Annotated in this window: 62 protein-coding genes (1 of these 62 only partly in view); 35 read left to right on the top strand and 27 right to left on the bottom strand. The window is 68.6% G+C overall.

Annotation, left to right across the window (positions count from 1 at the left end; all coding sequences use genetic code 11):
• The first annotated feature begins 14 nt into the window (after positions 1-14).
• The 14 genes from NOW55_RS05055 (at position 15) to NOW55_RS05120 (ending at position 15062) form a co-directional block, all read left to right on the top strand.
• Positions 15-2051: a hydantoinase/oxoprolinase family protein gene (locus tag NOW55_RS05055; protein WP_256398991.1), complete on the top strand. Its 2037-nt coding sequence runs from the start codon at positions 15-17 to the stop codon at positions 2049-2051.
• Positions 2048-3799 (top strand): hydantoinase B/oxoprolinase family protein, encoded by a 1752-nt coding sequence (locus tag NOW55_RS05060; RefSeq protein WP_256398992.1) that lies wholly within the window; start codon positions 2048-2050, stop codon positions 3797-3799. The genes NOW55_RS05055 and NOW55_RS05060 overlap by 4 nt, the downstream gene beginning before the upstream one ends.
• A complete protein-coding gene (locus NOW55_RS05065; protein ID WP_256398993.1) occupies positions 3799-4932 on the top strand; it encodes an MFS transporter in 1134 nt (377 codons plus the stop codon). The genes NOW55_RS05060 and NOW55_RS05065 overlap by 1 nt, the downstream gene beginning before the upstream one ends.
• A 61-nt stretch (positions 4933-4993) precedes the next feature.
• Complete coding sequence (locus tag NOW55_RS05070; RefSeq protein ID WP_256398994.1) at positions 4994-6199, top strand: branched-chain amino acid ABC transporter permease; 1206 nt, start codon at positions 4994-4996, stop codon at positions 6197-6199.
• Positions 6199-7647, top strand: coding sequence for a branched-chain amino acid ABC transporter permease (locus NOW55_RS05075; RefSeq protein WP_256398995.1), 1449 nt, complete (start codon positions 6199-6201; stop codon positions 7645-7647). Before NOW55_RS05070 ends, NOW55_RS05075 begins: the two co-directional genes overlap by 1 nt.
• On the top strand, positions 7640-8407 hold the full coding sequence (locus tag NOW55_RS05080; RefSeq protein WP_256398996.1) for an ABC transporter ATP-binding protein: 768 nt from the start codon (positions 7640-7642) through the stop codon (positions 8405-8407). The genes NOW55_RS05075 and NOW55_RS05080 overlap by 8 nt, the downstream gene beginning before the upstream one ends.
• Positions 8404-9108, top strand: coding sequence for an ABC transporter ATP-binding protein (locus NOW55_RS05085; RefSeq protein ID WP_256398997.1), 705 nt, complete (start codon positions 8404-8406; stop codon positions 9106-9108). The genes NOW55_RS05080 and NOW55_RS05085 overlap by 4 nt, the downstream gene beginning before the upstream one ends.
• 142 nt (positions 9109-9250) lie before the next feature.
• Positions 9251-9694 (top strand): DUF5518 domain-containing protein, encoded by a 444-nt coding sequence (locus NOW55_RS05090; RefSeq protein ID WP_256398999.1) that lies wholly within the window; start codon positions 9251-9253, stop codon positions 9692-9694.
• A gap of 84 nt (positions 9695-9778) precedes the next feature.
• Entirely contained in the window at positions 9779-10267 is a 489-nt protein-coding gene (locus tag NOW55_RS05095; protein WP_256399000.1) for a MaoC/PaaZ C-terminal domain-containing protein, read from the top strand.
• Between the two features lie 42 nt (positions 10268-10309).
• Positions 10310-10666 (top strand): VOC family protein, encoded by a 357-nt coding sequence (locus tag NOW55_RS05100; RefSeq protein WP_256399001.1) that lies wholly within the window; start codon positions 10310-10312, stop codon positions 10664-10666.
• 49 nt (positions 10667-10715) lie between these two features.
• Complete coding sequence (locus NOW55_RS05105; protein WP_256399002.1) at positions 10716-11594, top strand: amidohydrolase family protein; 879 nt, start codon at positions 10716-10718, stop codon at positions 11592-11594.
• A gap of 42 nt (positions 11595-11636) precedes the next feature.
• Positions 11637-12467, top strand: coding sequence for a VOC family protein (locus NOW55_RS05110; protein WP_256399003.1), 831 nt, complete (start codon positions 11637-11639; stop codon positions 12465-12467).
• A gap of 116 nt (positions 12468-12583) precedes the next feature.
• Complete coding sequence (locus tag NOW55_RS05115) at positions 12584-14194, top strand: long-chain-fatty-acid--CoA ligase (protein WP_256399004.1); 1611 nt, start codon at positions 12584-12586, stop codon at positions 14192-14194.
• 61 nt (positions 14195-14255) lie between these two features.
• The gene (locus NOW55_RS05120; RefSeq protein WP_256399005.1) at positions 14256-15062 is read left to right on the top strand and encodes an alpha/beta fold hydrolase; all 807 of its coding nucleotides are present in this window, start codon (positions 14256-14258) and stop codon (positions 15060-15062) included.
• 54 nt (positions 15063-15116) lie between these two features.
• Here NOW55_RS05120 and NOW55_RS05125 read toward each other — a convergent pair whose 3' ends face one another.
• A complete protein-coding gene (locus NOW55_RS05125) occupies positions 15117-15881 on the bottom strand; it encodes an enoyl-CoA hydratase/isomerase family protein (protein WP_256399006.1) in 765 nt (254 codons plus the stop codon).
• Positions 15882-16108: 227 nt separating this feature from the next.
• Here NOW55_RS05125 and NOW55_RS05130 point away from each other — a divergent pair, with 227 nt between their 5' ends.
• From NOW55_RS05130 to NOW55_RS05140, 3 genes are all read left to right on the top strand, one after another.
• A complete protein-coding gene (locus NOW55_RS05130) occupies positions 16109-16309 on the top strand; it encodes a YMGG-like glycine zipper-containing protein (protein WP_256399007.1) in 201 nt (66 codons plus the stop codon).
• A gap of 53 nt (positions 16310-16362) precedes the next feature.
• Positions 16363-17361: a tyrosine--tRNA ligase gene (locus NOW55_RS05135; protein ID WP_256399008.1), complete on the top strand. Its 999-nt coding sequence runs from the start codon at positions 16363-16365 to the stop codon at positions 17359-17361.
• Between the two features lie 79 nt (positions 17362-17440).
• On the top strand, positions 17441-18403 hold the full coding sequence (locus NOW55_RS05140; protein ID WP_256399009.1) for a biotin--[acetyl-CoA-carboxylase] ligase: 963 nt from the start codon (positions 17441-17443) through the stop codon (positions 18401-18403).
• A gap of 2 nt (positions 18404-18405) precedes the next feature.
• On the opposite strand, the gene NOW55_RS05145 is transcribed toward NOW55_RS05140, so the two are convergent.
• From NOW55_RS05145 to NOW55_RS05165, 5 genes are all read right to left on the bottom strand, one after another.
• Positions 18406-18588, bottom strand: coding sequence for a hypothetical protein (locus tag NOW55_RS05145; RefSeq protein WP_256399010.1), 183 nt, complete (start codon positions 18586-18588; stop codon positions 18406-18408).
• Complete coding sequence (locus NOW55_RS05150) at positions 18585-19019, bottom strand: universal stress protein (protein ID WP_256399011.1); 435 nt, start codon at positions 19017-19019, stop codon at positions 18585-18587. Before NOW55_RS05150 ends, NOW55_RS05145 begins: the two co-directional genes overlap by 4 nt.
• Positions 19020-19091: 72 nt before the next feature.
• Entirely contained in the window at positions 19092-20165 is a 1074-nt protein-coding gene (locus NOW55_RS05155) for an amidohydrolase family protein (protein WP_256399012.1), read from the bottom strand.
• Complete coding sequence (locus tag NOW55_RS05160) at positions 20162-21385, bottom strand: HD domain-containing protein (RefSeq protein ID WP_256399014.1); 1224 nt, start codon at positions 21383-21385, stop codon at positions 20162-20164. The genes NOW55_RS05155 and NOW55_RS05160 overlap by 4 nt, the downstream gene beginning before the upstream one ends.
• A gap of 136 nt (positions 21386-21521) precedes the next feature.
• Complete coding sequence (locus NOW55_RS05165; RefSeq protein ID WP_256399015.1) at positions 21522-21695, bottom strand: hypothetical protein; 174 nt, start codon at positions 21693-21695, stop codon at positions 21522-21524.
• Between the two features lie 273 nt (positions 21696-21968).
• On the opposite strand from NOW55_RS05165, the gene NOW55_RS05170 reads away from it, so the two are divergent.
• From NOW55_RS05170 to NOW55_RS05180, 3 genes are read left to right on the top strand one after another with little or no spacing between them, the layout of a single operon-like run.
• On the top strand, positions 21969-22331 hold the full coding sequence (locus NOW55_RS05170; RefSeq protein ID WP_256399017.1) for a DUF555 domain-containing protein: 363 nt from the start codon (positions 21969-21971) through the stop codon (positions 22329-22331).
• 42 nt (positions 22332-22373) lie between these two features.
• Entirely contained in the window at positions 22374-22913 is a 540-nt protein-coding gene (locus NOW55_RS05175) for a CBS domain-containing protein (protein ID WP_256399018.1), read from the top strand.
• A gap of 43 nt (positions 22914-22956) precedes the next feature.
• Positions 22957-23391 carry a hypothetical protein gene (locus NOW55_RS05180; RefSeq protein WP_256399019.1) on the top strand — a complete coding sequence of 145 codons (435 nt, stop codon included), beginning with the start codon at positions 22957-22959 and terminating at the stop codon, positions 23389-23391.
• Positions 23392-23393: 2 nt separating this feature from the next.
• On the opposite strand, the gene purM is transcribed toward NOW55_RS05180, so the two are convergent.
• A complete protein-coding gene (gene purM, locus NOW55_RS05185) occupies positions 23394-24371 on the bottom strand; it encodes a phosphoribosylformylglycinamidine cyclo-ligase (RefSeq protein ID WP_256399020.1) in 978 nt (325 codons plus the stop codon).
• Between the two features lie 107 nt (positions 24372-24478).
• Here purM and NOW55_RS05190 point away from each other — a divergent pair, with 107 nt between their 5' ends.
• Genes NOW55_RS05190 through NOW55_RS05200 form a run of 3 tightly spaced genes read left to right on the top strand, consistent with a single transcriptional unit; the run spans position 24479 to position 26612 of the window.
• Positions 24479-25993, top strand: coding sequence for a molybdopterin-dependent oxidoreductase (locus NOW55_RS05190; protein WP_256399021.1), 1515 nt, complete (start codon positions 24479-24481; stop codon positions 25991-25993).
• Between the two features lie 44 nt (positions 25994-26037).
• Positions 26038-26319 (top strand): winged helix-turn-helix domain-containing protein, encoded by a 282-nt coding sequence (locus NOW55_RS05195; protein WP_256399022.1) that lies wholly within the window; start codon positions 26038-26040, stop codon positions 26317-26319.
• Positions 26320-26321: 2 nt separating this feature from the next.
• Complete coding sequence (locus NOW55_RS05200; RefSeq protein WP_390293052.1) at positions 26322-26612, top strand: DUF8036 family membrane protein; 291 nt, start codon at positions 26322-26324, stop codon at positions 26610-26612.
• 28 nt (positions 26613-26640) lie between these two features.
• On the opposite strand, the gene NOW55_RS05205 is transcribed toward NOW55_RS05200, so the two are convergent.
• From NOW55_RS05205 to NOW55_RS05225, 5 genes are all read right to left on the bottom strand, one after another.
• Positions 26641-27684: a proline racemase family protein gene (locus NOW55_RS05205; protein ID WP_256399024.1), complete on the bottom strand. Its 1044-nt coding sequence runs from the start codon at positions 27682-27684 to the stop codon at positions 26641-26643.
• A 51-nt stretch (positions 27685-27735) separates the two neighbouring features.
• Complete coding sequence (locus tag NOW55_RS05210) at positions 27736-28011, bottom strand: hypothetical protein (RefSeq protein ID WP_256399025.1); 276 nt, start codon at positions 28009-28011, stop codon at positions 27736-27738.
• A 53-nt stretch (positions 28012-28064) separates the two neighbouring features.
• Positions 28065-28676 carry a zinc metalloprotease gene (locus tag NOW55_RS05215; RefSeq protein WP_256399026.1) on the bottom strand — a complete coding sequence of 204 codons (612 nt, stop codon included), beginning with the start codon at positions 28674-28676 and terminating at the stop codon, positions 28065-28067.
• On the bottom strand, positions 28673-30385 hold the full coding sequence (locus NOW55_RS05220) for a TraB/GumN family protein (RefSeq protein ID WP_256399027.1): 1713 nt from the start codon (positions 30383-30385) through the stop codon (positions 28673-28675). Before NOW55_RS05220 ends, NOW55_RS05215 begins: the two co-directional genes overlap by 4 nt.
• A 95-nt stretch (positions 30386-30480) precedes the next feature.
• Positions 30481-31032 carry an NUDIX domain-containing protein gene (locus NOW55_RS05225; protein ID WP_256399028.1) on the bottom strand — a complete coding sequence of 184 codons (552 nt, stop codon included), beginning with the start codon at positions 31030-31032 and terminating at the stop codon, positions 30481-30483.
• Between the two features lie 96 nt (positions 31033-31128).
• Here NOW55_RS05225 and NOW55_RS05230 point away from each other — a divergent pair, with 96 nt between their 5' ends.
• The gene (locus NOW55_RS05230) at positions 31129-31566 is read left to right on the top strand and encodes an acyl-CoA thioesterase (RefSeq protein ID WP_256399029.1); all 438 of its coding nucleotides are present in this window, start codon (positions 31129-31131) and stop codon (positions 31564-31566) included.
• Position 31567: 1 nt separating this feature from the next.
• On the opposite strand, the gene NOW55_RS05235 is transcribed toward NOW55_RS05230, so the two are convergent.
• From NOW55_RS05235 to NOW55_RS05250, 4 genes are all read right to left on the bottom strand, one after another.
• On the bottom strand, positions 31568-32287 hold the full coding sequence (locus NOW55_RS05235; RefSeq protein WP_256399030.1) for a class I SAM-dependent DNA methyltransferase: 720 nt from the start codon (positions 32285-32287) through the stop codon (positions 31568-31570).
• 79 nt (positions 32288-32366) lie between these two features.
• Positions 32367-33425, bottom strand: a complete 1059-nt coding sequence (locus NOW55_RS05240; protein WP_256399031.1) for a S66 family peptidase — start codon at positions 33423-33425, stop codon at positions 32367-32369.
• A 61-nt stretch (positions 33426-33486) separates the two neighbouring features.
• Positions 33487-34317: an ABC transporter permease gene (locus NOW55_RS05245; RefSeq protein ID WP_256399032.1), complete on the bottom strand. Its 831-nt coding sequence runs from the start codon at positions 34315-34317 to the stop codon at positions 33487-33489.
• The gene (locus NOW55_RS05250; protein ID WP_256399033.1) at positions 34314-35282 is read right to left on the bottom strand and encodes an ABC transporter ATP-binding protein; all 969 of its coding nucleotides are present in this window, start codon (positions 35280-35282) and stop codon (positions 34314-34316) included. Before NOW55_RS05250 ends, NOW55_RS05245 begins: the two co-directional genes overlap by 4 nt.
• Before the next feature lie 104 nt (positions 35283-35386).
• On the opposite strand from NOW55_RS05250, the gene NOW55_RS05255 reads away from it, so the two are divergent.
• From NOW55_RS05255 to NOW55_RS05270, 4 genes are all read left to right on the top strand, one after another.
• On the top strand, positions 35387-35728 hold the full coding sequence (locus tag NOW55_RS05255) for an ArsR/SmtB family transcription factor (protein WP_256399034.1): 342 nt from the start codon (positions 35387-35389) through the stop codon (positions 35726-35728).
• Entirely contained in the window at positions 35729-36034 is a 306-nt protein-coding gene (locus NOW55_RS05260) for a DUF7521 family protein (RefSeq protein ID WP_256399035.1), read from the top strand.
• Between the two features lie 67 nt (positions 36035-36101).
• Positions 36102-36374: a DUF7521 family protein gene (locus tag NOW55_RS05265; RefSeq protein ID WP_256399036.1), complete on the top strand. Its 273-nt coding sequence runs from the start codon at positions 36102-36104 to the stop codon at positions 36372-36374.
• Positions 36375-36568: 194 nt separating this feature from the next.
• Positions 36569-37024: a DUF7992 family protein gene (locus tag NOW55_RS05270; RefSeq protein WP_256399037.1), complete on the top strand. Its 456-nt coding sequence runs from the start codon at positions 36569-36571 to the stop codon at positions 37022-37024.
• Between the two features lies 1 nt (position 37025).
• Here NOW55_RS05270 and NOW55_RS05275 read toward each other — a convergent pair whose 3' ends face one another.
• From NOW55_RS05275 to NOW55_RS05285, 3 genes are all read right to left on the bottom strand, one after another.
• Positions 37026-37652 (bottom strand): DUF106 domain-containing protein, encoded by a 627-nt coding sequence (locus NOW55_RS05275; protein ID WP_256399038.1) that lies wholly within the window; start codon positions 37650-37652, stop codon positions 37026-37028.
• A 145-nt stretch (positions 37653-37797) separates the two neighbouring features.
• On the bottom strand, positions 37798-37941 hold the full coding sequence (locus NOW55_RS05280; protein ID WP_256399039.1) for a rubrerythrin-like domain-containing protein: 144 nt from the start codon (positions 37939-37941) through the stop codon (positions 37798-37800).
• Between the two features lie 122 nt (positions 37942-38063).
• Positions 38064-38621, bottom strand: a complete 558-nt coding sequence (locus tag NOW55_RS05285) for a class I SAM-dependent methyltransferase (RefSeq protein ID WP_256399040.1) — start codon at positions 38619-38621, stop codon at positions 38064-38066.
• 96 nt (positions 38622-38717) lie between these two features.
• On the opposite strand from NOW55_RS05285, the gene NOW55_RS05290 reads away from it, so the two are divergent.
• Positions 38718-39281 carry a GrpB family protein gene (locus tag NOW55_RS05290; protein WP_256399041.1) on the top strand — a complete coding sequence of 188 codons (564 nt, stop codon included), beginning with the start codon at positions 38718-38720 and terminating at the stop codon, positions 39279-39281.
• Between the two features lie 21 nt (positions 39282-39302).
• On the opposite strand, the gene NOW55_RS05295 is transcribed toward NOW55_RS05290, so the two are convergent.
• Positions 39303-40310 (bottom strand): LLM class flavin-dependent oxidoreductase, encoded by a 1008-nt coding sequence (locus NOW55_RS05295; RefSeq protein WP_256399042.1) that lies wholly within the window; start codon positions 40308-40310, stop codon positions 39303-39305.
• Between the two features lie 132 nt (positions 40311-40442).
• Here NOW55_RS05295 and NOW55_RS05300 point away from each other — a divergent pair, with 132 nt between their 5' ends.
• Both NOW55_RS05300 and NOW55_RS05305 read left to right on the top strand, forming a co-directional pair.
• Positions 40443-41567, top strand: coding sequence for a M24 family metallopeptidase (locus NOW55_RS05300; RefSeq protein ID WP_256399043.1), 1125 nt, complete (start codon positions 40443-40445; stop codon positions 41565-41567).
• A gap of 53 nt (positions 41568-41620) precedes the next feature.
• A complete protein-coding gene (locus tag NOW55_RS05305; protein ID WP_256399044.1) occupies positions 41621-42127 on the top strand; it encodes a GNAT family N-acetyltransferase in 507 nt (168 codons plus the stop codon).
• Here the strand turns inward: NOW55_RS05305 and NOW55_RS05310 are convergent, their stop codons facing one another.
• Positions 42128-42751 (bottom strand): TetR/AcrR family transcriptional regulator, encoded by a 624-nt coding sequence (locus tag NOW55_RS05310; protein WP_256399045.1) that lies wholly within the window; start codon positions 42749-42751, stop codon positions 42128-42130. It abuts the gene before it with no gap.
• A 142-nt stretch (positions 42752-42893) separates the two neighbouring features.
• Between NOW55_RS05310 and NOW55_RS05315 the strand changes: the two genes are divergently transcribed.
• Entirely contained in the window at positions 42894-46331 is a 3438-nt protein-coding gene (locus NOW55_RS05315; RefSeq protein WP_256399046.1) for an efflux RND transporter permease subunit, read from the top strand.
• 240 nt (positions 46332-46571) lie between these two features.
• Here NOW55_RS05315 and NOW55_RS05320 read toward each other — a convergent pair whose 3' ends face one another.
• Positions 46572-47840, bottom strand: coding sequence for a M24 family metallopeptidase (locus tag NOW55_RS05320; RefSeq protein WP_256399047.1), 1269 nt, complete (start codon positions 47838-47840; stop codon positions 46572-46574).
• A 126-nt stretch (positions 47841-47966) separates the two neighbouring features.
• Between NOW55_RS05320 and NOW55_RS05325 the strand changes: the two genes are divergently transcribed.
• Genes NOW55_RS05325 through paaI form a run of 3 tightly spaced genes read left to right on the top strand, consistent with a single transcriptional unit; the run spans position 47967 to position 49448 of the window.
• Positions 47967-48479: a DUF8173 domain-containing protein gene (locus NOW55_RS05325; RefSeq protein ID WP_256399048.1), complete on the top strand. Its 513-nt coding sequence runs from the start codon at positions 47967-47969 to the stop codon at positions 48477-48479.
• A 59-nt stretch (positions 48480-48538) separates the two neighbouring features.
• Positions 48539-49021, top strand: a complete 483-nt coding sequence (locus NOW55_RS05330) for a VOC family protein (RefSeq protein ID WP_256399049.1) — start codon at positions 48539-48541, stop codon at positions 49019-49021.
• Positions 49014-49448: a hydroxyphenylacetyl-CoA thioesterase PaaI gene (gene paaI, locus NOW55_RS05335; protein ID WP_256399050.1), complete on the top strand. Its 435-nt coding sequence runs from the start codon at positions 49014-49016 to the stop codon at positions 49446-49448. The genes NOW55_RS05330 and paaI overlap by 8 nt, the downstream gene beginning before the upstream one ends.
• A 24-nt stretch (positions 49449-49472) precedes the next feature.
• On the opposite strand, the gene NOW55_RS05340 is transcribed toward paaI, so the two are convergent.
• From NOW55_RS05340 to NOW55_RS05360, 5 genes are all read right to left on the bottom strand, one after another.
• On the bottom strand, positions 49473-49862 hold the full coding sequence (locus NOW55_RS05340) for a RidA family protein (RefSeq protein ID WP_256399051.1): 390 nt from the start codon (positions 49860-49862) through the stop codon (positions 49473-49475).
• 133 nt (positions 49863-49995) lie between these two features.
• A complete protein-coding gene (paaK, locus tag NOW55_RS05345) occupies positions 49996-51288 on the bottom strand; it encodes a phenylacetate--CoA ligase PaaK (RefSeq protein ID WP_256399052.1) in 1293 nt (430 codons plus the stop codon).
• Between the two features lie 64 nt (positions 51289-51352).
• A complete protein-coding gene (locus NOW55_RS05350) occupies positions 51353-52072 on the bottom strand; it encodes an ABC transporter ATP-binding protein (protein ID WP_256399053.1) in 720 nt (239 codons plus the stop codon).
• Positions 52069-52863, bottom strand: a complete 795-nt coding sequence (locus NOW55_RS05355) for an ABC transporter ATP-binding protein (protein ID WP_256399054.1) — start codon at positions 52861-52863, stop codon at positions 52069-52071. The genes NOW55_RS05350 and NOW55_RS05355 overlap by 4 nt, the downstream gene beginning before the upstream one ends.
• Positions 52863-53439: the 3' end of an ABC transporter permease gene (locus NOW55_RS05360; RefSeq protein ID WP_256399055.1), read on the bottom strand. 1448 nt of this gene lie beyond the right edge of the window; the window shows 577 of its 2025 coding nt (coding positions 1449-2025); the start codon falls outside the window, past its right edge; its stop codon occupies positions 52863-52865. Before NOW55_RS05360 ends, NOW55_RS05355 begins: the two co-directional genes overlap by 1 nt.

The following is a 53439-nucleotide window of genomic DNA, read 5'->3' on the forward strand; positions in this document are numbered from 1 at the left end:
GAGGTGAGGCTCGCGTGAACGAGGACGCCCGCGTCGGCGTCGACATCGGCGGCACGTTCACGGACCTCGTGACCATCGCGGACGGGGCCGTCCGCGTCCACAAGACGCCATCGACGCCCTCGGACTCCGAACAGGGCGTCATGGACGGGCTGGAGGGCGTCGCCGAGAGGTACGGCATCGACCCCGGGGACATCGGGTTCTTCGGGCACGGAACCACCGTGGCGACGAACGCGGTGCTCGAAGGCCAGTGGGCCGACACCGCGCTCGTGACGACCGAGGGGTTCCGCGACGTGCTCGAAATCGGACGCCAGGCCCGACCGGACATCTACGACTTCGACGCCGAGAAGCCGACACCGGTGGTCGAGCGCGACCGCCGCTACGAGGTCACGGAGCGCCTCGACGAGCGCGGCGAGGTGCTCGACACCCTCGACGAGTCTTCGGTGGAGGCGCTCGCGGACGACCTCGACGACGTCGACAGCGTCGCGGTCAGCCTCCTCTACTCGTTCGAGAACGACACGCACGAACAGCGGGTCCGAGAGCTGCTCGAGGCCCAGGGCGTCGACGCCTCGTTCTCGCTCTCCTCGCAGGTGCTCCCCGAGATCCGGGAGTACGAGCGGACGCTCACGACCGCGCTGAACGGCGCGCTCAAGCCGGTGATGGACCGCTACATCGGCCGGCTCGAACGCCGGGTCGCCGAGGAGGGCGTCGGGACCGACGTGAAGATAATGCAGTCCAACGGCGGCATCATCACCGCCGACGCGGCCCGCGACCGCCCGGTGAACACGCTGCTCTCGGGGCCCGCTGCGGGCGTGCAGGGTGCGACCTACGTCGCCGGGCTCGCGGGCATCGAGGACTGCATCACGATGGACATGGGCGGGACGTCCTGTGACGTGTCGCTCGTCGAGGGTGGGGAACCGCTCGTCACGACCGACGTGACGGTCGGCGACTACCCCGTCTCGGTGCCGATGATCGACATCCACACCGTCGGGGCCGGCGGCGGCTCCATCGCGTGGACCGACGCGGGCGGCGCGCTGCGCGTCGGGCCCAGGTCGGCCGGCGCGGAGCCCGGCCCGGTCTGCTACGGCCGGGGCGGCGAGCGGCCGACCATCACGGACGCGCACGCGCTGCTCGGCCGCATCGACCCCTCGCGGTTCCTCGACGGGCCGTCGCCCGACGACGCGGTCCGTCGCGCGGTCCGCGAGCACGTCGCCGACGAGCTCGACATGGGCGTCGCCGAGGCCGCACAGGGCATCCTGGACGTGGCGAACGCGAACATGGCCCGGGCGCTCCGGGTCGTCTCCGTCGAGCGCGGCTACGACCCGCGGGACTTCGGCCTCGTCGCCTTCGGCGGCGCGGGCCCGCTTCACGCCTGTCGGCTGGCGCGCGAGCTCGAGGTGCCCCGCGTCGTCATCCCGCGCACCGCGGGCGTGCTCTCCGCGCTCGGGCTGCTCATCAGTGACGTGCTGTACGACTACTCGACCTCGAAGGTCCGCCCGTGGACCGAGGTCGAGCCCCACACCCTCGCCGGGAGCTTCGCGACGTTCCGCGAGCGCGGGAGCGACCGCCTCGACACGGAGCGCGGCACCGCCGACAGCGTGCAGTTCGAGCGCTCGGTCGATCTCCGGTACGCAGGCCAGTCGTTCGAGCTCACGGTGCCCGTTCCAGGCGGCGAGGTGGACGAGGGGACGCTCGACACCGTCGTCGAGCGGTTCCACGACCGGCACCGCCAGCGCTACGGGCACGCCTACGAGGACGAGCCGGTCGAACTCGTCACCGTGCGCCTCCGGGCGCGGGGCGTCGTCGAGACGCCGGACCTGCACCCCGACCCCATCGAAGGCACCGTCGAGGACGCGGTCCGTGAGACGCGCGACGTGGTGTACGACGGCCGGCTCCACGAGACGCGCATCTACGACCGGCGGTTGCTGCCGACCGGGACGAGCTTCGACGGGCCGGCCATCGTCGAGGGCACGGAGAGCACGGTCGTCGTCCACCCCGACCAGGCCGCCAGCGTGGACGAGTACGGCACGCTGCTCGTGGAGGTGAACGCATGACCGACTCTGTCACACTCGAAGTCATCAGGAACGCCTGCATCGCCGTCTGCGAGGAGATGAACGCGAACCTCATCCGGACGGGCTACTCGCCGAACATCAAGGAACGTCGTGACTGCTCCTGTGCGCTGTTCGACGCCGACGGCGAGATGATAAGCCAGGCGGAGAACATGCCGGTCCACCTCGGCGCGATGCCGTTCTCGGTCGCGGCGGCCATCGACCGCTTCCCGCCGGAGACGCTCGAACCCGGCGACGGAATCCTGCTGAACGACCCGTTCTACGGCGGTGCACACCTGCCGGACCTCACCCTCGTGACGCCGGTGTTCCACGAGGACGACGACGGCGATTCGGAACTCGTCGCGTTCGCGGCGAACCGCGCGCACCACGCCGACGTGGGCGGGGCGCGCGCCGGGAGCGTCGCCGCGGACTCCACCGAGATCTACCAGGAGGGGTTGCGCATCCCGCCGGTGAAGCTGTTCGAGGGCGGCGAGCCGAACGAGTCGGTGTTCGACATGGTGCTCTCGAACGTCCGGACGCCGGACGAGCGCCGGGGCGACCTCCGGGCACAGGAGGCCGCCAACCAGACCGGCAGGCGGCGGTTCCTCGAACTGGTCGAGAAGTACGGTCGCGAGACGCTGAACGAGGCACTCGGCGAGATTCAGGAGTACTCCGAGGCCCGGATGCGCGCAGAGATCGAGGAACTGGAGGACGGCACCTACGAGTTCTCGGACGTGCTCGACGACGACGGCCTCGGCAACGAGGACCTCCGTATCCAGGCTGCCGTCACCGTGGACGGCGACAGCGTCACCGTCGACTTCGACGGCACCGCCGACCAGACCGAGGGCCCGGTCAACGCCGTGCTCGCGGTCACCGCGTCGGCGACGTACTACTCGGTGCGCTGCGTGACCGACCCGGACATCCCGCCGAACCACGGCTGCTACCGGCCCATCGAGGTGGAAGCGCCGGAGGGCACCATCGTCAATCCGAACCCGCCGGCGGCGGTCGTCGGCGGCAACCTCGAAACCTCACAGCGCGTGACCGACGTGGTGCTCGGTGCGTTCGCCCAGCAGGCACCCGAACGCGTGACGGCGGCCGGACAGGGGACGATGAACAACGTCACCTTCGGCGGCACCGACCCCCGGACCGAGACGCCCTACGCCTTCTACGAGACGCAGGGCGGCGGTTTCGGCGGCCGCGTCGGCAAGGACGGCATGGACGGCGTCCACGTCCACATGTCGAACACGATGAACACCCCCGTCGAGGTGCTGGAGACGGCGTATCCGCTGCGGGTGCGTCGGTACGAGCTCCGGCAGGACTCCGGCGGCCCCGGCGAGTTCCGGGGCGGGCTGGGCCTCCGCCGTGACATCCAGGTCCGCGACCATGAGGCGCACTTCAGCCTGCTCGCGGACCGCCACACGCATCAGCCGTACGGGCTTGAAGGCGGCGAACCCGGAGAGTCCGGTGCGGCCGAACTCACGACCGCGGAGGGCGAGACGCGCCGGCTCCCGCAGAAGTCGACACACGAGCTGCCACCGGGCTCGACGGTCAGCATCCGGACGCCCGGTGCTGGCGGCTACGGCGACCCCGCCGACCGCGACCCCGACGCCGTCCGGCGCGACGTGCGCCACGGGAAGGTGTCCGCGGCCGCCGCCCGGGAGGCGTACGGCGTGGACCCGAGCGTCGGCGAATCGGCCGACGCGGGCGACGATGCGCACGGCTCGACCGTCGACGCGGAGGGTGACGATGTCTGATGACGCGCGACCCGCTCCGGTACGTGCCGCACGTGCTGGTCACGAGCGTCGGCTACGTCGTCTTCGCCTACGCCGCGCTGCCGGACCTGCTGACGGCGCGGCTGGACATCGGCCTCTCGTCGTTCGGACTGCTGATGAGCGCGCCGCTGCTGGCGTTCGTCGTCGTGCAGCGCCCGGCCTCGCGCTGGGTAGGCCGGCACACGACGACCCGGGTGCTGTTCGCGGGCGGCCTCGCCCACCTCGCGCTGGGGCTGTCGGTGGACCTCTCGGCGTCGTTCCCCGTCGTGCTCGCGCTGCGCGGGCTCTGGGGCCTGACGGGTGGGCTCTTGCTCACGGTCGGTGCGACGCACATCTCGCGGCTCTCGGAGGGTGCGAACGCGACCCGCCAGCAGGGGGTCTACGGCGGCCTGCTCACGATGGGCGGGATGCTCGGCTTCCTGCTCGCGCCGACGTTGGTGCGGGAGTACGGCTGGCTCGCGCTGCACGCCCCGGGCACACTGCTGTCGGTGCCGGCCATCGCGGTCGCGGGGCTCCACCTGTCGGACCGACGGACGGCACCCACGGAGACGACGACGGCCCGGGGCGGTGTCGTGTTGCACCCGGTCGTCGTCCTCGCGTCGGTGTGCTACGTGGCCATCATCGGCTCGTACATCACGCTCTCGACGTTCGTGACGGCGTACTTCGCGGACCTCGGCGTGGTCGCCCGCCTGAACGTCGTCGTGCTCGCGTCGGCGACGGCGGGGCGCATCGTCGGCGGGGAGACCTCGTGGCGGATCGCGCTCTCGGACCGGCGGCTCATCGCCGGGAGCACCGCCGCCGCAGCACTGGGCTTCGGCGCGATGGCGGCGACAGGGAGTTCGGCCGCGCTGGTCGTCCTCCCGTTCGTCGTCATGCTCGCCGTCTCGGTCCCGTTCGGAGCGGTGTACAACCTCGCCGCGGGCGCGACCGACGCGGAGGGGACCGCCATCGCGACCATCGTCGCGGCTGGCAACGTCGCCGCACTGGTGCTCCCACCGGTGACCGGCACCATCCGGGAGACGACGGGGAGTTACGGCGGTGCGTTCCTCGTCCTCGGCGCGCTGAACGCCGTCGCGGCGGTCGCGACCTACTACACGATACGGAGGAAGACATGAGACGCCACGGACGGTCCGGCGGGTCGACGCACGCCCGTCGGACGCAGGGGGTGAGCATCGCGTGGTAGACACCGGACTCCTCGACGCGCTGGCACAGGGGCTGGTCACCGGCAGTATCATCGCCGCCGGGGCCATCGGTCTCTCGCTGGTGTACTCCATCGCGGAGGTGCCGAACTTCGCCCACGGGGACATGATAACCGTGGGGGCGTACTTCGCACTCGTCGTGAACCGGCCCGACGAAATCGCGCTGCTGCCGGGGCTGCCCGGCGGCGCGGTCTCGCTCGTCCTCGCAGGGCTGTTCGCGCTCGTCGCCGCGTCGGCCTTCGGCGCGCTGTACGAGCTCGCCATCTTCCGGCGGTTCCGGTCGAAGGAGGCGGACCTCATCACGATGGTCATCGTCTCGCTGGGGCTCGCGCTCGTGTTGCGCAACCTGGTGCTGTTCGTCGCCGGGTCGCGAAACATCAGCTACGAGACGCCGGTCGTCCGCGACGTGAACTGGGACCTCTACCTCACCGGGTCGGGGCTCACGGTCCAGCGCACCCAGCGACAGGCGGGCGACATCGCACTGCTCGCCGAGTGGGGCTACCCGCTGTGGCTCCTGCTGGGCATCGTCGCCGCGGCCGGAGCGGTCGGCTACGGCGTCTACCGCTGGCGGACCACCGACGAGGACTTCCGGACCGTCCACCTCGTCTCGCCGCGCGTACTCGGCGTCCTCAGCGGGCTCGCGACGCTGCTCGCCCTCGTCTACGCGCTCCGATTCGACCCGCAGGGGACCGACGCGCTCTGGTCGACCCGGATCGGCACGAGCTACAAGGACATCGCCATCGTGGTCGTCGTGGCCGTGGCGATGTTCCTGCTCAACCTCGTGCTGAAGGCGACCCGGCTCGGCAAGGGGATGCGCGCGACCGCCGACAACATGGACCTCGCGGAGGTCCGCGGCGTCGACGTCGACCGCATCCAGCTCGTCGTCTGGGTCATCGCCGGCCTGCTGACCGCGCTCGCCGGCGTCCTCGCCGGGTGGAGCGCGTCGAACGTCAACCCGAACATGGGCTTCACCCTGCTGTTGCCCGTGTTCGCGGCGGTCATCCTCGGCGGCATCAGGTCGCCCTACGGGGCCGCCGCCGGGGCCATACTCATCGGCATCAGCATGGACGTGGGCGTCTACCTGCTCCCGTCGGGACTGGCGACGTACCGCACCGCCATCGCCTTCGTCGTACTCATCGGGGTCCTGCTCGTCAAACCCGACGGCCTGTGGGGTGATGTCTGATGGCGTTAGCGGACTTCGCCGTCTCGCTCGTCACGTTCGTCGCCATCTACGGGCTGTTCGCCCTCGGGCTGAACCTCAAGTTCGGCTTCACGGGGCTGATCGACTTCGGCCACGTTGCCTACTTCATGGTCGGCGGCTACGTCACCGCCGTCCTCACGATGCCGGCGCAGGTGACCGGCTACGACGGCCTCGGGGGGTACGCGCTCCCCGCGATGCTCGCCGTCGTCCCCGGCGGCGACGTGCTCGGCTGGCTGCTCGGCGTCGCCGGCGGCATGGTCGCCGCCGCGCTCGTCTCGCTGCTCGTCGGCGTGCCGACCCTGCGTCTGCGCGAGGACTACCTCGCCATCACCGCGCTCGGCATCGCCACCATCCTGAACGAGGTCGTCCGGAACGAGCAGTGGCTGTTCAACGGTCCGTTCGGTATCCGGACCGTCCACCAGCCCGCGTCGGCCGCGTTCCCGCTCGGGCTCGGCTCGTTCACGCTGAACCTCGTCGTCTTTGGCGGCCTGAGCGTGCTCGTCCTCGCCTACGCCGGCTACCGCGTCGGCCGGTACGTGAAGGACATCGACGGGACCGGCGCCGGGCTCGGTCTCGCCAGCGTCGCCATCCTCGGTGGGGCCATCGGGGCGCTCACCCGTGGCGGCTCACTGCTCGTCGTCGGCGTCGCGCTCGCCGTCGTCGGTGTGGTCGTCCTCCGCGAGGCGGTCCGTCGCTCGCTCGAGCCCGAGCGCACGCTCGCGCTCGTCGTCGCACTCGCAGTCGCGGCCTGGTACTTCGTCCAGCCGCTGCTGGCCGCGTCGAACCCGACCGTCACGCTCCAGACGAACGTGATGTTCCTGTTCGACCCCGTCGCGGGGCCGAACGGCGGGCTCGACTACGACCGCTTCTTCATGCTGCTCTCGCTGGGGTTCCTCGCCGGCGGCTACCTGTGGTGCCAGCGCACCATCAACAGCCCGTACGGTCGCGTGCTGCGTGCGGTCCGCGACGACGAGGACGTGCCGCGCGCGCTGGGCAAGGAGACGTTCCGCTACAAGATACAGGCGCTCCTGTTCGGCTCCGCGCTCGCGGGGGCGGCCGGGTCGCTGTACACCATCCACCTCGGCTTCATCAGCCCCGACCAGTTCGGGGCGATGATCACGTTCTTCGCGTTCTCGTCGGTCATCATCGGTGGGACCGCGAACAACGCCGGGGTCGTGCTCGGGACGGCGGTGTTCTGGGCCATCAACAGCGGGACGCAGTTCCTCAACGACTACTTCCCGTCGGAGTACGCCGTCAAGCTGGCCGCCGCGCGGCTCATCTTCATCGGCGCGCTCCTCATCGTCATCCTCTACTACCGGCCGGAGGGGATCCTCGGCGAGCAGGACTACGACATCAACCTGCCCGGAGACGGGCCCGCGCCGAGTCGGGACGAGACGGCGGCCGCAGCCGGAGGTGACGCCGATGACTGACGACCCCGTCCTCTCGGTGTCGGGACTGGAGAGGTCCTTCGGGGGCATCACCGCCCTCGACGGCGTCGACGTCACCGTCGGCCAGGGCATCACCGGCCTCATCGGCCCGAACGGTGCCGGCAAGACCACGTTCTTCAACTGCATCACGGGCTACCTCGACCCCGACGGCGGCACCGTCGAGTTCCAGGGGACGGACGTGACGGGCAAGCGCACCCCGAGCATCGTCCGCGAGGGGCTCGTCCGGACGTTCCAGATACCGCGCGAGCTGGAGAACATGACCGTTCGCGAGAACCTGCTGCTCGCACCCAGTGGACAGTCCGGCGAGAAGCTCGGCCGTGCCTGGCTGCGCGGCGGCGCGTTCGCCGAGGACGAGCGACGGAGCCGACGCGAGGCCGAGGAGATGGCCGAGTTCTTCGAGCTCGACCACCTGCTCGACGAGCCCGCCGGCTCCCTGTCGGGCGGCCAGCGCAAGCTGCTCGAACTCGCCCGCGTGCTGCTGACCGAGCCCGAGATGGTTCTGCTCGACGAGCCGCTGGCGGGCGTCAACCCGACGCTCGAGAAGAAGATACTCGACCGCATCCACGAACTGGAGTCGCAGGGACTCACGTTCCTGTTCGTCGAACACGACATCGAACTCATCATGGAGCACTGCGACCACGTCGTCGTCATGCATCAGGGCAGGAAACTCACCGAGGGCCCGCCCTCGGCGGTCAGGAGCGACCAGCGCGTCATCGACGCCTACCTGGGTGAGGAGCTATGAGCCTGCTCGAACTCGACGCCGTCGACGCGGGCTACGGCGACCTCCAGATCCTGACAGACGTGGACATGCACGTCGACGACGGCGAGTACGTCACCATCGTCGGCCCGAACGGGGCCGGCAAGTCCACCGCGATGAAGACCGTCTTCGGCCTCACCACCCATATGGGTGGCACCGTCCACTTCGAGGGCGACCCCATCCACGAGCTGGGCACGCAGGAGATAATCCGCGAGGGCATCGCCTACGTCCCGCAGACGGAGAACCTGTTCCCGCGGATGACCGTCCGCGAGAACCTGGAGATGGGCGCGTACATCTTCGACGACGTGCCCCAGGACCGGCTCGCCGATGTGTTCGACCGGTTCCCCATCCTGCAGGAACGCCAGCGCCAGCGCGCCGGCACGATGTCCGGCGGGCAACAGCAGATGCTGGCGATGGGCGCGGCGCTGATGCTCGACCCCGAGCTCCTGCTGCTCGACGAGCCCTCCGCCGGGCTCGCACCGGACCTCGTCGACGGGATGTTCGACCGTATCGACGAGATCAACGACGCCGGGACCGCGGTGCTGATGGTCGAGCAGAACGCCAAGGAGGCGCTCCGGCGCTGCGACCGCGGCTACGTCCTCGTCAACGGCGAGAACAGCTTCGAGGGGCCCGGCGACGCGTTGCTCGCAGACGAGGAGGTCCGCCAGCGCTTCCTCGGCGGCTGACTCGAGGGCCGTTTCGACGCCGGGGTGGCGGGGACCATCGCTGTGCCCGACGATACGGAAGACCGGCCTCAAACTGCATCCGACTGGTATGCACGACACACCTAGAGCGCACCTTTATATGTGCATCTGTCGTCCCAGATGCATGGCACTCAATTTCGACGACCGCAGTCACGAGAACGGCTTCTGGATCAACGCGCTCATCGGCGCCGTCGCCGCGTTCGTGCTCGGGTTCATCCCGTTCTCGACCGTCCTCGGTGGCGTGGTCGCCGCGTACCTGCAGAAAGGAGAGACCCGAATGGAGAACGTGAAGGTCGGGGCGGCCGCCGGGGCGATATTCTTCATCCCGTCACTACTCGGACTGTTCGGGTTCGGCTTCCTCGGCATCCTGACCGGTGACGCGACAGGCTTCATCGTGCTGATGCTATTCGGCATCATCCTGCTCGTGATGGCCGCCATCTACACGGTCGGCCTCTGCGCGCTCGGCGGCTTCATCGCCCACGCGGTCTGGGAGGACGACTTCCGCAAGGCCCGCACCACCGCGAGCACGGGAACCACGACCGAGACGTACGACGAAGCCCAGTACTGAGCCGACTGACTCGCCTTTCTGCCTGCCGACTGTGACCCCAGTCGGAGGGCAATCATTACTTACACCCCCTCCGAAGCCACCGGCATGGCCTACAGCTACGAGCCACACTACTTCGAGGATATGGAGGTCGGCAAGACCTTCGAGAGCGTCGGACGGACAGTGACGGAATCCGACTTCGTCTTCCACTCGATGTTCGCCGACGACTGGACCGAACTACACACGAACGCCGAGTACAGCGAGGAGGGCCCGTTCGGCGAGCGCATCGGCCACGGCCCGATGACGTTCATCCTCACGACCGGGATGGTCCAGCGCTGTGGCTTCGTCGAGCGCACCGTCATCGCCTTCCTCGGCATGAACTACATGGACGTACCGAACCCGCTGACCATCGGCGACACCATCTCCTCGGAGTTCGAGGTCACGGAGAAGCAGGAGTTCGACTCGCGCGAGGACGCCGGACTGGTCGTCATCGACGCCGAGACGCGCAACCAGGACGACGAGATACTGCTGCAGGGCGATATGAAGTTCATGTTCAAGCGGCGGGACTTCTACGGCGACAAGCCCGGAAATCCCTGAGACGGGGCACAGCTATTGGGGCCGGGACGCGAACGGGGACGTATGACCATGGACCACGCGGCGATCCGTGTCTCGAACCTCGACGACTCCCTCGCGTTCTACCGCGACGTGTTCGGCTACGAGCCCGTCGACCGGTTCGAGGAGAGCGACAGCGTCTCGGACACCTTCGTGGGCGTCGACGACCAGGCAGTGATACAGCTCATCGATGCGGACGGCCCGGTCGAGGCCGACGACGGCGGCCACCTCGGCCTCTCGGTCGAGGACATCGACGCAGCGGTCGCCGAGCTGCCGACCGACCGCGTCACCCGCGGACCGGAGACCATCGACGACATCGGGGTCCGCATCGCGTTCGTCACCGACCCCGACGGTCACGTGCTGGAGCTGCTCGAACCGGTCTGAGCCGGGGGAAACACGAACGCTTTTTCGCCTGCCCGTTGCAGGGGGGAGTATGAGTCTGCCGAGCGTCGTCGACCCCGACGACCCGCGAATCATCGACACCCACGCACACCAGCCGACCGAGGAGTTCCTCTTCGACGCCGGCGGCGAGATGATGCAGGACGCCGCGAAGCGCTTCGGCAAGGAGATGGTGCCGAACTCCTACGAGGAGATGATCGAGGAGTACCGCGCGGTCGGCATCGACAGGGCCGTCCTGCTCGGCTGGGACGCCGAGACCAACACCGGCAACCCGCCGGTCCCGAACGAGTACGTCGCCGAGGTGCGCGACGAGCACGACGACTTCTTCGTCGGCTTCGGGAGCGTCGACCCACTGAAGGACGACTGCGTCGAGGAGGCCCGCCGCTGTGTCGAGGACCTCGACCTCGTCGGCTTCAAGTTCCAGCAGATCGCCCAGGGCTTCGACCCGAGCGACCCCGAGCACGAGGAGCTGTTCGACACCATCGAGGACCTCGGCGTGCCCTGTGTCTTCCACGGCGGCAACTCCACGCTGGGCGCGTGTGCGCCCGGCGGCCGTGGCCTGAAGATCAAGTACGGCGACCCGATGCTGCTCGACGACGTGGCCGCCGAGCACCCCGACCTGCAGATACTCATCGCGCACCCGGCGTTCCCGTGGGAGAAGGAACAGCTCGCCATCTGCCAGCAGAAGGGCAACGTCTACATGGACCTCTCGGGCTGGATGCCCGCCTACATCGACGACCAGGTGCTGCACTACGCGAAGACGCTGCTCAAGGACAAGGTGATGTTCGGCACGGACTACCCGATGCTCGACCCCGCGAAGTGGCTCCACCAGTTCGCCGAACTCGACTTCCCCGAGCCGGTCCAGCGCAAGATTCTCTGGGAGAACGCCGAGGAGTTCTTCGACCTGGACTGAACCCCCACGAACCCTTTTCTCGCTGGCGGCCGCGTAGCCGCCATGGACATCCGAATCGACCACGTCGCGAGCGCCTGGGCCGACCGCGAGGCGGGCGAAGCCGCGTGCGACGCCGTCGGGCTACCGACCACCTACGGCGGTGAGCACGCCGACGGGAGCACCGACATGAGCATCGTCGGCTTCCCCGACGGCAGCTACCTCGAACTCATCACGAACACCGGCGAGGCGGAACCCTCGCGCTGGCCCGAGTTCATCGCCGGCGACGCGGGGCCCGCTGCGTGGTGTGTCGAGGTCGACGACCTCCGGACGGCGCTCTCACGCGCGCTGGACGCCGGGGTGCGCGTCGCCGGGCCGGACCGCGACGGCCGTGCCCGTCCCGATGGTGTCGCCGTCGAGTGGGAGACGGCCATCCTCGGGGAGAGCCTCGGCGCGACGCTCCCGTTCTTAATCGAGGACCGGACACCGCGGCGGTACCGCATCACGCCGGACCCCGAACTCGTGGACTCGCCGCTCACGGGCATCTCGGAGGTCGTCGTGCTGACGGACGACGCGACCGCGCTGACCCGCCCGTTCGACCGGCTGTTCGGCGTGCCGCGGCCGGAGACCGTCGAGACCGACAGCTTCGGCGCGCGCCTCCACCGGTTCGCCGGGGCCGGTGTCGCGCTCGCCGAACCCGCCGGTGACCGCCTCACGGCCAGGCTCGACGAGTTCGGACCGGCACCCTGTGCCGTCCTCGTCGAGACGAACGACCTCGGCAGGGCGGCGGACTCCTTCTCCCTCACAGCCCCGGAGCGGTGGGGCGACGACCGCGTCGCGTGGTTTGACCACCCGGCACTGCGGGAGTGGCTCGGCGTCGTCGAGTACGCGCACTGACCACGGTAGTGGCTGCCAACGAGTGGGAGGAACGCTCGAAGTCCACTCGGTCGGGGGTTCAGGTAACTATTGAACGAACAGGGGGGTTTGAACCCGCTGGAACCGAATCATCGTTCATGCACAAACCGCTCCTGGTGACCGACTTCCTCGACCGAGCCCGAAGACACTACGCAGACGAGACGGCCGTCGTGGCGACGACGGGCGAGCGCTACACGTACGACGAGTTCGGCGAGCGCGCCGACCGGTTCTCGGCGTTCCTCCAGTCCGTCGGCGTGGAGGAGGGCGACCGCGTCGCCGTCCTCGACCCCAACACGCACTACCAGCTCGAGGCCGCCTACGGGACGATGCAGGTCGGCGCGGTCCACACACCGCTGAACTACCGGCTGACCGCCGACGACTACGCCTACATCCTCGCTGACGCCGGGGTGACGGCCATCTACGCCGACCACGAGTACGCCCACCGCGTCGAGGAGATCCGCGACGAGGTGCCGACCGAGACCTTCGTGACGAACGACGCCGACGCCGTCGACGGCGACTGGCGGTCCTTCGACGACGAACTCGACGCGGCCGGGACCGGCTACGACCGCCCCGAGATGAGCGAGGACGACGTGGTGACGATCAACTACACCTCGGGCACGACGGGCGACCCGAAGGGGGTCTGTCGCACCCACCGCGCAGAGACACTTCACTCCTACCTCGTCACGGCCCACCAGGACATCTCCGACGACGACGTCTACCTCTGGACGCTGCCGATGTTCCACGTCAACGGCTGGGGCCACATCTACTCCATCACCGGCAACGGGGCGACGCACGTCTGCACGCGCGGCGTCGACGCCGAGTCCGTCTTCGACGCCATCCAGACCGAGGACGTGAGCTACCTCTGTGCCGCGCCGACGGTGCTCAACATGCTGATGAACTACTACGACGACCACGACGGCGACGTCAGGACGGCGGGGACGAACCCCGTCCGGGCCGCGACCGCCGGTGCCGCCCCGCCCGAATCCACCCTCCGGACCGTCGAGGGCGAGTTCGGTTGGACGCTGATGCACGTCTACGGCGCGACGGAGACCGGCCCGCTCATCACCACCTCGCACTCGCCCCGGCACCTCGCCGGCAAGAGCGACGACGAGCGGTTCGAACTGATGAAGCGACAGGGAATCGGGTACCTCGGCACCGAGGTCCGCGTCGTCGACGAGGACGGCGCGGACGTGCCCCGCGATGGCTCGACCATCGGCGAGATCGTCGTCCGCGGCAACCAGGTGATGGACCGCTACTGGAACAAACCCGAGGCGACCGAGGAGGCGTTCTCCGAGCGCCGCGAGGGATACTACCACATGGGCGACCTCGCGACGTGGGACGAGGACGGCTTCGTCGCCATCCAGGACCGCAAGAAGGACATCATCATCTCCGGCGGCGAGAACATCTCGACCATCGAGCTGGAGGACGTGCTCTACGACCACCCCGAGATAGCGAAGGCCGCCGTCATCCCCGCACCGAGCGAGCAGTGGGGCGAGACGCCGAAGGCGGTCGTCGTCCCGACCGCCGACGCCACCATCGACCCCGACGACGTGAAGGCGTTCGTCGCCGACCGCGTCGCGAACTTCAAGCGCATCACCCGCGTCGAGTTCGTCGACCAGCTCCCCGAGACCGCGACCGGGAAGGTCCAGAAGTACGAGCTCCGCGAGCGCGAGTGGGAGGACGAGGAGTCGATGGTCGGGCAGGGGTGAGGGGTCGACCGGCCGTCGCCGTCGGGGACGGGGTTAAGCCGGTCCGGGACCGAGGTGGACCGTGCTCCCAGTGCTCGCTAGCACCGGCACGGCTGCCGGCCACCCGTTCGTCCGGGTCGGCGACGGGCCACGGACGCTGCTCGTCGTTCCCGGCCTGAACGACCCCCTCCACACCGTCGGGGACTCGTGGTGGTACCCGCGGCTGATGGCACTGTACCTCCGTCGATACGCCGACACCCACACCGGCTACATGGTGAGCCGGCCACACGGCCTCGCATCCGGGACGACCGTGAGCGACCTCGCTCGAGGCTACGAACGGGTGCTGGACGCCCTCGACGTCGGGTCGGTGGACGTGCTCGGACTCTCGATGGGTGGGTTCGTCGTCCAGCACCTCGCTGCGGACGACGACCGCGTCGACCGCGCAGTGCTGGGGCTCTCGGGCACCCGACTGAGCGAGTCCGGGGCGGCGGTCGTCCGTCGCTGGCGCGACCGGGCGGCCGCCGGGCACTGGGGCCCCATCTACCGCGACGCCGCTGGGATTCTCGCCGCTGGCGCCAGGGCCCGTCTCCTCCAGGCCGGGTCGTTCGTCTACGACCGGCTGTTCGAGCCGGTGGACCCGACCGACTTCCTCGTCTCCGCCGACGCCTGCCTGGCCTTCGACGGACGCCGCGTCTGCGAACGCGTCACGGCACCGACCCTCGTCGTCGGCGCGGACCGTGACCCCTTCTTCGACGAGGGCGACTACCGGGCGGCAGCGGACGCGCTCCCGGACGGCCGGCTGGCGATGCTCCGCGGAACCGGCCACGAGGCGGTCGTCGAGCATCCCGCGGCCTTCGACGGCACCGTCCGTCGGTTCCTCTCGCGGTGAGACTCACGCAGGCAGCTATCCGAACGCTCGAACACGCGGAGAAACGCCGACCGATTAGTCCCAGTCCGGGTTCCGCCCCTCGAGGAACGCGTCGACGCCCTCCTCGTGCTCCTCGGACATGTACGCCTGTACCTGGAGCATGTTCTCGTAGTCAAGTGCCTTGCGCCAGTCGTTGTCGAGGTTCTCGTGGATGGCCTGCTTGGTCATCCCGACCGTTCTCGTCGGGCGGCGCGAGAGCTTGCCGACCATCTCGTCGACCGCCTCGTCGAGCTCGTCCTCGGGGACGGCCTCGTTGACGAGCCCCATCTCGGCCGCTTCCTCGCCGTCGAAGAACTCGCCGGTCATGGTGAGGCGCTTGGCCGTCCGGAGCCCGACCAGTCGCGGCAGGGTGAACGTCGCGGCCGTGTCGGGGACCAGCCCGACGCGGATGAACGCACAGGAGAACGTCGCGTCGGGCACCGTGTACGCCATGTCCGACGCCGCGACGATGGCCAGGCCCGCGCCGACGCAGTCGCCGTTGACCTTCGCCACGACGGGCACGTCGCTGTTCAGGAGTTCGGCCGCAGCCCGGTTGAACGTCTCAGCGACCCGCTCGTAGGACTCGCGTGGCCCCTCCTCGCGCTCTTTCATCGCCTGGATGTCGCCCCCGGCGGAGAACGCGGGGTCGTCGCCGGTGAGCACGATGGCGTCGTGCTCGACGGGGTCGGCCCCCGCGACCGCGTCGGCCAGCTCCGTCGCCACCTCCAGGTTCATCGCGTTCATCACGTTCGGTCGGTCGAACGTTATCGTCCGTACGCCGTCGTCGTCCTCCACTCGCATACTACTGGCAACTTTCCATGGGTGCTTAATTGTTCGTCTGGCGGTCGTCGGCGTTCGAGTGCTGTACTCGTGTCCGCCGCTGTGTGACTGCCTGGTCGCAGGAGGCTGCCGTGCCGGCTGGACCGACGATGTCGTCGGCGAGTGTTTACAATATTCGTAAACTTTTCGGCGTCTCCAGGCCCTGGTCAGGATTTTTGTATCGACGGGTCCAACGTCGAAGGGAACCCATGAATCCGCTGAAACCGCCGTGCATGCGCAAGAACTCGCACGCCAAGAAGGGAGCCGAGGAGGGCGCGAAGATCGGTGCGAAGATCGGACGCCCGCTCGGTCCGGTCGGCTCCGGTATCGGCGCGGGGATGGGCGCGGCGAGCGGACACATCGCCGGCGCGATGCGGGACAACGTCGAGAACATCCTCACGCCGTTCTGAACGGTTCGCACGGCTTGGCAAGGTTCAAAGCCCCCGGGCGAATTCTTGTCCGTATGGACACGTACGAGTTGATGACCCGGAACACCGACGAGGTCATCACCGAGTCCGAGGTGCGCGCACTGGCCGACGACCCCGACGGGAAGCGGGTCTACGTCGGCTACGAGCCCTCGGGCGTCCTCCACCTCGGCCACCTCCTGACGGCGAACAAGCTCATCGACCTGCAGGAGGCCGGGATGGAGGTGGTCGTGCTGCTCGCGGACGTCCACGCCTACCTCAACGGGAAGGGCACGTTCGAGGAGATCCGCGAGACGGCCGAACGGATGCGCGCGCAGTTCCTCGCGTACGGGCTCGACGAGGACCAGACGGAGTTCGTCTACGGCAGCAGCTACCAGCTGGACGAGGACTACGTGCTCGACCTGCACGGGCTCGAACTGGAGACCAGCCTGAACCGCGCCCAGCGCGCGATGGCCGAGCTCCAGAGCGGCGAGACGGCGAAGGTCAGCCACGTCGTCTACCCGCTGATGCAGGCGCTCGACATCGAGTACCTCGATCTCGACCTCGCCATCGGCGGGATGGACCAGCGCAAGGTCCACATGCTCCACCGCGAGGAGCTCCCGTCGCTGGGCTACGAGGCCCGCCCCTGCCTGCACACGCCCATCCTCGCCGACCTGACGACCGGCGTCGGCAAGATGTCCTCCAGCCAGGGCGTCACCATCTCCATGGAGGACTCCGCCAAGGACCTCCAGGAGAAGGTGAACAAGGCGTACTGCCCGCCGACGGCTGACCCCGAGCCCGACGACGACGGCAACGACCGACACAACCCCGTCCTCGAGCTGTTCCACTACCACGTCTTCCCGCGGTTCGAGTCGATCACCGTCGAGCGCCCGGAGAAGTACGGCGGCGACCTTGTCTACGACGCCTACGACGACCTCGCGGCGGACCTCGAATCGGGCGAACTCCACCCGCAGGACGCGAAGAACACGCTCGCGAGCTACCTCGACGAGCTCATCGAGCCGGGTCGCGCGAAGCTGCGCGAACTCCGCGCGAACTGACCATCGGCACAGCCCACGACCCTCTTCTCGCCCCGTCCAACCGGCCGCTTCAAGTCACGTCGTCACGAATCCGACTGGCATGAACGAGACACGACGGCGCGTCCTCGCCGCGCTGGCCGACGGCCCGGTGAGCGGCCCGGCGCTCGCCGACACCCTCGGGGTCTCCAGAGCGGCCGTCTGGAAGCACGTCGAGGCCATCCGCGAGGCCGGCTTCGGCGTCGAGAGCGGCGACGACGGCTACCGGCTGACCGCGGTCCCGGAGTACGGCGGGCTGGCCATCGCCCACGGGCTGGCCGCCCCCTACGAGATCGAGTACCACGACGCGCTGGGGTCGACCAACGACCGCGCCCGAGAGCTCGCCGACGAGGGAGCGGGCGACGTGGTCGTCGTCGCCGACGAGCAGACCGGTGGCCGGGGACGCCTCGACCGCGAGTGGGCTGCACCGCCGGGCGGCGTCTACGCCTCCATCCTGACGCGGCCGCACGTACCGCCGTCGCAGGTGCCGCTCGCGACGCTCGCCGCGGCCGTGGCGGTTACGCGCGCCGCTCGTGAGGCCGGCGTCGACGCACGTATCAAGTGGCCGAACGACGTGCTGGTGGCGGTCGACGACGGCGAGCAGGGGGAACGGGTGTACCGCAAGCTCGCTGGCATCCTCACGGAGATGGAGGGCGAGGCCGACCGCGTCTCCTGGCTGGTCGTCGGTATCGGCGTCAACGCGAACGTCGCGACCGCCGACCTGCCACCGACGGGAACGAGCCTCCGCGAGCAGCTGGGCGAGAACGTCGACCGGCGGGTGTTCCTCCAGCGCGTGCTGGAGGAGTACCACGAACTGGGCACCGACGTCGACGCGGTGCTCCCGGCCTGGCGCGACCACGCCCTCACACTCGGTCAGCGCGTCCGCGTCGAGACACCCTCCGGCGAGGTGGTCGGCGAGGCGGTCGACGTGGAGTCGCCCGGCGCGCTCCTCGTCGAGACCGACGACGGCGTCGTCCGGGTGAGTGCGGGCGACTGCGAGCACCTCCGGCCGGTCGACGCCGCGTAGGCTCACCGGAAGACGACGACCGTGAGGAGGGGGAGAGACGCGAGGAGGGCGAACACCGCTATCCAGGGCACGACCATGGCGAACGCGGCGTTGATGAACGCGATAGCGGCCACCGCGACGATACGTTCTCCGAGGGTCATCGCCGCGCGCTCGTCGCCCCGAAGCCGTGCCGTCGTCGGTGTCATCCCGAGACCTGCACCGTCAGCACGGGGACCTCCGAGGACCTGACGACGCGCTCGGCGACGCTCCCGAGGAGGAGCCTGTCGATGCCGCCACGGCCGTGGGTGCCCATCACGACGAGGTCGCAGTCCTCCGACTCCGCGTATCGGACGACCTGCTTCGCCGGGGTCCCCTCCAGGAGCGCCGTCTCGACGGGCACACCGGACTCCTCGGCGAGCTCGACGACGCGGTCCAGCGCCGCCTCGCCCTCGCGTTCGAGCATCTCGTGCAGACCCTCCCACGCGGTCTCCATCGGAACGCCCCCGTAGCTGGCCGAGTCGACGACGTAGACGGCGTGGATGGTCGCGTCGTGGGCGACCGCGAGGTCGATGGCGTGGCGGACCGCCCGTTCGCCCTCCTCCGAGCCATCGGTCGGCACCAGTAAACGGTCGTACATGTGGTGTGCTATCACGTTGGTCGGGGCGGGTCTTGAGTGTGCCGTCGGTTCACCGGCCGATGCCACCGCCCGCTAGCGGACGACCGCGCGGATGTCGTCGACCCCGGCTCGGCGGACAACCGCCCGGACCACGTCCTTCGCACCCGTGAGGTTGTGCGAGTCACCGTCGAGGACGACCAGCTCGGCGTCCCGACCGGGCTCGACGAGCCCGCAGTTCAGGGCGGCGATGTCGGCCCCGGCCACTGTCGCCATCCGGAGCACCTCTGTCGCGGAGACGTCGAACAGCTTGGCCGCGAACTCCATCTCGCGAAACATCGACGGCGAGTTCAGGAACACGTTGTCGGTGCCGAGCGCGACCGAAGTCCGTTCCAGCAGCTCCGACACCGGCGGGAGCCCCACGTCCGTGACGAGGTTCGACCGCGGACAGACGGCCACCGGCGTCGCCGCGTCCGCCAGCCGGTCGAGGTGCCACGGTTCGGGGTGGACCATGTGGACGAGGAAGTCCGGATCGAGGTCCATCGCGCCGTCGATGTCGGAGCTGTCGACCTCGCCGGCGTGGATGCCGAACAGCTTGCCCTCGCGGGCGGTCGCCGCGCGCTCCCGTTCGAAGTCGGCGTCGTTCGTCCCCGACGCGCCGTAGCCGTCGGCCGCGTGCATGGCGTCCGTGCTTCCCCGGCCGAGCACCACCGACTCGACGGGGACGTTCTCGCCGGCGGCGCGGATCTCCTTCACGCCCTCGACGTCACCCTCGCGGAACTCGATGTGGGCGGCGGTCCCTGCCTCGGCCATGAACTCGAGCGACCGGTGCATCGCGGCTATCTTCTCCTCGGTGCTCGCCTGTCGCAGGAGCCGATGTTTCAGCCCGTTCGGCGGGGCGACCAGTTCCTCGAGGGAGAGCCCGCCGCCGGCCTCCTTCGCGATGGAGTCGCCGATGTGCGTGTGGGCGTTGACGAACGCCGGGAGGACGATGTCGTCGCTCTCGACCGGCTCCTCCTCGACGGACGCGATGACGCCGTCCTCGACGACGACCCGGCCCTCGACGGGCTCGAACTCGCGGCCGCGGAGGATGGTGCCCTCGACGAGGCGCTGGCCGCCGTCGGTCGCTGTCCGACCGCCCGTCGTCGTCCCGCTCTCGCCCCCCGTCATTGGCCGTACTGGTCGAGGGTCCCCTGCAGCCCCCTGACCTCGGCGACGAGCGCGCCGTCGATCTCGAGGCCGAGCACGCGCACGGCGGCGGTGCCGACCTGGTCGGTCACGTCCGCGGGGGAGTAGACCCCGAGTCGCCACTGCGCGAGCTGGGCGGACTGGAGGGCCTCGACCAGCGGCGACTGCTCGTCGAGCCGTCGGGCCTCGCCGCCGACGAGCACGCGCGTCGAGGACTCGTCCATCGACGGCTCCCCAGGCACGTCGAGCACGACCTGGTCGGGGTCGACGCCCGCCCGTTCGGCGATCTCCAGCTCGTACCCCCGCACGTCCTGGTGCTTGATGTCGAGCACGGCTTCGGGCACGTTGGCCCGCTCGGCCCAGACCGCCCGCTTGTAGAGGTCGCGCTCGTCGAACCGGCGGGCCACGTCTGCCGTCTCCTCGGTGTTGCGGAGCGCGACGAGGAAGCCGGGGTCGTCCATCCGTCGGAGGTCCTCCGCGTCGTACTCGGTGGAGTCGAGCAGGCGCTCGCCCGCCCGCCGGAGCATCGTCTTCGAGATGCGGGTGACGTGGTGGTCGTAGACGGTGGGCGTCATCAGCGCGCGGGCGACGAGCAGGCTCTCTGCGGTCTGGACGTTGCCCTCGGCGAGGACGAGCTCGCCGTCCTGGAAGGTGAGCTCGCGAACGAGCCGGGCGTGGTCGATGGTGCCGTAGGGGACGCCCGTGTGGTGGGCGTCGCGAACGAGGTAGTCCATCCGGTCGACGTCGAGCTCGCCGGAGACGAGCTGCCCGAACCGGCCGTCACCGGCGACGAGGTCGGCGACCTCGCGCGGTTCGATATCGTGCTCCCGCAGCACCGCTGCCACGTCGCCGCGCTCGAACAGTTCGTGGACATCGTCGTGGTACTTCCCGGTGCGACGGTGCGTGAGTGGTTCGAGGTTGTGACTGAACGGGCCGTGGCCCACGTCGTGGAGCAGCGCCGCGGCCTTCACCTTCTCCGCCCGCGGGCCCCCCACGTTCAGGTGGTCGAGCGCCTCGCAGGTGTTGTGGTAGACCCCCAGCGAGTGCTCGAAGCGGGTGTGGTTCGCCGACGGGTAGACGAGCGACGCGGTCCCCAGCTGTTTGATGTGCCGGAGTCGCTGCATCTCGGGTGTGTCCAGCAGCGCCCGAGCCACGCCCTCGACCTCGATGTGGTCGTGGACGCTGTCCTTGATGGTCTTCATTGCCCCCCGATTCGGCGTGTTCGTACAAAAGGAGACGGGTCAAAGGCCCACCGGGGTCGGGCCTCCGGACACTCGCGGCACCGACCCGACGCGTCGCTCGGCACGTTGCGTCACGAAAACGTGTCGTGGTCCCCGCTCAGACTGCGTTCGCCTCGTCGTACGCCATACCGAGCGACTCCACGACCCGGTGGATGGGGAGGGAGACGCCGAGCTGCCGCATCGCCAGTGCGAGTGGCATCAGCACGATACCGGCGGCGATGCTCAGCTGGTACAGCACGAACAGGCTTGCCGTGTAGGCCCTGTCTATCATCGGTCTTCACGCGACGGTGAGATTGGCCCGTATATAAGCTTTCCTGCCGAACGCCGGTGTGACAATCCCACGCAAACCCGGCGCAGTCTTGCGATTAAAACATAGTTGTGTGATGGACAATCCGAACTGCGAAAGTGGCGGGAATACGGGTTCCCAACGGGTTCCGAACACCCGTGATTCCCGTAACTTATGGGAATGATGTGAATCTCGTGCGCTTCTCCACGGCGGGAGCGAACCGCAAAACAAGCCTTGCTCCGGCCCCTCGGTGCGAGCATGAGCAACTATCTCGTTGTGATGGAAGCGGCGTGGTTGGTTCGCGATGTCACCGATATCAACGACGCCATCGGCGTCGCCGTGAGCGAGGCGGGCAAGCGCCTGAACGAGCAGGGCAAGGACTTCGTCGAGGTCAACGTCGGCCTCACCGACTGTCCGGCCTGTGGCGAGCCGTTCGAGTCCTCCTACATCGCCGCCGACACCGCGCTCGTCGGCCTGATGCTGGAGATGGAGGTGTTCAACGCCGACAGCGAGGAGCACGCGAACCGCATCGCAAAGAGCGAGGTCGGCGGTGCCCTGCGTGACGTCCCGCTCAAGGTCGTCGAGACCATCAAGCGCCAGAGCGACGACGACGACGAGTGACACCCGGAACACTTATTCTATAACCTTGGGTAATCCCCGGATATGGAACTCCCGACTCCGGCGGACCTGCGCGAGCGCCGTACGGAACTGGAGCTCACCCAGAGCGAGCTCGCCGACGCCGCCGACGTCTCACAGCCGCTCATCGCCCGCATCGAGGGCGGTGACGTCGACCCCCGACTCTCGACCCTGCGCCGCATCGTCGAGGCGCTGGACGAGGCCGAAGGTGAGATCGTCCGCGCGGGCGACCTGATGCACGAGGACGTCATCAGCATCGCGCCCGACGACACCGTCAGTGACGCCGTCCGCACGATGGAGCGCGAGGCGTACTCCCAGCTGGCGGTTATCAAGGACGGCATCCCCGTCGGCAGCATCAGCCAGTCCGACCTCGTCCACGTCGAGGAGGGCGCACGCGACGAGGCGGTGCGCGAGTACATGAGCGAATCCTTCCCGACCGTCTCCGAGGACGCGACACTGGAAGAGGTCAGCAACCTGCTCGACCACTACAAGGCCGTGATGGTCACGAAGGGCGGCGAGACGCTCGGCATCATCACCGAGGCCGACATCGCGGCGCGGCTCTCCTGACGCCTGGCAAAGGTTGACTTGCAGTGCCCTCGAAACGTCGAGTATGGCCGTCTCAAGTCACGTCCCGGCTCCAACGTCGGCGTCCCGGGCCATCCGTGACGCCCTCGCGACCTGGATCGCCTTCCTCGCACTCCTCCTCGTCGCCGGCCTCGCCACCGGCGTCTGGTGGCCGACGGACGTCCAGCTGTCGGCCGTCCTCACCGACATCGGACCGCTCTACGGACTGCTGTCGCTCGGGCTGGTCGGGCTCCCGGTGTTCGCCCTCCGCCGGTATCGGTTCCTCTCCCCGGTCGCGCTCCTGGTCGGCTGGCTCGTCCTCGGGTTCGCCTTCGGCCTCACGCTCGGCTTCCAGCCGGTCCGAGGCCTCTACATCGCCGTCCTGTACGGGTTCCTGCCGACGGCGGCGTACCCGCTGCTCGCCGGGGTGGAGTACGTGTTCCGTCGGATGGGTGCGAAGAAGTCCTCGACCGCCGTCTGAGTCTACGACAGCGAGAGCCCGCGGACCTCCACCGAGTCGCCCTCGGTGACCTCGCCGATTACCTGTCCGTCCTCGGTCGCGTCGGCGAGGTCGTCGGCCTGCTCCGGAGGAACGGCCGCGACGAAGCCGGTACCCATGTTGAACGTGCGGTACATCTCCTCCGGCGGGACGTTGCCGAGGTCCTGCACGAAGCCGAAGATCGGCTGCGCCGGGAACGGGTCCTCGATACGGTACTCGAACGCGCCCAGTCGCGAGAGGTTCGTCCAGCCGCCGCCGGTGACGTGGGCCGCCGCACGCACGTCGTGCTCGCGCATCGGTTCGAGCAGGTCGGTGTAGATGCGTGTCGGTTCGAGCAGGACCTCGCCGATGCGCCGCTCGGGTTCGGGCGGGAACGGGTCGTCGTAGTCGTGCTCGCGGGTCACCGCGGTCCGGGCGAGCGTGAGACCGTTCGAGTGGATACCGGAGGACGGCCACGCGACCAGCGTGTCGCCTTCCTGCGCCTCGCCGTCGAACACGGCATCTTTCGGCGCGAGTCCCGCACAGGTGCCCGCGAGGTCCAGCCCGTCGACGACCTCCGGCATGACGGCCGTCTCGCCGCCCAGCAGGGCGACGTTGGCGCGCGCTGCGGCCTCCGCGAGCCCCTCGCCGACCTGCTCGGCGAACGCCTCCGAGGGCTCGTCGACGGCGAGGTAGTCGACGAACGCGACGGGGTTCACACCCGCAGCGACGAGGTCGTTCGCGTTCATCGCCATGCAGTCGATGCCGACGGTGGAGTAGTCGCCCAGCGCCTCCGCGACGAGCAGCTTCGTGCCGACGCCGTCGGTCGCCAGGGCGAGGTACTGGTCGCCGATGTCGAGCATCCCCGCGTACTCCGTGTCGACGACGTTGCCGACCGCGTTCAAGAGCGCCGCCGTCGCCGCCTCGCTCTCCTCGATGTCGACCCCCGCGTCCGCGTACGTGAGCTCCTCGTCCTCGGTCATGGCAGAGAGCGCGCTTGGCACCCGCAAAAGCCCACCGAATTCTAGAATCATTCTGGCCCGAGTTCGAACAACGGCTTTAGGTACCCGGTGCCAGGGGTACACCGAGGATGGCTGACAGAGTCACGGGTGAGCGCCTGACGGACGCGCTGGTGGCGGTACTGGCCGGTGTCGCGGCGACCGCCGGGTCGTTCGCGCTGGCGGGCTGGTCGCGCGACACGTTCGTCGTCGCCCCCATCGACGCACGCATCGTCCAGCTGACGCCGGGCCCGATAGTCGCGTTCGCGATAGAGGAGTTCGGCGCGGCCGGGCACATCCTGCACATCACGCTCGCCCTCGCCGTGGTCGTCGGTGGGCTCGGGCTCGCGACGGTCGCTGCACTCGCCGTCGGGCACCGCGCGGGCGGTCCCCCGCTGGCGCTCGCCCTCTCCGGTCTGTTCGTCTTCGCCGGCCTCTACCTGCCGACAGGCGCGCTCCAGCCCGCGATTCTCGGCACGCTCTCCGCGATGGCCGTGGTCGGGGTGTACGCCGCCGCGCTCGACCCCCGGATGCGCTCCGACACCGACGGGTACATGCCCGACGACGCCGCACGTCGGCAGACCCTCGGGCTCGCGCTCGGGACCGTCGCCTACGCAGGTGTCGGTGCCGCCCTCGGGAGCCGTCGGGAGTCCGTCGCCCCCACCGAGCCCCTCGATTCCGCCCAGCGACGGGCCGCCGAGGACCGCCTCTCCGAGGCGGCGGCCCGCTCGTTCGAGTCGGAGCGCCTGGGCGGCATGGTCACTCCCAACGCTGAGTTCTACGAGACTGACATCGCCACGTTCGACCCCGACGTCGAGCCGTCGACGTGGGAGCTCCAGGTCACCGGCTCCGTCGACCAGGCGGTGTCGATGGACTACTACGACCTCACCGGGATGGAGCCCGAGCACCGGTTCGTCACGCTGCGCTGCGTCGGCGAGGAGCTCAACGGGCACAAGCTGGACAACGCGCTCTGGACCGGCGTGCCCATCGCCGAGTTCCTCGACCGGGCCGGCCCGTCGCCGGAGTGCGGCTGCGTGAAGGTGTACGCCGCCGACGACTACTACCAGGTGTTCCCGCTGGAGGTGATGGAGACCGCCTTCCTCGCGTACGGGATGAACGGCCGGCGGCTCCCGACGAGCCACGGCAAGCCCGCCCGCCTGCTCGTCCCCGGCCACTGGGGCGAGATCAACGTCAAGTGGGTCACCGAGATCGAGCTCATCGACGAACAGCAGCAGGGCTACTGGGAGGAGCGCGGCTGGCACGGCACCGGGCCCGTCAACACCGTCGCGAAGCTGTACGACGAGGGCATCACCGTCCGGGACGACGGCACGGTCCAGCTCGTCGGCCACGCCTACGCAGGGCTGCGCGGCATCGACCGCGTCGAGGTGTCGACCGACGGCGGCGACACCTGGGACGACGCCGAGCTCTCCGAGCCCCTGCCCGACGAGGACGTCTGGCGGATGTACCGCTACGAGTTCCAGGGCGACGACCGGCACGAGGTCGTCGTCAGGGCCACCGACGGCACGGGAGCGCTCCAGCCACGGGAGGCGGCCAGTCCGTACCCGAACGGGGCCAGCGGCTGGGTGTCGAAGACGGTCGATGTCTAGCGATGTCACTAAATAGCCGGTCCGAGCACGCATGAGACGAACCGATGGAGAAGGCGTTGTGGTACCTACTGGTCGGGACACGCGGCGGGAAGAACCGGGTGCGAATCATCCGGTCGCTCGACGAGCGCCCACGCAACGCCAACCAGCTCGCCGAGGCCATCGACGTGGACTACAACACCGTCCGACACCATCTGGAGATGCTGGTCGAACACAACATCCTCGAGAAGGGCGGTGAGGACTACGGCGCGATGTACTTCCTCACCGACCAGTTCGAGCACAACAGGGAGACGTTCGAGAACGTGACAGAACACATGGAGGAGACATGAGCATGGACCAGACGATAGCGGTCGCGAGCGCCTTCGCCGGAATCAACGTCGTCCTGCTGACCGTCCTGACGGTCATCTGGATACGGAACTACCGGACGTTCCGCACGCCGTTGATACTCGGCCTCGTCGCCTTCGCGCTCGTCATGCTGCTTGAGAACGCCACCGCGTTGTACTTCTTCTTCAGCATGAAGATGTTCTACGGCAACGCGCCCAGCGTCCAGCAGGCCGTCGCGGTCCTGCGCGGGATGCAGTTCGTCGCCCTGCTGTTCCTGACCTGGGTGACGCTGAAGTAGCCGAAGCGACCGTCGTCACAGCGTCCCCCTATCGCAGGAAGAACCCCGCCGGGAACGGGTCGTCGGGGTCGACCACGAACGTGTTCCTGCCCGTGATGTGCGCGCTCCCCTGCACCGTTGGGACGACCGCGTCGTACCCCTCGAACTCGGTCTCCTCGTCGTACCAGCCGGTGAACCGCGAGTCGACGATGCTCTCGACCGTGAACCGCTCGCCCGGTCCGACCGTGTCGTCGGCTGCGAGGAGTGCGAGCCGACCGCTCACGCCCGTCCCCGTCGGGCAGCGGTCGACCTCGCCGTCGGCGAAGACGCAGACGTTCCGGCTGTCGGCGTCCGAGTCCGGGTCGTCGTCGACGAAGATGGTGCCGTAGAGGAAGGAGAGGTCCTCCTCCGTCGGGTGGACGATGTCGAGGTCGTCCGCCACGGCCCGCTTGATCCGCCGGCCAGCATCGACGAGTTCCGGGGCGTCCCCGGTTCCGAGCCCGACTCCCGCGTCGGACGCCTCGACGTACGCGTAGAACGCGCCGCCGAACGCGACGTCGTAGCCGACCTCGCCCACACCGGGCACGTCGACGGTCCGGTCCCGGGCGTAGACGAACGCCGGGACGTTCTGGAAGGCGACGTGCTCGACGCGGGGCCGACCGTCGGCGTCCCGCCCGCCTGCGGTCGTCGCCGTCACCAGCCCGGCGGGCGTCTCGAAGACGATATCGTCGCCGGGCTCGAACGGGCCGGCCTCGACGAACGCGACACCGAGCGCGACAATCCCGTGCCCGCACATCGTGCTGTAGCCCTCGTTGTGGGTGAACAGCACGCCCAGGTCGGCGCGCTCGTCGGTCGGCTCCGTGAGAATCGCGCCGTACATGTCGGCGTGGCCGCGCGGTTCGTGCATCAGTGCGCGGCGGTAGTCGTCGAGTTCGTCGCGCACGTACCGGCGCTTCGCCAGCAGCGTCTCGCCCTCCAGCGGCGGGATGCCGTCGAGCACGATGCGGAGCGGTTCGCCGCCGGTGTGCGTGTCGAGCGTCTCCACCCGTCGCCAGTCGTCGGGCGGGGTCCAGCCGAGCGATGTGGCGTCCATCGACGGGGAATCGTCGCGCAGTGTCAAGTAGGTTGGCCGTCGGACAGGCCGCTACTGGTCGGCGAGCTGGTGCGCCCGGACGACGACGTAGATGAGCACGAGCCCGGTCCCGACAGCGAGGACGAACTGCGTCGCGAGCGTGAACACGAACCCGAGAGCCGGCGTGATACTGAAGAGTTCGACGAACAGCCAATGCACCAGTTGCGGGAGGAGTGCCGCGACACCGATTCCGGCGACGAGCTTCGCGAGGGGGATGGCCTCGAACAGTATCTGGCCAGTGTCGAACTCGCCGGAGGGGGAGTCGAAGAACGGTCTGGAGGGCGACATACCGACACCGATTCGTCTTGCCGGCAAAGGTCTTGGGATGACGTGAGACGCGTTCAGGGCAGGTAGCCGAGGAACGCACCCGCCGCCAGCGAGCCACAGACCGCGAACGAGACGACGAAGACGGGCTTGCTCCAGTTCCAGACCTTCTTGCCGTCGAGCGGGCCGTACGGGATCATGTTGAAGCCGGCGAGGAAGGCGTTGATCCAGACGCCCAGGATACCGATACTCTCGACGAAGCCACCAAAGAAGAACAACGGATAGAACACCGCGAGCAGTGCGACGTTCGTCGCTGGTCCAGCAAGAGCGATGAGACCGCTCTCACGCTCGCCAGTACGAGGGTGGTATACGGCTCCTGGAGCGGCGAAGAGGAAGCCCACCATCGCACTGAAGATGGCGAGCAGGAGCATGTTGTAGTCGGCCTTGAACGCCGCCGGATAGCCGAAGTGTTGGGCTGTAAACTTGTGGGCGAGTTCGTGGAGCAAGAACGCCACGCCAGCCGTGACAGCACAGAGGACAACAGCTTCCGAAAGGGGTAGATTTGCAATTTGCCGGTAACCGAAACCGGAACGGACTGCGAGTATCGCGAAAGCTACCGAGATTGCCACCCAAGCAGCTAACAAGTCCCGAATCTCGGTCTCCTTGATGGAGCGCATCGTCGTGCTCATAGCAGCCCCACGATGACGTCGAGACTGTTCTCGGCACCACGCAGCAGTACGGCCATCAGTTCGTCGACGGTGTCGATCTCGTCGGGCGCGAGCCACGGCAGGACGACGACCGGGAAGCTGAAGCTCGCGATGACACTCCCGATGTTCGTCGCGGCGACGACCATGATGAGCTTGAACAGCGGCACGTCGAACATCCGACGGACGACGTCCAGCAGCGGGCTCTCCTCGTCGGAGAGTATCTCGTTGAGGGTGGCGATGTCACCGACGTTGACGGGGTCGTGGCGGAGCTCCATGTAGCCCGCGAACCAGCCGGGTGCGAGCACCGGGTTGAGGCTGGTGAGCCAGGCGATCGCGCCGCCGACGCCCGCGCTCGTCCACCGTGCGCCGGCGAGCTTCGCGAGGCCGAACGCGAAGATGCCGTTGTAGAGGAACCACGCCGCGAACAGCTTCAGCAGGAACAGGTCGTTGACGCCGGCCATCACGAGCAGGAAGAAGAAGGCGATGTAGCCGACGGTCAGCAGGTAGACGAACGCCTTGAACACCGAGAACCGGCGCTTCTTCTCGGTCCCCCGCAGCGACTCCATCGGTGGGAGCGTCTCCGGGTTCGCGAGGAATCGCTCGATGCCCTCGCGGTGGCCCGCGCCGACGACCGCGACGACCGAGTAGCCCTGATTCCGGAGCGTGACGAGGTTGTGGGCGATGTAGGCGTCGCGCTCGTCGATGAGCGCCTGCGCGCCACCGGGGGAGAACCGGCGGAACTCCTCCATCATCGCCGTGACCACGTCGCCGTCGGTGAGGTCGTCGATGTCGAACTCCTCGTACTCCTCGACCTCGTCGGCGTCGTAGCCCGCGACGGCGAGCAGGAGCCCGAAGACGGCTCCGAGACCGATGCCGGCGAGGATACCACCGAGGATGCCGGCCGCGAAGGCGACGCCGAGCCCGCCGCCGAGGACGGTCGCCACGTACGGCGCGGTGACGCCGCTGGCGGCGACGCCGGCACCGACGGTCAGACCGCCGATGGCACCGAGTGCGATGGACTGGTCCTCGCGCATCGTCCGGATACTGCCCTCCCAGAGCAGGTAGCCGGCGAGGAGGCCGACGAGACTCCCGCCGGCGACGGACTGGATGGTCGTCGTGCCGACGCCGAACAGCGCGGGGACGGCGAACCCGGCGAGTGGGCCGAGGAACAGCCCCAGGAACAGGCCGGCCGTGACGCCGACGACGAGCGCGTCGGCGACGCCGAAGATGAGCCCCGACATCATCTTCACCTTCTCCAGTGCCGTCATCCGACGCCAGAACCGCTGGATGGTCACCTGGATGTCGCGGTCGACCAGCGAGACGCCGAGGCCGTGCTCCTCGGCGGCCTCGACGGCCGCGAGCATGTCCGCGCCGGGTTCGATGTCGAACTTCTCGCCCATGCGGGTCTGGACGTACGAGAGCATCCAGTACGCGATGAACTGGAAGACGGTGTTGCCCTCGAGCAGGTCGCGAGGCTCGATGTCGTCGGGGGTCTCCCCGCGCATCTGCCGGTACCGGTCCTCGTCGAGCTCGACGGCGACGACGTCCGGTCGCTCGTCCGCGATGGTCTCGCGCACCTCCTCGACGCTTCGCTCTGACACGTGGGCCGTCCCGAGCACGGTGACCGAGCCCTCGCCGTCGCCCGGCGGGTCGGGCGGTTCGGGTGCCGGAGGGGCGGCTGAATCACTCATTGCCCCCGCTTCTAACTCGGACGGTAAACTGTTGTCGGAGCGCGTTCGTCTCTGTCACGCCCGGGTTCGTGGCTGTCGTCGGCGGGAGCGCCGTCTCAGCGGATCGCCCAGTTCGCGGCCGCGATGAGGACTCCGAGGTCGTCGTGGCCGAAGCGGTCCGCGTGGTTGGGCCGCAGGGACTCGTCGCTGCTCGCGAACTCGTCGGGCGTCCAGAACTCGGCGTCGACAGCGTCGTCCGCCGCGGAGAGCTCACCGGTCGTCGCCTCGCGGTCGACGGCGTACTCCAGCGAGACGATCTCCTTCCCGGGCTGGGTCTCGGCGGTGCGCGCCTCGAACAGCGTCAGGTCCCCGGAGTCCACCGCGAGACCGGTCTCCTCCCGGAGCTCGCGGGCGGCGGTCTCGTGTGGATGCTCGCCCAGCTCGACGTGTCCCCCGGGGACCATCCAGTCGCCGGCCGTCTCGCCCACTCCGCGCTCGACGAGCAGGAGCTCCTCATCGTCGACGACGACGATACCCGTCCCGGGGACCGGGTTGTGGAACACCGGTCGGTCGCAGTCGGTACAGTACCGGAACGTGCCGTCGTCGTGACTCGTGCGTTCGAGCGCCGTCCCACAGTACGGACAGAACTCCGGCGGGAAGTTGACCATCGAACGGCACTAGGTGCAGCACCCTCTAAAATCGCCTCCCAAATCACGTGGACCGAACCCGGTAGGCTATTCCATCGGGACCGGGAACGACCAGCCATGCCCAGTCTGACCGATACCTACGTCGAGAACCGCGTCATCGTCAACCCGAACGACGCGAACAACCTCGGCGCGGCCCACGGGGGCAACGTGATGAAGTGGATGGACGAGGTCGCCGCGATGGCCGCGATGCGCTTCGCCGGCGAGATCTGCGTCACGGCGCGGATGGACCAGACGAACTTCCGCCGCCCCATCCCGCAGGCCGACATCGCACTGGTCAGGGCGTACGTCTTCGACGCCGGCCGGACGAGCGTCAAGACCCGCGTCCAGGTGTTCCGGGAGGACCCACACACCGCCGAGACGGAGCTGACCACGGAGTCGTACATGGTCTTCGTCGCCATCGACGAGGACGACGAGCCGACGCCGGTCCCCGAGCTGACCGTCGACACGGAGCGCGGCCAGGAGCTGTACGACGCCGCGGTCGACGGCGAGGAGTAGCTCAGTCCAGGCTCGCCCGCACGCAGAGGAACACCGGGTACCGCGACTCCTTCTCGTAGCGCTCGGGGAGCTGCTCCCGAAACCCATCCGTCGGCCGTGGTTCGACCACGGTTTCCAGCTGGAAGCCGCTTTCCAGCAGCGGGTTCACGACCGCCGAGAACGGCCGACGGTAGTACGGCACCGGCACGTCCCACTCCTTGGTCAGCCGCTCGACCGCGAAGTAGTTCTCCGCGTCGGCCGGCTCGCCGCCCTCGTCGAGCGGGAACTGGTCGAGCGGGTGGCCCGTCGAGAACACCACGAAGCCACCGGGTCGAAGGATTCGGGCGAACTCGGCGAACAGCCGCTCCCAGTCCTCGACGTAGCCGAGGGCGAGCGCGCTGACGATGCCGTCGAAGGAGTCGTCATCGAGGTCGAGGGGGTCGGCGAGGTCGCCCTGCCGGAGCTCGGCCCGGTCGCCGACGGCGTCGCGGGCGTGAGCGAGCATCTCCTCGCTTGCGTCGACGCCGACGACCTCGGCTCCCCGGTCGAGGAGGTACTCGGTGTAGACGCCGGTGCCACAGCCCGCGTCGAGGATTCGCTTCCCGTCCACGTCCGGGATCATCGACGACGTGGCGGGGAACTCCAGGTGAGCGTTGTAGGCGTTCGAGCGCACGTCCTCGGCGTACGAGTCCGCCAGTTCGTCGTACGCGTCTCTGGCGATGGGGTCGTCGTCGGGAACCATGGAGTACCGTCGTACCGGGTCCGCGTCGAAAATTCTTGCGGAACGTCGCGACCGGAGTGTCCCCGCCGGCGTCACACGACTACTGGAGCGTCAGCGTCTCCGCCGCGGGATCGACCCGGACCTCGCCGCCGATGGGGAGCGGGCAGGTCGGGTAGGTGTGGCCGAACTCGCAGTCCATCACGACCGGCGCGTCCGGGTTGTACGTCCCGATGACGGACTCGACGACCTGCCGGTGCTGGTCGCGGAACTCCGCACGTTCGTGGGCCGGGGTGTCGCCCGCTGGCGTGTGGTTCCGGGCCGTCGCCCGACCGACGAGCACGGCGTCGAACCGTTCGAGGTAGCCCGCCTCCCCGAGCGCCTGGAGCCAGCCCTTGACGATACCGGGGTGGGGGAGCGCCTCGCTGGTCTCCAGCGCGAGCACGCAGCCCTCCAGCTCTTCGGGCTCGGGCAGCCACTCGTCGTGGATGAACCACTGGTCGAGCACCTCGAAGCAGCCGCCCCAGATGCGACCCTCGGCAGGTTCCTCCGCACCGACCCAGGTACGGCCGTCCGATGGCTCGATGTCGCGGTGGTAGTCGAGGCTCCGGGGGTCCTCCCAGTCGCCGGGCTGGTCCGTGAAGCAGTCGGCCGGCTCCCACTCGCCGATCGACTCCTCGAACAGCGCGCGACCGATGTACTCGACCGAGTAGTCGAACATCTCGCCGTCCATCGCGTACTCCAGCAGCGTGGACCCGCCGTAGTACGAGACGATGCCCTGGTTCCAGAGGTAGCACGCGAGGTTCGTGTTGTCCGACCAGCCGTAGAACCGGGTCGGGTTCTCGCGGAGGACCTCGGGGTCGAGGTGGGGGAGGATTCGAAGCTGGTCGTTCCCGCCGATGTTGGCGACGACCGCCGAGACGTCGGGGTCCGCGAACGCGTCCATCACGTCCTGTGCGCGCTCCTCGGGGTGGTCGGCGAGCCACTCCGGGTCCTTCGTCGCGGTGGGATACTCGACGGGTACGAGGTCGAAGGTCTCACGCATCCGTTCGAGCCCGAGCTCGTAGACGTGCGAGAGCTCGGGCGGTGCGTTCGACGCCGGTGCGACCACGGCCACCGAGTCTCCTCGTTCGACGGGCGGCGGCGTGACGAACTCCTGCATGGCTGGTCCGACGAAAGCCGGGCGAAAAAGGGTTCGGTGCGTCTGTGAGACGGTCGCAGGGTCAGCCGAGGTCGGCGCGCTCGAACCGCCAGTAGCCCAGCGCGAGCGGGACGACGATCCAGAACGCGAGGATGACGAACATGAACTCGGGCTGGAGGTAGAACGGGTCGGTGGCCGCAGCGCCCCCCTGGCCGCCGGTGATGCGGTCGGGGAAGACGAGCGAGAGCGCGTTGAAGTACGAGCCGGTCGGGCTCAGCACCCAGACGAGGTCCTTGAAGTTCTGCGAGACGCTGGTGCCGAGCTTGTCCGCGAGGAACTCGATGACCGTCGCCGGCTGGATGGGCAGGAAGTTCCAGAACACGTTGAGCACGAACCACGAGCCGATGGCCGCCCCCATCGCACGGGACCGGGTGCTCGTCGCGGCCGAGATGCCGACCGCGATGGCGACGTAGCTCAGCGCGTAGACGAGCGTGATGGCGACGAAGCCGACGTAGTCGACGAACTCGACCGTCGGGAAGTAGTACATCGCCATCGCGAGGCCGACGAGGAACGCGAAGACGATGGCGGCGACCACGATGGCCGACCGCGCGATGAACTTCCCGAGCACCACGTCACGGCGGCTGTTCGGGTACGAGAGCAGGAACTTCAGGTTCCCGGACTCGCGCTCGCCGGCGACCGACAGGTACGCGGCGACCAGCGCTACCAGCGGAATGATGAGGACGGCGATACCCGCCATCGAGAACAGCGCGTTGTATATCTCGCTGTTCGGGTTCGAGCCGGTGCCCCAGAACGAGAGCACGGCAAAGAGCGTGTACAGCAGGCCGACGCCCCAGACGAGCTTCGCCCGGCGCACGTCGAGGAAGTCCTTCTTGACGACCGCCTGGAGGCTCATCGGGCCACCTCCTGGGGGTGCTTCCGGTCCTCGGCGAGCTCGCGGGCGTCCTCGTCGAGGCCGTCGCGGCCGCCGCCGGTGTACTTGTTGAACAGCTCCTCCAGCGAGGTCTCGGTGGCGACGACGTTCGTGATGGTCGTCGTGCGGTCGACGTGCCGGATGACGTTCATCTTCGCTGTGCCGTTGCGACAGTAGGCGCGGATCTCGTCGCCGTCCACCTCGACGTCGCTCACGTCGTCCATCACCTGCAGGCCGAGGTCGTCGGGCACCGTCTCGACGGTGAGTTCGACCTCGCCGGCGTCGCCGGAGCGCTCGCGCAGGTTGTCGATGGTGTCGACCGTGACGAGCTCACCCTTGCTCATGATGCCGACGCGGTCACAGACCGCCTCGACCTCGCTCAGGATGTGCGAGGAGAAGAAGACGGTCGTGCCGTCGGCGGCCTCGTCGCGGAGGAGTTCGCGCATGTGCTGGATGCCGTTCGGGTCCAGCCCGGAGGAGGGCTCGTCGAGGATGATGAGGTCCGGGTCGCCGACGAGTGCCATCCCGAGCGCGAGGCGCTGGGACATCCCGGTCGAGAAGCCGCCGGCCTTCCGGTCGGCCTCCTCGCTGAGGCCGACGCGTTCGAGCACGTCCATCGGCTCGTCCGCTGCGTCCTTCATCTCGACGCAGAGTTCGAGGTGCTCGCGGGCGGTGATCCGGTCGTACAGTTCGAGACCTTCGGGGAGGACGCCGACGCGCTTGCGTATCTCGGCGATCTCCTCCTGGGCGTCGAAGCCGAGGACGGTCGCCGAGCCGCTGGAGGGACGGTGGAAGTCGAGCAACATGTTGATGGTCGTCGACTTGCCGGCACCGTTCGGGCCGAGGAAGCCGAATATCTCCCCCTCCCGGACCGTGAGGTCCAGCTCGTCGACGGCGAGGACGTCGCCGAATCGTTTCGTCAGGGCGTTCGTTTCGATAGCTGCCATCGTGTTCGCTTCGTCTCCCTCGCGCGTTGTATAAACGTTGGTTCGGCTTCAGGAGCAGAAAGTTTGGACCTTTTTATAAGGGGACGCGCAGAAAACCCGACTCGATGAGTGATGAGGTGCTCGTGGACGTCGCGGGGCTGCTCGAGGACGAGTACGCCCGGGAGATCCTCATCAACACGAGCTCCGAACCCATGTCCGCGACGGAGCTGGCGGAGCGCTGCGACGCGTCTCCCCCGACCATCTACCGGCGCATCGACCGGCTCCGCGAGCACGACCTCGTCGAGTCCGAACAGGAACTCGACCCCGACGGCCACCACTACGAGGTGTTCGTCGCCAACCTCCAGCGGGTGACCATCGAGCTCGGGGACGACGGCTTCGAGGTAGATATCGAGCGACAGACCGACCCGGCGGACCGGTTCACCAGCCTGTTCGAGGAGTTGAGATAGATGCAAGGCGTCACCACCACCGGCGGGCCGACGGTACTCGTCCTGGCGCTGTTCGTCGGCGTCTTCGCCTCGATCGCGCTGGCGAGCGTCATCGCCTATCGGGCCTACCGCGGCTACCAGCGCACCCACAGCACCCGTCTCCTCGCGCTCAGCGCCGGGCTGTTCACCCTCGTCGCGGTTCCGAAGGTGCTGAACCTCGCGCTGTCGACGCTCCGGTACCCGGCCGACACGACGAGCACGGTCGCCGCGACGGCGCGTCTCGCGGGTCTCTGCATCGTGCTGTACGCCATCTACGCGGGTGACTGACCATGACCGGACCAACCACAGCCACGAACGAACGCCACGACGGCCGCCAGCCGGAGGTGTCGCGCTGATGGACCCGCTCCTCGTGCGCGCGGCGGTCGCGGCCGTCGGCGTCGTCGTCAGCCTGCTCGTCGTCTACCAGGCGTACCGTGGCTACCTCCGGAACGGGAGTCGCGCGATGCGCGCACTCGCCGTCGGCATCGCGCTGCTGGGCACCGTGCACTTCCTGCTGCTCCTGCCCGGTGGCACCTCGCCGGAGCTCGACATCGGGCTCTCCATCCTCCGACAGCTGGTCGACGTCGTGGGTCTCGCCGTCGTGTTCTACGCGCTGACCCGGGCCTGAGGACGCATCGCCGCCACGACCCCGACGAGAACACGGTGCGGACGCCCGTCCGTTCACTGCGCTCTACTGGGACTTCCTGGAGCGCCACGGGGACCGGCCCCGGGCGTCGGGGCGGATGGGGCTCGTCTACCACCTCCTCGATAACAAGAACACGGACCTGCACCCTTATCGGCGGGCATCGCGTACCTCCCGGCATGGGACTTGACGTCGACGCGCCTGCCTCGCCCGAACTCGAGTGGGTCGACCCGAACGAGTACGAGGACGCCTCGGTCGCGGCCGACGCGGATTACCGCCGGGAGGAGCTGGAGGAGTTCCTGCACGACGGCGCGTGGGACCGAGCGTTCAACGAGTGGGCCGAGCACGCCGACATGACCGAGGAGGTGTTTCGAATCGCCGGGGAGATGGAGCTGTTCGCGGAGTTCGACTTCTTCTGGGACGACTTCGCGGACCGCGTCGGCTACCACGCGCCGGGCGTCCCCGAGGACTGGAAGGAGCGGACGTACCACCCCGACCTCGACTCGTGGGGCACCGTCTCCGCCATCAACGCAGGTCTGACAGAGCTCGGACAGGTGGTCTGTGACGTGCTGAAGGAGGAGTACATCGACTGGGAGGCCGACTACGAGCCACCCGAGGACCTGCCGGACTTCTGACTCACTGGTCGACGCCGACCCGTCGGACCACCCGCCGGGCGACGAAGCCCGTGGACAGGGACGCACCGAAGTACCACGCCAGCCACAGCTTGACCGGTCCGAGCACGGTCGCGGTCCACGACAGCTGGCCGACCAGCGGGACGAACACCATCGCCGGTGCGATACCGGCGGCGGGTGCGAGGAACACCCAGCGCAGCCAGAGGAACGTCGGAATCGTGACCAGCATGCTCCAGACGAGCGGCCGGACGTTCGCCTTCAGCATCGCGAGCATCGTCCGGTTCAGTTCCAGCTGCTCGTCGTCGAGGTCCTCGACCGACAGGTCGTCCGCCTCGCGCGCCTCGCGCAGTCGCGTCTGGAGCTCCTCGATGCGCTCCTGGAGCTGTTCGACCCGTTCGGAGTCGCGTAGCTTCGCCTGGAGGAGCGCCGTGAACACGCCGTTCGTCCCCGCGAGCAGCAGGAGCAGCGCGGAGAACGGGAGGACGACCGAGAGCGGGGCGAGCACGGCCGACCAGACGGTCGCGACCACGGTCTGTATCGGCGAGAGGACGTAGCCGGTCGCGAGCACCAGCGCGAGGAGTCCGGCGACGCTGTCCGCTGTCGACCAGCCACCATCGCCAGTTGTGTCCATGCACTGACTTGACTGTCGCCGTATCTAAATCTTCCCCGAGAGGTCTCTCGGGTCGGCCCCGGGGGCGAGTGCGGCTCACGCGGAGCCGCCAGAACGGAATCGGGTGGTGCTGGCCGTGCTGGGGGCTGCCGTGCAAGGATCTGTACTACTCCCGTGAGACGGCGACGTTGCGGACCTCGCCGTCACAGAGCGGGCTGTCGCAGGTCGCGTCCGCCGAGTCGAATCGTGCGCCACAGCGGACGCACTCGTACTCGGCGTGGGTCGGTGTGTATGGGTCTGTTCGCACCATCGTGTTAGTATGGTACACACCCACACAATTAAGCGTTATCCTGTAACAAGCGTATACTTCGAAAATCCATCCATACTCCTTAAACACATCCTAGTCATCGAACTGGACGGATGTCCATTTACTCAGTCCCGGGTCGCGACGACGAGCATCGTCTCGGGGCGTTCGGTCGCAGCCGTCACCGTGAAGCCGGCGGCCTCGTGCTGGGCCACCGCGTCCTCGGCGTCGAAGCGTTCGTCCCGCGACGGGCCGGACTCCCCCAGTCCGTTCGCGGTCCAGTCCACGGTGACGAGTCGACCCCCCTCGCCGAGCACCCGGTGTAGCTCGTCGAGCGCGCCGTCGCCGGCGAACTCGTGGTACGTCATCGTCGAGAACGCGGCGTCCAGAGCGCCGTCCCCGAGCGGCAGGTCGTCGATCGGTGCCGTCACCGCCTCGACGTTCCCGGGCATCCCCTTCTCGCGGTACAGCTCGTGCATCTCGGCCTGGACGTCCACCGCGTACATCCTGGCGGCGAACGGGGCCACATCGTCGGTGTAGAAGCCGGTACCGGAGCCGAGGTCGGCGACGGACTCGCTCCCGTCGAGGGCGAGGGCGGCGACCAGCTCCTCCCGCGAGCAGTAGCGGTAGCGGGAGGGGTCCTCCAGTGCGTCGGCGCGGTCGATGGGGAAGGTGTGGAATCCCATGCAAGCAGTTGACGCCGCACCGTTGTAGCGGTGGTGGATGGCGGGTGGTGGCATGGGACACGGAGTTTCAAGTGGCTCGCCCGACTCCGCCTACCAATGGTCGACATCCACGACGACCCCATCGAACTCGCCGACTCCCGTCACGAGCGGTGGGTCGAACGGTACGAGGCCGAGCGCGGCCGGGTGCGTGACGCGCTCGCCGCGGCTGGCCTCGCGGACAGCGTCGTTCGCGTCGAGCACGTCGGCTCGACCGCGGTCCCCGACCTCGCCGCGAAGGACATCGTCGACCTCGACGTCGTCGTCGCCGACGGCGCGGTCCGCGAGGTGGCGACGGCCATCGTCGGCCGGGTCGGCGGCACGCGCTACGACAACCACGACGGCTGGAACGTCGTACCCCGCCACCACGAGGGCCAGCGGTTCAACGTCCACGTCTTCGCCGAGTCGGACGACGGCTGGAAGGTCAGCGTCGCCACGCGGGACGTGCTCCGCGAACGCGACGACCTGCGTGCCGAGTACGAGTCGGTGAAGCGCCGACTCGCCGGGGAGACCGACGACCTCGGCGACTACTCGCGCGGAAAGACGACGCTCGTCGAGACGCTGCTCGACGACGCGAGAAACGGCGACTACGACTTCGCGTTCGCGGTGCCCGAGACGGTCTGAGGCGGCTCCCGGCGGCGCTTTCTACCGCAGTTCCGGCGCGACCTCGCTGCCGAGGCGCTCGATGCACTCCGCCATCGTCTCCGTGCCGATGCCGGGATGGTAGGTCCTGAAGATGACGTGGACGTCGTCGCCGAGCGCGTCGCGGTAGCGTTCCAGGTCGGAGACGACCTGCTCGGGGGTGCCGAAGATGGCCTGCTTCTTCAGCTCTTCCTTGCGCTCTTCGGGGAGCTCGTCGACGGGCTCGCCGGAGAATATCTCGGCGTAGCGCCGCTGGATGTAGAAGTAGCCGGGCTTCATCGTCTCCCACGCCTCCTCGCGGGAGTCGCCGACGAAGCCGTGCCGGATGACGTAGAAGTCGAAGTCGCCGTCGATGTCCTCCTCCTCGCGGACGTTCTTGATGTCCTCGATGCGCTTCTTCAGACCCCCGATGGAGAGCTTCGAGGGCGCACACCACGCGTCGGCGGTCCGGGCGGCACGGCGCACCGCCGGCTTCGCCCCGCCGCCGAGCATGATCGGCACGTCGTTGTCGACGGGCTTCGGCGTCACCGACACGTCCGGGTCGATGTCGTGGAACTCGGCGTCGTAGTCGAGCGGCCCCTCGGACCAGGCCGCTCGGAGGAGCTTCACCTGGTCGGAGAGGCGCTCGACGCGCTCGTCCTGTGGCACGCCGAAGGCCTCGAACTCGCCCGGGTTGGAGCCGATGGCCAGCCCGAGCGTCGTCCGGTCGTGCGAGATGTGGTCGAGCGTTGCGGTGTCCTCCGCGAGGCGGACGCCGTCGTACAGCGGCGCGAGCGCGATACAGGTGCCGAGTTCTATCTGCTCGGTCTGCGCGGCGATGGCCGAAAGCGACGGCATCGTCCCCGGGAGGTACTCGTCCTCGGTGAAGTGGTGTTCGGACACCCAGATGCTGTCGAGGCCCGCGTCGTCGGCGGTCCGCGAGAGCTCGAGCATCTCGTCGTAGATCTCGGTCGTCGAGCGGTCGTCGTCGGGTCGGCGCTGGCAGGTGAACAGTCCCGTACCGAGTTTCATGCCTGTTGAATTCCCTCGGCGACGTGAAAACGGTTCGGCAATCGGCAGCGGGATTCCGTGGTTCAGGTGTGTGAAAACGTATCGCGACCGAACCCACCGGCCTACTTGTCCCCCGGAATCCAATCCCCGCACATGACCGACGCCGCCTTCGAGCGACGCACCCGCGACTGCCAGCAGCGACTCCGGGACGGCGCGGGCGACCTCGCCGTGCTGTTCCCGAGCCGGAACCTCTTCTACGCGACCGGTTTCGACGAGGAGCCCCAGGAACGGCATCTGTTCCTGTTCGTCCCGAGCGAGGGCGACCCCGTCTTCCTCGTCCCCGACCTCTACGGCTCGCAGGTCCGGGCCGAGAGCTGGGTCGAGGACGTACGGACGTGGAGCGACGGTGACGACCCTGTCGCTGCAGTCGAACACGTGGTCGCCGACCTCGCAGTCCCCGCCGACGGCCACGTCCTCGTCGACGACACGATGTGGGCGCTGTTCACGCAGGACCTCGAAGCCGCGCTGCCCGACGCGAGGTTCGGGCTCGCCAGCGCGGTGTTCGACGATCTCCGGGTCCGGAAGGACGAGGCCGAACTCGACTGCCTGCGCCGGGCCGGCGAACTCGCGGACGAGGTGAGCGTCGCCGTCCGGAACCTCGGCGAGGACGTCGTCGGCTGGACCGAGAGCGAACTCGCCGCCGAGATCGAGTCGCGACTCCTCTCCAGTGGGGACGCCCTCGCGTTCGACGTCATCGCCGGCTCGGGGCCGAACGGGGCGATGCCCCACCACACCCACGGTGACCGCGAGATTCGTCGGGGCGACCCGGTCGTACTGGACTTCGGCGCGTACGTCGACGGCTACCCGGGCGACCAGACCCGGACCGTCGTGTTCGCCGGCGAGCCCCCCGAGGGGTTCGAGCAGGTCCACGACACCGTCCGGGACGCACTGGAGGCCGGTGTCGCGGCGGTCGAACCGGGTATCACGGCCGAGTCCGTCGACCGCGCCGCCCGGGCGGTCATCGAGGACGCGGGCTACGGGGAGGCGTTCGTCCACCGGACCGGCCACGGCGTCGGCCTCGACGTGCACGAACCGCCGTACATCGTCGAGGGCAACGAGACCGAACTCGAACCGGGGATGGTGTTCTCGGTCGAACCGGGCGTCTACATCGAGGACGAGTTCGGCGTCCGTATCGAGGACCTCGTCGTCGTCACCGCGGACGGCTGCGAGCGGCTGAACGACTCGCCGCGGGGCTGGCGCGCCGGCGACGCCTCGTAGTCGCGTCCGGCTCGGGGGAACAGTAATGCCCCACGGTCGCGTCATATGCTACCATGAACTTCCGCCACGCGACAACGGACGACGTTCCGGAGATCATCGACGTCGCGGAGCGGTCCTGGGAGCACGACTACCCGGCCATCCTGACCCGCGAGACTGCACGCGAGGCGGTCGCGGAGTGGTACGACGCCGACCGGCTGGAGCTCGACGCCGTCACCGCCGACACGGCGCTCATCGTCGCCATCGACGAGGACGCCGACGAGGAGCGTGCCGGGCCGGTCATCGGGTTCCTCCACGGGGTCGTCGACGACGACACCGGAACCCTGCTCCGTGTGTACGTCGACCCAGACTACCGTGGCGAGGGGACTGGTCGCGAGCTCGTCGAGTACGCCACCGACGACTTCGAGACGCGGGGCGTCGAGCGCGTCGAGGCGATGGTGCTCGCGGAGAACGAGCCGGGCAACGAGTTCTACCGGTCACTCGGTTTCGAGCTCGTCCAGCGTGCGACGACGGCCATCGGCGGCGAGCCGCACGACGAGAACATCTACCTGAAGCTGCTGTAGTCAGTCCGCGAGCAGGGTGGCTTCGACGACGCGCTCGACCTCGCGCCTGACCGCGTCGGTGTCGACGCCGTCGGCCGTCGCACGCCGGAAGAGCCCACCCAACATCAGCGTGAGCAACAGCTCCGCCGTCTCCTCCGGGTCGACCTCCCGGAAGGCCCCGTCCTCGATGCCGTCCCGAATGATGCTGGCGAGACGCGCCTGCAGGTTCTCGTCGATAGTGGTGAACCGACGCCGGTAGGTCTCGTCGTGGACGGCCTGAGTTCGGAGCTCGACGAACGGCTCGCCCGACCCCGGTTCGAACTCGCCGGGCGTCGGGGGGACGACCTCCCCGGTCGCTCCGAACAGGGCGAAGTCGAGGTGGACCCAGAGGTCCGCCTCCGGGTCCTCGCCGAACGAATCGTCGAGTGGGCCCACGAAGCGGTCGAGCATATAGTCGAGGAAGGACACCAGCATGTCGTCCTTGTCGTCGAAGAAGTGGTAGACAGAGGACTTGCTGAGGTCGGCCTCGTCGGCGATGCGCCCGATGGAGAGTCCGGCGTAGCCGTGGCTGTCGAGCACCCGGAGACACGCGACCATGATCCGCTCGCGTGTGTCCATCGACTCGCCGTCGCGCGCCTGGTCCATGTGCCACCGGTATTCGTGGGGGACCGATACGTGTTGCGACGCGCAGAGCCGAAAGAGCTATTAGCGACCGAACGTTCGTTCGGCACATGGTTACCGAACGTTCGTTCAGTAAGTCCGCTTCGGGACACCGGCGGTGTCCCAGATGACCGACGGGAACCGCATCACCGCAATCCTCACCGACCGCAGTCGCGCAGTCGTCGCGGTCCTGCTCGTCCTGACCGCCCTCGTCGGAGCCGGCGTCCCGATGGTCGAACAGGAGACGTCGCTCGACCAGTTCCAGGGCGACACCGCCGAATCGGCCGCTCAGGACTACGTCGACGCCAACTTCTCGACCGACGGCGAGGGAGCCGTGACACAGATAATCGTCACCGACCCGGACGGTGACGTGCTCGACCGCGGGTCGTTGCTGGCCACCCTCGACTACCAGCAGACAGTGGTCGCGAACCAGACGGTTCAGGGGTCGCTCGCCGAGAACGAGACCGGTCGCAGCATCGCATCGGCCGTCGGCACCCGCGCGGTCGTCGAGGAACGCGCGGCGAGCCTCGCCGCACGGGAGACCGAGCTGAACCGGACCGCCGACGCGCTGGAACGGTCGCTCCTGACACTCGAATCCAACCCCAACGTGAGCGTGGAGACCGCCTTCGAGTCTGTCGAAGCGAACACCTCGGTCGCGCTCGACACCGTCGACTATCGCACGTTCGAGAACTCGGCACGGACGCTACGGGACGAGTCGACGAACGCGACGTCCCGAGAGCGGGCCCTCCGGAACGGCTCCGTGGGCCTGCTCGAAACCGAGTACGACGCTCTCGCCACGGACTACGCGGCGCTCTCTGAGCTCGACCCCTCGCTCTCCCGCCAGCAGACGGCGCTCGCGGACCTGAACGAGACTGAGCTGGAGTCGCTGCTCGCCGTCGTGCTCGGCGGCGGCAGCGGCGACGACGGAGCCGCCGGCGGGCGGTCGCTCGCCCTGCTCCCGACGGGCTTCGAACCCGGTGCGACCGAGGCGAACGCGACGCTCGTGCTGTTCCACCAGGCAGTCGAGGGTGGAGGGCCAGCCGCGGGGTCCGCACCGGACTCGCTCGTCGACGCGGAGCTCGCGATGGAACGTCTCGCAGACGACGCCGAGGCATCGTATCTCGTCTTCGGAAGCGGCATCGTCGCCGAGGAGACCACCGACTCGATGGTCGACAGCATCCTCCTCGTCGGGCCGCTCGCGGCCCTGTTCGTCGTCGTCGTGCTCGCGTTCGCCTACCGTGACCTGCTCGACATCCTGCTCGGGATCGCCGGCGTCGGGACCGTCCTCGTCTGGACGTTCGGCGTGATGGGCTGGGTCGGCATCGACTTCAACCAGCCGTTCATCATCGTCGTCGTCCTGCTCATCGGGCTCTCCATCGACTACGCGATCCACCTGGTGATGCGCTACCGCGAGGAGCGCGCCGGCGGTGTCGACCCCCGACCCGCCATGCGGACAGCCCTCGGGAGCGTCGGTGTCGCTCTCCTGTTCGTCACCGTCACGACGGCCATCGGGTTCCTCGCGAACGTCGCCAGCCCCCTCTCGGTGTTCCGGCAGATCGGCGTCGTGAGCGCCATCGGCATCGTCTCGGCGCTGGTCGTCTTCGGCGGGCTCGTCCCCGCGGTCAAGCTCGAACTCGACGAGTGGCTGCTGTCTCGTGGCAACCGGCGCGACCAGCCCGCCCTCGGCTCCGAGGGCAGTCCGCTCGGACGCACGCTGGCGGTCGGGGCCACGCTCGCCCGCCGCGCACCGGTCGCCGTCCTCGTCGTCGCGGTCCTCCTCAGCACGGCCGGTGCGTACGGGGCGACGCAGGTCGACACCAGCTTCAGTGAGTCCGACTTCCTCGCCGAGGACCCCGACCAGTGGCTCAAGGACCTCCCCGAACCGTTCGCGCCCGGCGACTACAGTGCCAAGCGCGGGATGGACACGCTCAACGACCGCTTCGTCCGGCAGGACACCGAGGCGACCGTCCTCGTCCGGGGCGACGTTGCCGACCCCGAGACGCTGGACCGCCTCGCCGACGCCGAGGCGGACGCTGCCGGTCGCTCGACGACCCAGACCTACGCCGGCGGCGAGACCGCCATCACCAGCCCGCTCACCGTGATGGAGTCGGTCGCCGCGGAGAACGAGTCCTTCGCCGCGACCCTGCACGAGAGCGACACCGACGACGACGGCACCCCCGACGAGAACGTGTCGGCCGTGTTCGACGCGCTCCACCGGTCCGCGCCCGACGAGGCCGCGCAGGTGCTCCAGCGTACCGACGACGGCGAGTACGTCGCCGCACGCATGGTCGTCTCCGTCGACGGCAGCGCCTCGGGCAGCGCGGTCACCGAGGACGTGCGCGAGGTCGCAGCGACGGTCGAGGGCGACAGCGTGACGGCGACGGCGACCGGCCAGGTCGTCATCAACGCCGTCACCGCCGACCAGCTGCTCGAGACCGTCATGGAGGGGCTCGTCGTCGCGCTCGTCGTCGTGTTCCTCTTCCTCTCGCTCGTCTACCGCGTCAGCGAGGGCAGCGCGTCGCTCGGCGCTGTCACGGTCGTCCCCGTCGCGTTCACCGTGACCTGGATACTCGGCTCGATGGCGCTGCTCGGCGTCCCGTTCAACATCGTCACCGGGCTGATAACCAGCCTGACGATCGGACTCGGCGTCGACTACAGCATCCACGTCAGCGAGCGGTTCAACCAGGAGCTGGCGGCGACCGGCTCGGTCGATGCGGCGCTCGTCGAGAGCGTCACCGGCACCGGCGGCGCGCTGTTCTCCTCGGCCGCGACGACGGCGAGCGGATTCGGCGTGCTCACCGTCTCGCTGCTGCCGTTCCTCCAGTCGTTCGGGGTCATCACCGCGCTCACCATCGTCTTCTCGTTCCTCGCGAGCGTGTTCGTGCTCCCGAGCCTGCTGGCGCTGTGGGCGCGCTGGGGCGGCCAAGGGAACCTCGACGCGACCGCCGAGTTCCCGTTCGGCCCGGAGACGGACGACCCGGCGATGCCGGCGGACGGACCGGGAACCGACGAGACGGAGCCGACAGCCGGCGACGGCCTCTCGGCGACCAGAACCATCCCGGACCCGCTGACGACGGCACACGCCGACTCCGAGGTCTCCGTCGTCATCGCCGGAGCGGTGGGCCGCGTGCGGCTGCGGGAAGCCGTGCCGGGACCGTACGAGGTGACGGCGGTGTCGCCGGAACCAGTGGAACTGGTCGAACGAACGGACGGGTTCTACGCGCTCTGGGACGCTGGAGAGCACGACCAGTCGCTCCGAATCAGCTACGAGACGAGACATCCAGCCGATGCACGGGACGGCGACACCGTCACCGTCGACGGCGAGGTCGCGACCGAGGCCGGCAGTCGACCCGTCGGTGGCGACGCCGAACTCGTCCACGTCGACGACGTGTTCCAGCGCGTCCTCGAACGCGGCGAGGCCTGGGACGAGGACGTCCAGGCCGCCGCGGACCGGCTGTCCGCGGGCGAGATGACGGAGCGGGAGTTCGAGCGCGTCTGTCGGGTGTGGCTCGGGCGCGAGCGGACCGGCGGGTCGAACCGAGCGGTGCCGGTGTCCGAGGACTGACCGGGGTTCAGGCCAGTCGAGGTACCCGGTGGTCCGCCGTCTCGTTCGACGAGGACACGAAGCCGATACCCACGGCTGTCGTGGTTCAGTACCATGCAGTTCCGCAGAACCGTCTGGGCGTCGGTGGTGACGAAACAGCCGCCGAGCAACGCGCTACCGGCACCACCAGCCGTTGCGAGGACCGCTCGTCGTTGCAGACCGTCCGTCAGCTGCGATTGGAGGGCGCGGCGGTGGTTCGGCTCAGTAGTCGATGGCCGTGATCTCCTCGACGGGCCACTGGCTCAGTATCTCGACGCCGTCCTCGCGGACGACGACCATCTCCTCGACGCGGACGCCCTGGCGGTCCGCGGGCTCCATCGTCTCGACGGCCATCGTCATCCCCTCCTCGATCTCGATGGGGTGGTCCGGGGAGAGGCCACGCCAGATGAGCGGCACCTCGTAGAGCTGGAGGCCCAGCCCGTGTGCCCAGTGGTTCGTCGTCATCTGCCAGTGGTCGGTCGCGCCGTACCAGTCGGCGTGCTCGCCCTCCATGTCGGGGAAGCCCTTGCAGATCTCGTCGGTGGTCGCGCCCGGCTCGATGCGGTCGAGCACGTCGTAGAGGTTGTCCACCGCGGTCTCGTAGGCGTCCTGCTGGGCCTGCGTCGGCTCGCCCAGGGAGAACGTCCGGTAGTAGCACGACCGGTAGCCGAGGTAGCCGATGTTGTAGAAGTCGGCGTAGACGATGTCGCCCGGGCGCATCATCCGGTCGGTCGTGTTCGCCTGATGCTTCGGCCAGGTGTTCGGGCCGGACGTGACGTAGCCGCCCTGGGCCATCGCGCCGTGACGCCAGATCTCACGGACCGCGTCGCCCCAGACCTCGGACTCGCGCTTGCCCGGCGCGGCGTTCTCGACGATCTGCTGGAAGCCCGCCTCGCAGATGGCCGCGACCATGCGCAGGCACTCGATCTCGTCGTCCGTCTTTATCTTCCGGGCGTCGTGCATCAGGTCGACGCACTCCTTCGTGCGAACGTCGACGCCGTCGTTCTCGAACGCGTCGATGAGCCCCATGTTGCCCACGTCGAGGCCCATCGGCTCCTTGTGGACGCCGTACTCCTCCATCGCCTCGTAGACGAGGTCGGCCATCTTCTGCTTGAGCCAGCTGCGGGCGGAGTCGCGGCCGGACGCCCGCGGGACGTTGCCGAGACCGGGGCAGGCGTAGCGGATGTCGTCGAGCCACGGACAGTTGAACCGCTGGTTGCTCGCGTGGTCCGCCGTGTCCCAGTGGACGATGTCGCCGTCCTCCGTGAGCAAGGTGTAGTGGTCCGCGCCGGAGCCGCCGGTCATCGCCAGCCCGGTGACGTAGCGGATGTTCGGGTCCGACACGAGCAGCATCGACCCCATCTCGGAGTCCTCCAGGCGCGCGAGCGCCTTCGCGTAGCGTTCCTCGCGGAGCCGCTTCACGTCGATGCGCTCCTCCCAGTCGACCGCCTGGGTTCCCCGCGTTCCCTCCATGAACGTGCGTTCGTACATGGACCATGCTACCGCCAGTAGGCATATCAAACTACGGGCGCTCCCCGGTCCCTGCTGGCACTTCTCATGGTCGCCGGCAGCTTGACGGACTGGAAACCTTTTCGGGTTCGACGACCTGTACTCTGTATGATTTCACAGCTGACCAGCATCGCCCTCCAGTCCGGGTTCGACCCCGACCCGAGCGGCCTCGACGTAGCCGTCAACCTCGGCGGGTCGGCCGTCTCGGCGTTCCTGACGACGCTCGTCGTCGGAGCGATCATGGTCGCACTCGCACCCGACTACACGAGGCGGATGATGAACGCGGTCCGCGAGGACGCCGTCGGCTCGTTCGTCTACGGGCTCGTCCTGCTCCTCGGGCTCGTCGTCGCCATCGTCCTGCTTGCCGTCACCATCATCGGCATCGTGCTCGCCATCCCCCTCGCCCTCGTCGCGAGCCTCGTCTGGGCGGTCGGCGCGGCCATCGGCTACCTCGCCATCGCGGAGCGACTCGTGAAGCCCGAGCCCGACGAGTGGCTCGGACCGCTCCTCGTCGCCGCCGGGCTCAACGGTCTGCTCGTGCTGACCGGCATCGGTGGCATCGTCTCCTTCTGCATCGGTGCGGCCGGCTTCGGCGCGGTGCTTCGGGACTGGCTGGACTAGCCGGAACGCCTGCCGGCACCCGAATTGGTTTGTCGCCGTCGCACGTGTGTCCCGACCACATGACCCACGACGTGCCCATCCGGGTCGACCACGTCGGCATCGCCGTCGAATCGGTCGCCGACGCCGAACCGGTGCTGCTCGCGCTCGGCTGCGAGAAGCTGAACGACGAGACCGTCGAGGACCGCTTCCGCTGGGTGTACTACCGGCTCGGCGACGCCTCACGGGTCGAGCTCATCGAGCCCATCGAGGACGACAGCTTCCTCACGAGGTTCCTGACCGAGAACGGGCCGGGACTGCACCACATCACGCTCGAGGTGGCGGATCTCGACACCGTCGCGGACTCGCTCGAGGCCGAGGGGCTGCGGGTCGTCGACCGCGCCGAGTTCGACACCTGGACGGAGGCGTTCGTCTCGCCCGCGAACCCGACGGGGACCCTGTTCCAGCTGATGGAGTACCACGAGGACTACCCCGAGGGACGGGATCCGCCCGAGGAGCTGTTCGTCAACGGCGGCCGCGTCGAGGAGGTGGCGGTCCATGAGTGACGAGACGGAGACCGGTGGCGACGACGGTGCCGAGGAGGTGCCAGCGGAGGTCCGCGAGCGCATCGAGTCCGACCCGTTCTGCGAGAAGCTGGGTATCGAGCTCGTGGACCTCGGCCCGGGGACGGCCACGCTGGAGCTGACCGTCACCGAGGACATGCTGAACTTCCACGGGACGCCACACGGCGGGGCTGTGTACTCGCTCGCGGACGCTGCCTTCGCCGCCGCCTCGAACTCACACGGCACGACGGCCGTCGCACTGGAGACCAACATGAGCTACCTCGACGCCGTCGATGTCGGCGACACGCTCCGCGCCGAGGCCCGAGAGACCCACATGGCGGGCCGGACCGCGGAGTACCAGATACCCGTCACGGACGACGGCGACCGGGTCGCAACGTTCCGGGGCCGCGTCTACCGGTTCGTGGACTGAGGCCGTCGTCTCCCGGCGGCCGCTCTACTCCACGACGACCGCCTCCGCTTCTACCTCGACCAGCATCGCGTCGTCGACGAACCCCGCGACCTCGACCATCGTCGACGCCGGGCGGACATCCGCGAAGAACTCGCCGTGTGCGCTGCCGACCTGCTCCCAGTCGCTGGCGTCGGCGACGAACATCCGTGTCCGGACCACGTCCGAGAGCGATGCGTCCGCGTCTTCGAGTGCGGACTCGACGTTCCGGAACGCCTGCATCGTCTGGGCGTACGGGTCGCCCTCGCCGACGACCTCGCCGTCTTCGTCGGTCGCCGTCGTCCCCGAGACGACGACGCGGTCACCGACGCGGACCGCCCGCGAGTAGCCGACCGTCGATTCCCACTCGGTGCCGGAGGAGACGTGTGTGCGACGCATGCCTCTCCCGACGGGTGATGACGACAAGAAGGTACGTGCCGCGGGCGGTCGTCCGCAGACGGTCCCTACAGCGGTGTGGAGTCGGTCACTCCTCGCGGTGTCCCCGGGAACGGAGACCGGGGCGGGGGAGGGTTTATTCCTCCCTGTGGTCGAAGACGCGCTTGACCTTCCCGACCTCCGTGCGCTCGATGACGCCCGGGCCGACGACCTCGACCTCGTCGGGCTTCACGTCGAGGACGTCCTGCAGCCGGCTCTCGATGTCCCGTTCGAGCTCCTCGTGGGTCCCGTCGTAGGACTCGTCGTGCTCGACGGTGAGCTCCATCGTGTCGAGGGTGCCCTCGCGGTAGAGGTCGATGCGGTAGTACGGGGCCACGTCGACCATGTCGACCATGACCTCCTCGATCTGGCTCGGGTAGACGTTGACGCCACGGATGATGAGCAGGTCGTCCGCCCGGCCGGTGACGTTGTCCATGCGGACGATGGTGCGACCGCACTCGCACTCCTCGTAGTTCAGGCGGGTCATGTCGCCGGTGCGGTAGCGGATCATCGGGAACGCCTGCTTCGTGAGCGACGTGATGACGAGCTCTCCCTCCTCGCCCTCGTCGAGCACCTCGCCGGTCGTCGGGTCGACGATCTCCGGGTAGAAGTGGTCCTCCCAGAGGTGGAGCCCGTCCTGTGCCTCCTCGCACTCGATGGAGACGCCCGGGCCGATGATCTCGGAGAGCCCGTACACGTCGACGGCGGTCACGTCGAGGGCCTCCTCGATCTCCTCGCGCATCGGGTCGGTGAACGGCTCGGCGCCGATGACGACGCGCTCCAGCGGGAGGTCCTGGATGTCGACGCCATTCTCCTCGGCGTACTCGGCGAGGTAGAGGCAGTACGACGGCGTACAGGAGAGCACGTCGGACTCCATGTCCTGCAGCATGTCGAGCTGTCGGGCCGTGTTGCCGCCCCCGGTCGGGATGACGCAGGCACCGAGCTCCTCGACGCCGTCGTGGAAGCCCAGGCCGCCCGTGAACAGCCCGTAGCCGTAGGAGTTCTGGACCATGTCGCCCTCGCGGACGCCCGCGGCGTACAGCGACCGGGCCATGACCTCGTGCCAGACGTCGAGGTCGTCCTCGGTGTAGGCGACGATCTTCGGCTTGCCGGTCGTGCCGGAGGAGGCGTGGACGCGCCGGAGCTCGCTGTGGTCGACCGCGAACAGGCCGTCCGGGTAGTTGTCGCGGATGTCCTCCTTCGTGGTGAACGGGAGCTTCGAGATCTCGTCGACGCTGTCGATGTCCTCGGGGTCGACGCCCGCCGTCTCGAAGGCATCCCGGTACCACGGCACGTTCTCGTAGACGTGCTCGACGGTGTGCTGGAGGCGTTCGTTCTGCAGGTCTCTCAGTTCGTCGCGTGACGCGGTTTCGATGTCGTTGTATGTCATGTGTGGTGACTGTGAGCGTTCGGTGAGTCGTTTCGCGTGCTGTACCGTAACGATTTGGTGAGGGTCACATGCTGACGCCGAGGTGTCTGTCTCGAACCTCCTCGTCCGCATCCAGCTCCTCCGGCGTGCCCTCGTAGACGATGGTGCCCTTGTCGAGGATGTAGACGCGGTCCGCCAGCGCGGAGGCGACGGCCACGTTCTGCTCGACGAGCAGGACTGTGATGCCCTCCTCGTTGAGCTCCCTGACGAGGTCGGCGACGCGCTCGACGATGATGGGCGCGAGCCCCTCCGTCGGCTCGTCCAGCAGGAGCAGGTCCGCTCCGGCGACCAGCGCTCGCGCGATGGCGAGCATCTGCTGTTCGCCGCCGGAGAGGTCGGTCCCCCGGCTGTGCTTGCGCTCGCGGAGGTTCTCGAAGGCGTCGAGCTCCCAGATGTCCTCGACGCTGCGTCGATGGGCGGTGTCCGCGCCGCCGAACCGGCCCATCTTCAGGTTCTCCGTGACCGTGAGCCCAGGGAAGACGCGCCGTTCCTCCGGGACGAAGCCGATGCCGTCGCGCGCGACCGCCTCCGACGACGACTCCGTGATGTCCTCGCCCCGGAAGCGTATCTCGCCGGCGGTCGGCTGGACCACGCCGACGATGCTCCGGAGCGTCGTCGTCTTGCCGACGCCGTTGCGGCCGACGAGCGTGACGACCTCGCCCTCCTCGACGTCCATCGTGACGCCGGAGAGCACCTCCGTCTCGCCGTAGCCCCCGTGGACGTCGTCCAGTTCGAGCAGGCTCACAGCACACCACCGCCGAGGTAGGCCTGCTGGACCTGCTCGTTCTCGGCGACGGCCTCCGGTGGCCCGGTCGCCAGCTCTTCGCCGCGGTTCAGCACCGTGATGCGGTCGGACGCGTTCATGACGAGTTCGATGTCGTGTTCGATGAGCAGTACCGTCCGGTCGCCGAGCACGTCGCCGATGAGCTCCATCGTGTTGCGGGTCTCCTCGGCGCTCATGCCGGCGGTCGGCTCGTCCAGCATGACGAGCTGTGGGTCCGTCGCCAGCACGAGGCCGATCTCCAGCCGACGGCGGTCGCCGTAGGCCAGGGTGGACGCCCGCTCGCCGTCCCGGTCGCCGAGTTCGATGCGGGAGAGCACGTCGTCGGTCCGCCCGTTCAGGTCGTCGAACGAGTCCTTGTGACGGAACGCGTTGTCGACCGGCGAGCGGCCCTGGAGGACCGCCTGTGCGGCGAGTCTGACGTTCTCGCGCACGGTGAGCCCGCCGAAGACGTTCGTGATCTGGAACGATCGACCGATGCCCTTGTGGACGCGCTCGTGCGGACGCAGCCGGGAGACGTCCTCGCCGTCGAAGATGACTGATCCATCGCTCGGCAGCAGCGCGCCCGAGATGAGGTTGAACAGGGTCGTCTTCCCGGCACCGTTCGGGCCGATGATGCTCCGGAACTCGCCGCGCTCGACCTCGATGTCGAGGGAGTCCACGGCGACGAGCTCGCCGAAGCGACGGGTCAGTCCCTTCGTCTCCAGCACCACCTCGCCGCTCCCGAACGTCGGTGCGTCGTCGGTGGTCGCCATCAGTCCTTCACCTCCGTCGAGTCGTCCTCGGGCGGTGCGTCGGACTGAGCGGTCGTCCGTGCCTGCACCAGCGCCGGGATGGAGACGATGCCACGCGGGACGAACAGGACGAACAGGACGAACACGATGCCGAGCACGCCCTGCCACTGCTCGATACCGTTGCTGAGCAGCAGTTCCTCCAGCGAGAGGTAGCCCGCCGCCCCGACCATCGGGCCGTACAGCGTGCCCATGCCGCCGAGCAGGGTCATGACGATGACCTCGCCCGACAGCAGCCAGTCGAGGAAGCCGGGCGAGGCACGCCCGAGGTTCTGCGTCGCACGCAGCCCGCCGGCCAGCCCGGCGAGCGCGCCGCTGACGACGAACGCACGGCGCTTGTACATCGTCGTGTCGTAGCCGAGGAACGACGCGCGCTGTTCGGACTCGCGGATCGCCTGCAGGACGCTCCCGAACGGCGCGTCGATGAGCCGGCGGGAGACGAGGTAGGAGCCGACGACGAGCGCGACGATGACGTAGTAGTACAGGTGTATCTCGCCGAGCAGGGCGACGTCGCCGAACTCCGGCCCCGAGTCGAGCAGG

Origin of the sequence: Haloarchaeobius litoreus (genome assembly GCF_024495425.1) — an archaeon.
Taxonomy (GTDB): Archaea; Halobacteriota; Halobacteria; order Halobacteriales; family Natrialbaceae; genus Haloarchaeobius; species Haloarchaeobius litoreus.

What these genes read in the sequence shown, in the direction of transcription:
- NOW55_RS05060 (WP_256398992.1), top strand. Translation starts at nt 2,048, where the DNA reads ATGACCGACTCTGTCACACTCGAAGTCATCAGGAACGCCTGCATCGCC.
- NOW55_RS05065 (WP_256398993.1), top strand. Translation starts at nt 3,799, where the DNA reads ATGACGCGCGACCCGCTCCGGTACGTGCCGCACGTGCTGGTCACGAGC.
- NOW55_RS05075 (WP_256398995.1), top strand. Translation starts at nt 6,199, where the DNA reads ATGGCGTTAGCGGACTTCGCCGTCTCGCTCGTCACGTTCGTCGCCATC.
- NOW55_RS05080 (WP_256398996.1), top strand. Translation starts at nt 7,640, where the DNA reads ATGACTGACGACCCCGTCCTCTCGGTGTCGGGACTGGAGAGGTCCTTC.
- NOW55_RS05085 (WP_256398997.1), top strand. Translation starts at nt 8,404, where the DNA reads ATGAGCCTGCTCGAACTCGACGCCGTCGACGCGGGCTACGGCGACCTC.
- NOW55_RS05090 (WP_256398999.1), top strand. Translation starts at nt 9,251, where the DNA reads ATGGCACTCAATTTCGACGACCGCAGTCACGAGAACGGCTTCTGGATC.
- NOW55_RS05095 (WP_256399000.1), top strand. Translation starts at nt 9,779, where the DNA reads ATGGCCTACAGCTACGAGCCACACTACTTCGAGGATATGGAGGTCGGC.
- NOW55_RS05100 (WP_256399001.1), top strand. Translation starts at nt 10,310, where the DNA reads ATGACCATGGACCACGCGGCGATCCGTGTCTCGAACCTCGACGACTCC.
- NOW55_RS05105 (WP_256399002.1), top strand. Translation starts at nt 10,716, where the DNA reads ATGAGTCTGCCGAGCGTCGTCGACCCCGACGACCCGCGAATCATCGAC.
- NOW55_RS05110 (WP_256399003.1), top strand. Translation starts at nt 11,637, where the DNA reads ATGGACATCCGAATCGACCACGTCGCGAGCGCCTGGGCCGACCGCGAG.
- NOW55_RS05115 (WP_256399004.1), top strand. Translation starts at nt 12,584, where the DNA reads ATGCACAAACCGCTCCTGGTGACCGACTTCCTCGACCGAGCCCGAAGA.
- NOW55_RS05125 (WP_256399006.1), bottom strand. Translation starts at nt 15,881, where the DNA reads ATGCGAGTGGAGGACGACGACGGCGTACGGACGATAACGTTCGACCGA.
- NOW55_RS05130 (WP_256399007.1), top strand. Translation starts at nt 16,109, where the DNA reads ATGAATCCGCTGAAACCGCCGTGCATGCGCAAGAACTCGCACGCCAAG.
- NOW55_RS05135 (WP_256399008.1), top strand. Translation starts at nt 16,363, where the DNA reads ATGGACACGTACGAGTTGATGACCCGGAACACCGACGAGGTCATCACC.
- NOW55_RS05140 (WP_256399009.1), top strand. Translation starts at nt 17,441, where the DNA reads ATGAACGAGACACGACGGCGCGTCCTCGCCGCGCTGGCCGACGGCCCG.
- NOW55_RS05145 (WP_256399010.1), bottom strand. Translation starts at nt 18,588, where the DNA reads ATGACACCGACGACGGCACGGCTTCGGGGCGACGAGCGCGCGGCGATG.
- NOW55_RS05150 (WP_256399011.1), bottom strand. Translation starts at nt 19,019, where the DNA reads ATGTACGACCGTTTACTGGTGCCGACCGATGGCTCGGAGGAGGGCGAA.
- NOW55_RS05155 (WP_256399012.1), bottom strand. Translation starts at nt 20,165, where the DNA reads ATGACGGGGGGCGAGAGCGGGACGACGACGGGCGGTCGGACAGCGACC.
- NOW55_RS05160 (WP_256399014.1), bottom strand. Translation starts at nt 21,385, where the DNA reads ATGAAGACCATCAAGGACAGCGTCCACGACCACATCGAGGTCGAGGGC.
- NOW55_RS05165 (WP_256399015.1), bottom strand. Translation starts at nt 21,695, where the DNA reads ATGATAGACAGGGCCTACACGGCAAGCCTGTTCGTGCTGTACCAGCTG.
- NOW55_RS05170 (WP_256399017.1), top strand. Translation starts at nt 21,969, where the DNA reads ATGAGCAACTATCTCGTTGTGATGGAAGCGGCGTGGTTGGTTCGCGAT.
- NOW55_RS05175 (WP_256399018.1), top strand. Translation starts at nt 22,374, where the DNA reads ATGGAACTCCCGACTCCGGCGGACCTGCGCGAGCGCCGTACGGAACTG.
- NOW55_RS05180 (WP_256399019.1), top strand. Translation starts at nt 22,957, where the DNA reads ATGGCCGTCTCAAGTCACGTCCCGGCTCCAACGTCGGCGTCCCGGGCC.
- purM (WP_256399020.1), bottom strand. Translation starts at nt 24,371, where the DNA reads ATGACCGAGGACGAGGAGCTCACGTACGCGGACGCGGGGGTCGACATC.
- NOW55_RS05190 (WP_256399021.1), top strand. Translation starts at nt 24,479, where the DNA reads ATGGCTGACAGAGTCACGGGTGAGCGCCTGACGGACGCGCTGGTGGCG.
- NOW55_RS05195 (WP_256399022.1), top strand. Translation starts at nt 26,038, where the DNA reads ATGGAGAAGGCGTTGTGGTACCTACTGGTCGGGACACGCGGCGGGAAG.
- NOW55_RS05200 (WP_390293052.1), top strand. Translation starts at nt 26,322, where the DNA reads ATGGACCAGACGATAGCGGTCGCGAGCGCCTTCGCCGGAATCAACGTC.
- NOW55_RS05205 (WP_256399024.1), bottom strand. Translation starts at nt 27,684, where the DNA reads ATGGACGCCACATCGCTCGGCTGGACCCCGCCCGACGACTGGCGACGG.
- NOW55_RS05210 (WP_256399025.1), bottom strand. Translation starts at nt 28,011, where the DNA reads ATGTCGCCCTCCAGACCGTTCTTCGACTCCCCCTCCGGCGAGTTCGAC.
- NOW55_RS05215 (WP_256399026.1), bottom strand. Translation starts at nt 28,676, where the DNA reads ATGAGCACGACGATGCGCTCCATCAAGGAGACCGAGATTCGGGACTTG.
- NOW55_RS05220 (WP_256399027.1), bottom strand. Translation starts at nt 30,385, where the DNA reads ATGAGTGATTCAGCCGCCCCTCCGGCACCCGAACCGCCCGACCCGCCG.
- NOW55_RS05225 (WP_256399028.1), bottom strand. Translation starts at nt 31,032, where the DNA reads ATGGTCAACTTCCCGCCGGAGTTCTGTCCGTACTGTGGGACGGCGCTC.
- NOW55_RS05230 (WP_256399029.1), top strand. Translation starts at nt 31,129, where the DNA reads ATGCCCAGTCTGACCGATACCTACGTCGAGAACCGCGTCATCGTCAAC.
- NOW55_RS05235 (WP_256399030.1), bottom strand. Translation starts at nt 32,287, where the DNA reads ATGGTTCCCGACGACGACCCCATCGCCAGAGACGCGTACGACGAACTG.
- NOW55_RS05240 (WP_256399031.1), bottom strand. Translation starts at nt 33,425, where the DNA reads ATGCAGGAGTTCGTCACGCCGCCGCCCGTCGAACGAGGAGACTCGGTG.
- NOW55_RS05245 (WP_256399032.1), bottom strand. Translation starts at nt 34,317, where the DNA reads ATGAGCCTCCAGGCGGTCGTCAAGAAGGACTTCCTCGACGTGCGCCGG.
- NOW55_RS05250 (WP_256399033.1), bottom strand. Translation starts at nt 35,282, where the DNA reads ATGGCAGCTATCGAAACGAACGCCCTGACGAAACGATTCGGCGACGTC.
- NOW55_RS05255 (WP_256399034.1), top strand. Translation starts at nt 35,387, where the DNA reads ATGAGTGATGAGGTGCTCGTGGACGTCGCGGGGCTGCTCGAGGACGAG.
- NOW55_RS05260 (WP_256399035.1), top strand. Translation starts at nt 35,729, where the DNA reads ATGCAAGGCGTCACCACCACCGGCGGGCCGACGGTACTCGTCCTGGCG.
- NOW55_RS05265 (WP_256399036.1), top strand. Translation starts at nt 36,102, where the DNA reads ATGGACCCGCTCCTCGTGCGCGCGGCGGTCGCGGCCGTCGGCGTCGTC.
- NOW55_RS05270 (WP_256399037.1), top strand. Translation starts at nt 36,569, where the DNA reads ATGGGACTTGACGTCGACGCGCCTGCCTCGCCCGAACTCGAGTGGGTC.
- NOW55_RS05275 (WP_256399038.1), bottom strand. Translation starts at nt 37,652, where the DNA reads ATGGACACAACTGGCGATGGTGGCTGGTCGACAGCGGACAGCGTCGCC.
- NOW55_RS05280 (WP_256399039.1), bottom strand. Translation starts at nt 37,941, where the DNA reads ATGGTGCGAACAGACCCATACACACCGACCCACGCCGAGTACGAGTGC.
- NOW55_RS05285 (WP_256399040.1), bottom strand. Translation starts at nt 38,621, where the DNA reads ATGGGATTCCACACCTTCCCCATCGACCGCGCCGACGCACTGGAGGAC.
- NOW55_RS05290 (WP_256399041.1), top strand. Translation starts at nt 38,718, where the DNA reads ATGGTCGACATCCACGACGACCCCATCGAACTCGCCGACTCCCGTCAC.
- NOW55_RS05295 (WP_256399042.1), bottom strand. Translation starts at nt 40,310, where the DNA reads ATGAAACTCGGTACGGGACTGTTCACCTGCCAGCGCCGACCCGACGAC.
- NOW55_RS05300 (WP_256399043.1), top strand. Translation starts at nt 40,443, where the DNA reads ATGACCGACGCCGCCTTCGAGCGACGCACCCGCGACTGCCAGCAGCGA.
- NOW55_RS05305 (WP_256399044.1), top strand. Translation starts at nt 41,621, where the DNA reads ATGAACTTCCGCCACGCGACAACGGACGACGTTCCGGAGATCATCGAC.
- NOW55_RS05310 (WP_256399045.1), bottom strand. Translation starts at nt 42,751, where the DNA reads ATGGACCAGGCGCGCGACGGCGAGTCGATGGACACACGCGAGCGGATC.
- NOW55_RS05315 (WP_256399046.1), top strand. Translation starts at nt 42,894, where the DNA reads ATGACCGACGGGAACCGCATCACCGCAATCCTCACCGACCGCAGTCGC.
- NOW55_RS05320 (WP_256399047.1), bottom strand. Translation starts at nt 47,840, where the DNA reads ATGTACGAACGCACGTTCATGGAGGGAACGCGGGGAACCCAGGCGGTC.
- NOW55_RS05325 (WP_256399048.1), top strand. Translation starts at nt 47,967, where the DNA reads ATGATTTCACAGCTGACCAGCATCGCCCTCCAGTCCGGGTTCGACCCC.
- NOW55_RS05330 (WP_256399049.1), top strand. Translation starts at nt 48,539, where the DNA reads ATGACCCACGACGTGCCCATCCGGGTCGACCACGTCGGCATCGCCGTC.
- paaI (WP_256399050.1), top strand. Translation starts at nt 49,014, where the DNA reads ATGAGTGACGAGACGGAGACCGGTGGCGACGACGGTGCCGAGGAGGTG.
- NOW55_RS05340 (WP_256399051.1), bottom strand. Translation starts at nt 49,862, where the DNA reads ATGCGTCGCACACACGTCTCCTCCGGCACCGAGTGGGAATCGACGGTC.
- paaK (WP_256399052.1), bottom strand. Translation starts at nt 51,288, where the DNA reads ATGACATACAACGACATCGAAACCGCGTCACGCGACGAACTGAGAGAC.
- NOW55_RS05355 (WP_256399054.1), bottom strand. Translation starts at nt 52,863, where the DNA reads ATGGCGACCACCGACGACGCACCGACGTTCGGGAGCGGCGAGGTGGTG.